Below are 54,795 nucleotides of genomic sequence, written 5' to 3' on the forward strand. Positions count from 1 at the left end.
GCGATGCAGGTGCGCTGGCACTTCATGCTGCCCGTGCAGCCGCTCAAGGGCCGCTACCAGCGTCCCGACCTGCGCAATCACCGCAAGATCCTCGTGGTCGACGGCGAGGTCGGCTTCATGGGCTCGCAGAACATCATCGACCGCTCCTACCACAAGCGCGCGAACATCCGCCGCGGCCTGAAGTGGAAGGAGCTCGTCGTCCGCGTCGAGGGACCGATCGTGTCGGGCCTCGAGGCGATCTTCGCCACCGACTGGTACCTCGAGACGGGCGAGGCGCCGATGCGTGAGATCGTGCCGCTCGGCCAGGAGGGGGAGGCGCAGGACCTCGACTGCCAGGTGGTGCCGAGCGGGCCCGGCTACACGAACGAGAACAACCTCAAGCTCTTCCTCGCGCTCATGTACGCGGCGCGCGAGCGCATCATCCTGACGAGCCCGTACTTCGTGCCCGACGAGGCGATGCTGCGTGCGATCAGCGGCGCCACGCAGCGCGGCGTGCACGTGGAGCTCTTCGTGTCGGAGATCGGCGACCAGGCGCTCGTGTACCACGCGCAGCGCTCGTACTACGAGGCGCTGCTGCGGGCCGGCGTGCGGATCTACCTCTACAAGGCGCCGTACATCCTGCACTCGAAGCACTTCTCCGTCGACGACGACGTCGCGGTCATCGGCTCCTCGAACATGGACATCCGCTCCTTCGAGCTCAACATGGAGGTGTCGCTGCTGGTGCGCGGCGCCTCGTTCGTGCGCGACATGCGCGCCGTCGAGAACGGCTACCGCGAGAACAGCCGCGAGCTCACGCTCGACGAGTGGCTGACGCAGCCGCTGCGCTCGACCGTGCTCGACAACCTCGCCCGGCTCACCTCCGCGCTGCAGTAGCCGGGGTCGACGGATGCCGCGCCCGGCGCGCTCCGACACACGCGCGCAATGCGCCCCCACGTAGCCTCGACACGACGGCGCAGGTCGAGCGGGGTGCAGGAACCCGTGCTCCCGGCGCCATGGCGTGCTGCGCCGGGACGGGCACGATCGCACGAAACTCGCAACAATCTTGATGCACACGCAACGAATCGGTCTGGAATGCGCTTCACGCCGCATGCCAGAGTGGCATCACACCCGAATGACGCAGCATTGCACTAGCCGGTGCTGCGTCACACACGCCCGCCCCGCCTACCGGCGACGGCGGGCGCGCTCCACCCCTCCCGACGCACATCCGACTGACGCAACGCACGCAACATACGCAACGCAGAAGACCACGCAGAAACGGAGCACCATGTCGTTCCAACGCCTCCTCGCAGGCACGGGCATCACGGCGGTCGTCGCCGCGACGCTCGTCGCAGGTGCGGCGCCGGCGAATGCGGTCGAGGCCCTGTCGGCCCCGCCCATCGCCACGCCGATCTCCTCGCTCGTCGTCCCGCCCACGAGCTACCCGTCGCAGCCGCTGCTGCCGACCGTCCCCGACGATCCGACCGACGCGTCCATCGCCCGCGGCGTGACGCCGTACGACGAGATCGCGCCGTTCCTCAACTCGCTCATGGCGAAGAGCGACCGCATCTCGGCGCAGGTCGTCGGGCAGTCGACGCACGGCCGCGACATCCACCTGGTCACCCTCACCGCGAAGGAGACGAAGGCGCAGACCGCCAAGCAGAAGGAGTTCCGCGAGCTCATCAAGCGGGACCCTGTGGCGGCGGCGAAGAACCGGCCCCTGCAGAACCAGTACAAGGTGCCGATCTGGTTCAACGGCAACATCCACGGCAACGAGTGGGAGGGCACCGACGGCATCCTCGACTACATCGAGTACCTCGCCACCGCGCCGTGGCCCGAGGTGCGCGACCTGCTCCAGGACTACCGGTTCTACTTCACGGTCACGAACAACCCCGACGGCCGTGCGCTCGGACAGCGTGCGAACGCCGACGGCTTCGACATCAACCGCGACATGATCACCGGCGCCACGCCGGAGTCCCGCATCGTGCGCGACCTGTCGAGCGTCATCCAGCCGACGTTCTTCATCGACCTGCACGGCTACACCAACGTGCTGCAGATCGAGCCGTGCGGTCCGCCCCACGGCGAGAACTACGAGTACGACCTGTTCCTGCCGCACGCGTACGCCGCGGCCCTCGAGATCGAGCAGGCCGTCGTCGACGCGAACATCCCGGGCAACACGTACCTCGACCGGACCACCGGCCAGGTCACGCAGACGAACACCGGCAACATCCGGATCCCGTACCGCGACATCCGCTCCGGCTGGGACGACTGGCCCCCCATCTTCACGCCGCAGTACGTCGCCTACCAGGGCGCGATCACGAACACCGTGGAGCTCCCGCTCGGACGCACGAACAACCAGCAGACGAACCAGGCCAACTCGAAGGTCAACATCGAGGTCGCCGGCGTCGTGATCGAGACCGCGGTCGACTACGTGGCCGACCACGCCGACGCGCTGCTCGCGAACCAGATCGAGATCTTCCGCCGTGGCACGGCGGGCGAGCCGCTCCGGGTCACGCCGGCCGACGTCGACCCGGCGACCGTGCCGGCGCCGAACGAGTGGGCCGAGATCTGGGACGAGACCGACGTCTACAGCGCCGAGTTCCCCCGCGCCTACGTGATCCCGGTCGACGAGACGCAGCGTTCGGTGACGGATGCCGCGACCCTCGTCGACCAGCTCATCGCGAACGGCGTCGAGGTCTCGCGAGCCACGACCGGCTTCACGGCCGGCGGCGTGGACTACGCCGCGGGCTCGTACGTGGTCGACATGCACCAGCCGCTGCGCGGCATGGCCAACGTGCTGCTCGCCGACGGCTCGGACATCTCGAACCGCGTGCCCGACATGTACGACATCTCGGCCTGGAGCCTCGCGCTCCTCTGGGGCGCCGACGTCGAGGCGGTCGGTTCGACGACCGACGGCCCGCTCGGCGTCGTGCTCGAGTCCGTCTCCGAGGCCGCGCCCACGGGCTCGGTGCCGGCGCAGGGCTCGTACCTCGAGCTCGCCACGAGCGGCGTCGCCGAGTACCAGGCGATCAACGCGCTGCTCGACGACGGCATCCCGGTATCGGCCTTCGAGGACGGCTCGGTCATCCTCGGCTCCGACGCGGCGTCGTACGCCGCGGCGAGCGACGTGGCCGACGAGTACGGCGTCGCGTTCACCGCGTCCGACGGCTCGCGCCTCGCGACCGAGGAGAGCACCGGCCTCGACGAGCTCACCGTCGCCTACTCGGGCAGCCAGGACGAGCGCATCTCGCTCGGCAAGCTCGGCTTCGACGACCTGAGGCAGGTCACCTCGGCGAACCTCACGAGCGGCCAGGTGCAGCTCGACGACGTCGACGTGCTCTGGATCGGCGCGAACCTCTCGTTCACCGGCAGCCAGGCCGCCGGACGCGCGGAGGTGACCGAGTACCTCGCGACGGGCAAGGGCGTCGCGGGCAAGGGAACGGCGGTCGCGGCCTTCGCGAACACGTTCGGACTCGTGAGCTCGACGGCGACGCAGGGCACCAGCGGCTCGAACGGCATCGTGTCGGTCGAGAACCCCGACGGCGGCCTGCTGTCGACCTACCCGCAGGACACGGCGTTCGTCTACCCCGCGGTCTGGTACACCGGCCTCGGCGCGAACGCGGTCGTCGAGCAACGCTACGCCACCGACGGCACGTTCATCTCGGGCCACTGGGCGGCCACGCAGGCCGGGCGGTCCATCGCGGATGCCGCGGGCAAGGCCTCGGTCGTCTCGGCCGAGTCCGCGGCGGGGTCGAAGGTGCTCATGTTCGGCACGTCGCTGAACTTCCGCACCCACCCGGTCGGCGGTTTCAGCCAGATGGCGCGCGGCCTCTTCTGGGCCGGCACCGAGGGCGCCGAGGTGCCCGCACCGTAGTCGGCGGATGCCGCAGCACGGCGCCGGCCGGGACCCTCCCGGCCGGCGCCGTCCCATGCGGGTCAGGGAGCGGGTCGGCAGGAGGTGCGAAGGAGGCGGACGGCGCCGTAGTGGCCGGCGTCGCGGTCGTCGAGATCGGCCACGCAGGTGGCGAGCGCCGGATCCACCTGGGCGAGCTGCGCGTCGGTGAGGTCGTGGATCGTCACCGTCCAGACGTTCTCGTCGCCGATGGTGGCAGCTGCGTCCGACGTGGTGCGCAGGGGTGCGACGCTCGTGATCCGGCGCACCTCGAGGGTCGGCTGCGTGCCGTCGGGGAGGCGGTCGATGAGCTCGGCACGGTGGCGCGGATCGCCGGCCGAGGTCGCGAACCCCCATGCGACGCCGCCCTGCTCGTAGGGCTGCGCCACCAGCACGAGGTCGCCGGGCTCGGCGCGCGAGGCGAGGTCGGCGACGAGCGCGGGGAAGTCGTCACCGCGAGGAGGCGGCGCGACGACGCGGACCGCCGCCGCGCTCGCGGAGACGGCGAGGAGCCCGATCGCGGCGACGCCGGCGACGATCGCGATCGATCGCCGGGCCGTGAGGGCCGCGGCGACGGCGGCCGCGATCACGAGCGCGGAGCCGAGGGCCGACCAGAGCAGGTATCGCGTCGCGAGGATCGGGGTCACGGTCAGCGACGCGACGAACAGCAGCGCCCACGGCGCGACGGCGAGGGCGGCCGAGAACAGCACGGGCCGCACGCGGGATGCGCGGCCGACCGTCCCAGCATCCGCGCTCGCCGCGTCGGGCGCGGTGATCGCCGCCCGGAGCGCCGCTGCCGCCGCGAGGGCGAGCGTGATGAGCGCGACACCGTCGAGCAGGACGGCGACGTCGAGCGTCAGGCCGACGGCGCGCGCCAGCTCGGCGAGCGCCGAGCGCAGGTCAGGCGTGCCGAGCCAGGCGAGCTGGCCGCGATGGCCCGAGCCCAGCAGGAGGAGCCCGATCGTGATGAGGCCGGCGGGCACGCTCGCCACCATCCAGGCGCGGGCGCTCGACCGGTACCGACCGATCAGGAGCAGCGCGGTCAGGGCTATGGCGATCGCCGCGAGCACGTGCGCCGCGACGGCGGCGCACGCCGCGAGTGCATAGCCGATCCAGGTCCGCCGGCGCCCACCCGCGGCGGCCGCGTCGGCGGCCAGCACCGCGAACGCGACGAACAGCACCGCGAGGGCGTAGGGGCGAGCGGATGCCGCGGCGGTCACCGCCGCGCCGTTCGTCGCGAGCGCAATACCTGCGGCGAGCCCGGCCCAGGACCCCCACCAGCGCAGCGCGACGAGCGACACGACCGCGGCCGATCCGGCGAACGCGAGCAGCGACGGGATCCGCAGCCCGACGTCGGGCCCGAGCACGGGCATGAGCGCGTGCGCGAGGACGTAGTACGGCGCGAGCACGCCGTCGACGTGCTCCACCGCGCTCAGGAGGTCGCCGAACCGGAGGCTCGCGTACATCGACGTCGCGAACTCGTCGCGCCAGAACGGCAGCTGCAGCGACCGGATGCCGGCGAGCACGAGGGCGAGCACGGCGGGCACCAGGACGGCGACGGGACGGGGCAGGGCGCGGTGGAGGCGTCGCCGATCGAGGCGGCGTTCCGCGGACGGGAGCGCCGCTTCGCGAGTGGTCGTCACGACCGCGGCTTCAGCCGCACGGTCGGCAGCTCGGGCGCGGGGAGCGGCGACCCGTCGTACCCCTGCACGGTGCCGAACCGGCCGTCGGGGTTGTCGCGGCCGATGACGTCGGCCTGCCACTGCCGCCGGAAGTCGACGATCTCGTCGTGCGTGCGGCCGATGAAGTTCCACCACATGACGATCGGCTCGCCGAACGGCATGCCGCCGAGGAGCAGCACGCGCACGGGAGCATCGCCGGCGGCGAGCTCGAGGCGGTGGCGACCGGGCTCCACGTAGGCCAGCTCCGAGCGGGCGACGTCCGTCTCGGCATCCGTGCCGTCGACTCGGATCGACACCGGCCCCGCATCGACGAGCACGCCGTGTTCGAACGTCGGCTCGAGGTCGAGCGCCGCGCGCCCGCCCGCGGGGAGGTCGACCTGCGCGCCGAGGAGCTCGGAGAAGACGGTGACGTCGGCGTCGAGGCCGGCGAGCGATCCGACGAAGACCCGCACGGTCGCGTCGTCGACGATCGTCGCCTCGGTCTCGGCGTGCTCGAAGAACGGCCCGATCTGCCGGGATGCCTCGGGGAGCGCGACCCAGAGCTGCACGCCGTGCAGGGTCGTCGTGCCCGGCGTCGACACCTCGGAGTGCGAGATGCCGCGCCCCGCCGTCATGAGGTTCACGCCGCCCGGCCGCACGAGCTCGTGGCTGCCGGCGCTGTCGCGGTGCTCGATCTCGCCCTCGAACAGCCAACTCACCGTCTGCAGCCCGGTGTGCGGATGCGGCGGCACGACCATGCCCCCGGTCTCGGCGACGTCATCGGGGCCGTAGTGGTCGGCGAAGCACCACGCGCCGATCGTCGTGCGACCGCGCTGGGGGAGCGTGCGACGCACGTTCATCGCGCGCGGACCGCCGAGCGGCACGTCGCGCGGGGCGAGCACCTGCACGATCGGACCGGCCGGCTCGTCGGGCGGGCACAGCAGCTCCACCGGGTCGCGCTCGAGGTTGCTCATGTCGGCATGCTACCCGCGCGCCACGACGCCGGACCCGGCCGAACGAAGTCCCGACGCGCCGCCGAATCGAGCCCTCCGCCCGCTAGCATGGCGGCATGGCTCCCTCCGTGCGTGTTCGTCGGGTCGGTTTCGCAGCAGTGGCGCTCGCGTCCGTGTTCCTGCTTTCAGCGTGCAACCCGTCGGGCAACGCGGCAGAGAACTTCTCCGGACTGCCGGTCGCCTCCGAGGCGGAGCCGATCGACGTCGACCCCGAGTCGGGCGGCGAGACCGACGACGTCTCCGAGGAGGAGACCGAGGGCCCGACGTTCGAGGAGTCCGACCAGCCGCAGGTCGCGTGGTGGGAGCAGGGCGGCCAGATCGCCCTCGTGATCTACGGCAGCTCGAGCTGCCCGTCGGTCGGCAAGGAGATCCACGTGCTCGAGCCGGCCGGCGAGGGCAACCGCGTCGCCATCGACCTCGTGCAGCGCCCTGAGAACGAGATCTGCACCATGGACTTCGTGCCGCACACCACGATCTTCTGGACCCCCGTCGAGGTGACCACGACCGAGCCCCTCGTCGTCGAGGTGGCCGGCTACGAGGTCGAGATCCCGATCAAGTAGCGCCCGATCCGGCCCTGCGCATCCGGCGATCGGGCCGGTCGCCTCCGCGCGCACGGCGGTGCGCGGCATCCGGCTGCCCCCGATGTCACGGGGTGTCAACGCGCTGCGCCCACGGCGAACATGGGAGCGCGCGGCATCCGCGGTGTCTACGCTCGTTGTATCGGAGCCCCCTAACCTGAAGCCGGCGCCGTGAGGAGTTGAGGATGTTCGAGAGATTCACCGACCGAGCCCGCCGTGTCGTCGTCTTGGCGCAAGAAGAAGCCAAGATGCTGAACCACAACTACATCGGCACGGAGCACATCCTGCTCGGGCTCATCCACGAGGGTGAGGGCGTCGCAGCGAAGGCGCTCGAGTCGCTCGGCATCTCGCTCGACGCCGTACGCGAGCAGGTGCAGGACATCATCGGGCAGGGTCAGCAGCAGCCGACGGGCCACATCCCGTTCACGCCGCGCGCCAAGAAGGTGCTCGAGCTCTCGCTGCGCGAGGCGCTGCAGCTCGGCCACAACTACATCGGCACCGAGCACATCCTGCTCGGCCTCATCCGCGAGGGCGAGGGCGTCGCCGCCCAGGTGCTCGTGAAGCTGGGCGCCGACCTCAACCGCGTGCGCCAGCAGGTCATCCAACTCCTCTCGGGCTACCAGGGCAAGGAGCAGGTCCAGGTCGGTGCGAACGACCAGGCCCAGCCGCAGGGCGGTTCGCAGATCCTCGACCAGTTCGGCCGCAACCTCACGCAGGCCGCGCGCGAGTCGAAGCTCGACCCGGTCATCGGCCGCGAGAAGGAGATCGAGCGGGTCATGCAGATCCTCTCCCGCCGGTCGAAGAACAACCCCGTGCTGATCGGCGAGCCCGGCGTCGGCAAGACCGCCGTCGTCGAGGGCCTCGCGCAGGCGATCGTGAAGAACGAGGTCCCCGAGACGCTGAAGGACAAGCAGCTCTACTCGCTCGACCTCGGCTCGCTCATCGCGGGCAGCCGCTACCGCGGTGACTTCGAGGAGCGCCTGAAGAAGGTCACCAAGGAGATCCGCACGCGCGGCGACATCATCGTCTTCATCGACGAGATCCACACCCTGGTGGGTGCGGGCGCCGCCGAGGGCGCGATCGACGCGGCCTCGATCCTCAAGCCGCTGCTCGCTCGCGGCGAGCTGCAGACCATCGGCGCCACGACGCTCGACGAGTACCGCAAGCACTTCGAGAAGGACGCAGCGCTCGAGCGCCGCTTCCAGCCGATCCAGGTGCAGGAGCCCTCGCTGCCGCACGCGATCAACATCCTCAAGGGCCTGCGCGACCGCTACGAGGCGCACCACAAGGTCTCGATCACCGACGGCGCGATCGTCGCGGCGGCGAACCTCGCCGACCGCTACATCAGCGACCGCTTCCTCCCCGACAAGGCCATCGACCTGATCGACGAGGCCGGCGCCCGCCTGCGCTTGTCGATCCTGTCGTCGCCGCCCGAGCTGCGCGAGTTCGACGAGAAGATCGCCGAGGTCCGCGCCGCGAAGGAGACCGCGATCGAGGAGCAGGACTTCGAGAAGGCCGCCTCCCTGCGCGACGAGGAGAAGCAGCTGCTCGGTGAGCGCCTCCGCCTCGAGAAGCAGTGGAAGTCGGGCGACGTGAAGACCACCGCGGTCGTCGACGAGGGCCTGATCGCCGAGGTGCTCGCACAGGCCACCGGCATCCCCGTCTTCAAGCTGACGGAGGAGGAGTCGAGCCGGCTCGTCTTCATGGAGAAGGCGCTGCACGAGCGCGTCATCGGCCAGGAGGAGGCGATCTCCGCCCTGTCGAAGACCATCCGCCGCACGCGCGCCGGCCTCAAGGACCCGAAGCGTCCCTCGGGCTCGTTCATCTTCGCCGGCCCCACCGGCGTCGGAAAGACCGAGCTCGCCAAGGCGCTCGCCGAGTTCCTGTTCGACGACGAGGCGGCGATGATCTCGCTCGACATGTCGGAGTACGGCGAGAAGCACACGGTCTCGCGCCTGTTCGGCGCCCCTCCCGGCTTCGTCGGCTTCGAGGAGGGCGGCCAGCTCACCGAGAAGGTGCGTCGCAAGCCGTTCTCGGTCGTGCTCTTCGACGAGATCGAGAAGGCCCACCCCGACATCTTCAACTCGCTCCTCCAGATCCTGGAGGAGGGCCGCCTCACCGACGGCCAGGGTCGCGTCGTGGACTTCAAGAACACCGTGATCATCATGACCACGAACCTCGGCACGAAGGACATCTCGACCGGTCCCGTCGGCTTCCAGCTCGAGGGCGACCCGCGCACGGGCTACGACCTCATGCGCGGCAAGGTGAACGAGGAGCTGAAGAAGCACTTCAAGCCCGAGTTCCTGAACCGCGTCGACGAGATCATCGTGTTCCCGCAGCTCACCAAGGACGAGCTGCTGCAGATCGTCGACCTCTTCATCAAGCGACTCGGCGACCGCATGCTCGACCGCGACATGACGGTGGAGCTCACGCTCGCCGCCAAGGAGCGCCTGATCGAGGTCGGCTTCGACCCGGCGCTCGGCGCCCGGCCGCTGCGCCGCGCGGTGCAGCACGAGGTGGAGGACCGCCTGTCGGAGAAGATCCTGCACGGCGAGCTCAACTCGGGCGATCACGTGCTGGTCGACTACCGCGACGGCGAGTTCGTGATGACCACGACGCAGCGGGCGCTGCCCGTCGGCGTGGGCGTGAACTCCGGCGCCGCGATCGGCACGGGTCCCGTGAGCCCCGATCTCGCGGCCGCGTCGGGCGACTGACCGAACGACACGAAGAGGGCGGATGCTGCGGCATCCGCCCTCTTCGCATGCGCCTACGATGATCGGATGACCGACTACACGGTGCGCCGGGCGCGCACCAGCGACGTGCCGAAGATCCTCGCCCTCGTGGAGCCGCTCGTCGCCCGACGCATCCTGCTCGGCAAGGAGCGCGTCGACCTCTACGGGTCGGTCCAGGAGTTCCGCGTCGCGGAGACCCATGACGGACGGCTCGTCGGCGCGGGCGCGCTGCACGTCATGTGGGAGGACCTCGGCGAGGTGCGGACGCTCGCCGTCGACGACGAGTGGCTCGGCCACGGCGTCGGCCACGCCCTGCTCGCGGCGCTCGAGGACGACGCCGTCGAGCTCGGGCTGAGCCGCCTGTTCTGCCTCACGTTCGAGGTGGAGTTCTTCGGCCGCCACGGCTTCGAGGACATGGGCGCCGAGACGGTCGACCCCGAGGTGTACGGCGAGCTCGTGCGCTCGCACGACGAGGGGGTCGCCGAGTTCCTCGACCTCGCCCGCGTGAAGCAGAACACGCTCGGCAACACCCGCATGCTGAAGCGCTTCTGAGCAGGCGCCCGGCGCGCCGCGCGGCTCCCGGAGCGGACGGCCCCGCGGTCGTACCCTGTGGGCATGTCGACGAATCCCGCATCGGCGCGGCGGCATCCACCGCACGTGTACCGGCGTCGTCGGCTCATGGTGCTGCTGGGGCTCGTCGCGGTGATCGTCGCGGTCGTCCTCATCATCGTGCGCCCGGGCGCCAGCCAGGGCGATGAACCGGATGCCGCGGCGCAGGGCAGCACCCCGTCACCGACACCCCGCGCGACCGAGGTGGCGACACCCCCGCCGACCGTCATCCCCACCGAGCCCACGGATGCCGACGGCGCCCGCTGCAAGGAAGGCGCGCTCCTCGTCGAGGCCGTGACCGACAAGTCGGTGTACGAGGCGGGGGAGCAGCCGGCGCTCTCGGTGACGATCACGAACATCGGCAAGAACGTGTGCGTCATCAACGCCGGGACGAAGGCGCAGGTCTTCACCATCACGAGCGGCACCGAGGTCTACTGGCGCTCGACCGACTGCCAGGTGGACCCGGTCGACGCCGAGGTGTCGCTGACGCCCGGCACGCCGATCAGCTCGAGCGTGCCGATCGTCTGGGACCGTACGCGGTCGAGCGTCGAGACGTGCCAGGGTCCGCGCGAAGCGGTGCCGGCGGGTGGCGCGTCGTACCACTTGGCGGTGACGGTCGACGGCTTCGCGTCGGAGTCGACGAAGCAGTTCCAGCTCTACTGAGCCGATGTCGGCGTCGCGCTACTCGTCGGGCGTCTGCGAGCTGTCGACCGAGGCCGTGCGCTGCACGCCACCGAGGGGGGCGATGTCGGCGTCGGCAGACCAGAGCACGATCCCGATCACGAGCGCCACCACTGCGAGCATCAGCAGCGTGATGATCCCGCCGAGGATCCGATCGTCGTCGAGTGCGCCCTTGACCATGCCCATGCTTCGACGCTAATCACGGGACGCGCTCCGTCCATCGGGGGTAGCCCTGAGCAGCCCCCGGATGGGCGTCAGGAGCGGGGCGCGCGGCCGTGCACCGCGGTGAAGGCGATGGTCTCGGTCCACCACGCGGCATCCGCGCACCGCGTGAGGAAGCCGTCGACGAGCGCGTCGGTGAGGTGACCGCTCGCCGTGAGCTTCGGGCGCAGCTCGGTGACCGTGTCGATCCAGTAGGCCGCCCACGGCGAACCGCCGTTGTACACGGCGGTCTCGGCGGTGCCGGCGAGGTCCTCGATCCCGAGGGCTGCCAGCCGGGGGGCGAGCGTGCGGCCGATGTGGTAGTCGATGCCGGCCTCGCGGGACCACGCGAGCCAACCGTCCCAGAACGCCTTCACCTCGGGCGGCTCTGCCACGCTCACCGGCAGGAAGTCGGGCTCGATGAGCAGGATGCCGCCGCCGGGCTTCAGTGAGGCCACGAGGTTGCGCACCGCGGCATCCGCATCGGCGACGTGGTGGAGCACGGCGCGCGCCGTGACGACGTCGAAGGTGCCCGGATCGATCGGGCCGGCCACGATGTCGTCGGTGCGGAGCTCGAGGTCGGGTGCGCGCACGTCGACGAGGGAGAGGTCGATGTCGTCGGCCACGGCGGTGCCGTCGGGCGCCACGAGCTCGGCGAGCCAGGCCGAGATCGAGCCGTTGCCGCATCCGACCTCGAGGGTGCGATCGCCCGGATTCACGCCGAGCGCCTCGAGGTGCCGTCGGTGCATCGGGTCGAGCAGGCGCGACATCAGGGCGAGCCGGGAACGCTCGCCGTCGAGGTGGTGGTCCAGGACGTACTCGGCCATGGTGCTGCATCCTACGTGCGACCGCGCGGTGACCGCAGCATGGGGGTCTTGATCGGCGTGGGTCAGCGGGCGCAGACTCGTCGCATGAACGCCGAAGAGGAGGCGCGCGCCGTCGATGAGGTGGTGGATCGCCTGGCGAAGCGATTCCCCGACGTGCCCCGCGATCGTGTCGCCGTCATCGTGGGCGAGGAGCATCTCGTGCTCGAGGGCAACCGCATCCGCGATTTCGTCCCGGTGCTCGTCGAGCACGAGGCGCGCGACCGGCTCCGCGCGGAGGGTGCCGAGCCGGTGCTGACCGAGGATGCCGCGGCGGCGCTCGAGGCGGGCGACGCGGTCTCGTAGCATCCGCTCGTTACGCTGGAGGCATGGCGCAGCGCAAGAAGTCCGGCAAGCCCAGCGAGCCGGTGGAGTTCCGATCGCAGGCGCTCGCCGAGGCGCTCGAACGGCAGGACATGGCGGCCGTGGCGCTCGCCCTTCGGCACGGCAACACCGTGGTGCCGCTCGTGAAGCCCGGACCGCGTGACAAGCCGCTCGACGGCGGCGAGGTGTGGACGTATCGCGACCCGAAGACCGGCGACGTCGCACTGCTCCTCTTCAGCGACGCGGCGAACAAGCCCGCGAACCTCCCGCCCGCGGTGGGCCTGCAGAGTCCGGCGTGGCTGCGCACGTTCCTCAAGCGCTACGAGTCGACGATCACGACCGTGTTCCTCGACATCGCCGGGCCGCACCCGATGCAGGCGCCGCCGGGCGAGCTCCTCCGGGCGCTCGAGGCGTAGACCCGGTTTCGGTGGGCTTCCAGCCTCCGTTCGTTGTGCGCAATTCAGGTCGGCGCGCGGCGTGTCGTCCCGACACGCCGGTGACGCTCGCCGCGACACACCTCCGGACCTGAATTGCGCACGAAACGCGAGTGTGCACGAACGCGAATTCGCAGAGCGCCGTGATGCCTTTCGGGGCGGCGGGAACGCGCGGGGCGTCAGAACGCGGCGTCGAGCTCGCGCTCGCGGGTCGACGTGGACGCCATCATCGCGCGCTCGACCGCGGCGTGCACGCTGCCCGCTTCGACGTCGAGGATCGTGGTGTACCCCAGGCGCCGCGCCTCGTTGCCGCGCTGCTTCGCCGAGGTGACGGGGCGCACCTCGCCGGCGAGGCTGATCTCGCCGAAGGCGGCGAGCTCGTGCGGCACGGCGCGGTCGCGCATCGCCGATGCGATGGCCACGGCGATCGCGAGGTCGGCGCCGGGCTCGACCAGGCGCACGCCGCCGACGGTCGAGACGTAGACGTCGTGCTCGCCGAGCTGACGGAGTCCGGCTCGCCGTTCGAGCACCGCGATGATCATGGCGACCCGCGACGGGTCGACGCCGTTGACCACCCGACGCGGCTGCGGCGCCTTCGTCGACACGACGAGCGCCTGCACCTCGACGGGCAGGGCCCGGCGCCCTTCGAGCGCGACCGTCACGCACGTGCCGCTCACGGCGGTGCGTGTGCTGCTGAGGAAGAGGCCCGAGGGGTCGGGCACCTCGGCGATGCCGTCGCCGGTCATCTCGAAGCATCCGACCTCGTCGGTGGGGCCGAACCGGTTCTTGAGCGCGCGGACGAAGCGGAGGGCCGTCTGCCGGTCGCCCTCGAACTGGCACACGACGTCGACGAGGTGCTCGAGGAGTCGCGGACCCGCGATCGAGCCGTCTTTCGTGACGTGGCCGACGATCAGCACGGGGAGGCCGCGCTCCTTCGCGACGCGGATGAGCGTCGAGGCCACCTCGCGCACCTGGCTCGGCTGCCCGGGCAGTCCATCGGAGAGCGAGCTCGACACGGTCTGCACCGAGTCGACGATGAGGAGCTCGGGCGCGACCTGGTCGACCTGCCCGAGGATGGTGGCGAGGTCGGTCTCGGCCGCGAGGTAGAGCTCGCCGTGCAGCGCGCCGGTGCGCCCGGCGCGCAGGCGCACCTGGGCGGTGGACTCCTCGGCGCTCACGTAGAGGACGCGCCGGCCCGTGGACGCGACGCGCGCGGCGACCTCGAGCAGCAGCGTCGACTTGCCCACGCCCGGTTCGCCCGAGAGCAGGATGGCGGCGCCCGCGACGATGCCGCCGCCGAGCACGCGGTCGAACTCGCCGATGCCGCTCGGGCGATGGGCGGTGTGCTCGGCCTCGACCTCGGCGATGGGTCGTGCCGCGCGCGCGGCGGTGGGCGTGACGGCCTGCACCGAGCGGACGATTCCGGTCTGCTCGGCGGCGTCGACCACGGTGCCCCACTGCTGGCACTCGGCGCAGCGACCGACCCACTTGACGGTGCTCCAACCGCACTCGGTGCAACGGAACGCGGAGGTCGGTCGGGCCATGCCCGCAGCCTAGCCGCGGCATCCGACACCGGAGCCGCCCCCACTGGGGTGTCGCCGTGCGCACAGTGCGGGCATACGCTGGGCGCATGTCCGCGGACGTCGACGTCCTCGTGATCGGGGCCGGCCAGGCCGGTCTCGCGGTGAGCCACGAGCTGGGCTCCGCCGGGGTGGAGCACGTCGTGCTCGAGGCGGACCGCATTGCGCGTGCGTGGTCGGCCCGGTGGGACTCGTTCCACCTCGTCACGCCGAACCACACCGTGCGGTTACCCGGTGGCGAGTACCGCGGCGAGGAGCCCCACGGCTTCATGGCGCGCGACGAGGTACTCGCCCACCTCCGCGAGTACGCGGCGTCGTTCGACGCTCCCGTCGAGGAGGGGCGCCCCGTGACGGCGCTCGTGCAGGAGGACGGCGGATTCCGCGCGGAGACGCCGCTCGGCGGCATCCGTGCCCGGAACGTCGTGGTGTGCACGGGGGCGTACCAGCGCGAGCACCGGCCGCCGTGGGCTTCGGAACTGGCCCAGCGGGTGTACGTGACCGGGCCGGGCGGTTACCGCTCGCCGGACTCGCTGCCCGACGGGCGGGTGCTCGTCATCGGCGGCGGGCAGACCGCCGCGCAGCTCACGGAGGAGTTGCACGACGCCGGGCGCGACGTCACCCTGGCGACGGGGTCGGCGCCGTCCATGCCGCGACGGATCGCCGGGCGGGACACGGTCGACTGGCTGGAGGACTCGGGCTTCTTCGAGCACACCCTCGCCGACATGCCCTCGCCGGCCGTGCGGTTCGCGGCGAATCCGCTCGCGACGGGCGCGCGCGGTGGACACGACCTGACGCTCCGGACCCTCGCCGCCGCGGGCGTGCCGCTGAGCGGGCGTGTGATCGGGGTCGACGGGGACGAGTTCGTCGTCGCCGACGACCTCGCCGCATCGGTCGCGGTCGGCGACGAGGCGTACCGGCAGATCTGGGGCGCGGCGGCCGGCGTCGCCGACGCGAAGGGGCTCCCGGCCCTTCCTCCGCCCGACCTGGACGACGCGCCGCTCGAGTCGGGCAAGCCGCCGCGCGTCTCCGAGCTCGGCGCGGTCGTCGTCGCGTGCGGCTACCGTCCGGCGTACGGCTGGATCCGCATCCCCGACCTGCTCGACGACATGGGCTTCCCGGTGCACGACGGCGGTCGCAGCATCCGTGCACCGGGCCTCTGGTTCGTCGGCATGCCGTGGCTCTCGCACCGGAAGTCGCCGCTGCTCATCGGCGTCGGCGAGGATGCCGCGGCGGTCGCACGACGCATCGCAACGTGACGGCGGCTCGGCTCAGGCGACCTCGGCGTGGTCGTGCCCGGCGTCCACGAGGCGTCGGGCGACGAGGGCGAGCAGGGCGGGACGGAAGGCGTCGGCCCAGACGCGGTAGCCGTGATCGTTCGGGTGGAACATGTCCTCGGCGAACTGGGTCAGGATGCCGCGGAGCCCCTGGCGCTTCGTGAGCTCGTGCAGCGGCACCACCGTGAGCCCGCGCTCGGCGGCGAGGCGGCGCAGGATGCGGTTGGCGACGGCGACCTTGCGCTCGTTCTTCGGGAAGTGGAAGCACGGCAGGTCGGCGACGATCGCGTCGTCGGGCACCACGTCGAGGATCGCGCGCATGTTGCGCTCGAACCGGGCCGGATCCCACAGGGCGATGTCGTTCGCGCCGATCGCGACCGTGACGAGGTCGGGCCGGAGCTTCGCGAGGCGCGGTAGCTGGTCGAGCACGGCCAGCTCAGTGGTCGCGCCCGAGATGCTGAGGTTCACGACGCGCAGCGACCGCCCGGTGAGGCTGCGGATGTCGTCGGCGAGCACGCCGACGTAGCTGCGGTCGGGTCGGCTCGCGCCGATGCCCTGGGCCGCGCTGTCGCCGATCGCGACGTAGAGCATCTCGCCGCGCTCCTTGGCGTGGTCGCGCCACCACTTGGAGTGGATGGGGAGGGTCTCGTTGAGCACGAGCGAGTTCGCGGTGAGCTTCGCCCGGAACCGGCGCCAGCCCACCGCCGCGAGTGCGCCGACGGCGGCGACCGCCCCCGTGGCGATCGCCGAAGCGAGCAGGCCCTTCGACGTCACGTCTGCCGACGGTACGCCCGGCGGCTGGATGAGCGCTGGATGTCCGCTGGACGGAGGGTGCGGCACTCGTGCGCGTGGCGAGGCTGAGACGGGTGCGGCATCCGCTCGTTTTGGCCCTTGCGGCAGAGTCGTCTACTATCGATCCCGGTACCGTGTCCGAGCGGCCGAAGGTGCAACTCTCGAAAAGTTGTGTGGGTTAACGCCCACCGTGGGTTCAAATCCCACCGGTACCGCCACGAAGAACCCCCGACTTCCGCGGAAGTCGGGGGTTCTTTCTCGTTCGGGCGAACGGTCGGATGCTCGAGCGATGCGGCTCTCGGGAGGGTCGTGTCGGTGCGAGGCGGTGTTACCTTGGCGAGCATGAGTCGAGTGGAGCGAACCGCTGACGCGGCGGAACCCGTTCGGTTTCGTTCGCTGCCCCTCGCATTCGTCGTCGGCGCATTGGTCGGCGTGCTCGGCGGAATGATCGGCCTCGGCGGAGCCGAGTTCCGCCTTCCGCTCCTGATCGGCCTCTTCGGTTTCGCTGCGCTTGCAGCAGTGATCATGAACAAGGCGATGAGCCTGATCGTGGTCATCGCGGCGCTGCCCGCGCGACTCATTGCCGTGCCCCTCGACGAACTGACGCCGTTCTGGTTCGTCGTCGTGAATCTGCTGTTCGGCAGCCTGGTCGGAGCATGGGTCGGCGCGCACTGGGCCACGCGTCTCGCATCCAAGACCCTCTACCGCGTGCTCGCTGTGCTGCTCCTCGGGATCGCCGTCCTCCTGGTGGTCACGCACCTGTTCGCCCTCGAACCGGTCGCGCTGCCTCCGGTGGCGCAGTGGATCGTGGGCGTTCTCGCCGGGTTCGTCATCGGGGTGGTCGCGGCGGTCATGGGCGTGGCGGGCGGTGAGCTGCTGATCCCGACCATCGTGGTGCTCTACGGAGTCGACATCAAGATCGCCGGCACGCTGTCGCTCATCGTGTCGCTCCCGACCATGCTGGTCGCATTCGCCCGATACAGCCGGGACGACAGCTTCCAGGTGCTCGGCCAGAACAAGGGGTTCCTGCTCGCGATGTCCGCCGGCTCGATCGTCGGTGCGATCATCGGAGGCTTGCTGCTCGGCGTGGTGCCCGGCCTGGCGATCATCCCGCTGCTGGTGGTTCTGCTTCTCCTGTCGTCGTGGAAGGTGTGGCACCACAACTAGTTCAGTCGGGACATCACGAGCGCTGCAACAGGGGCGAAGGTTCGACCGCTGGCGCGCGGCATGATCGTGCCGGCGAACGTTGCCACGCGTGCCTTGCGAATTCATAGATGACGATCTATCCTTTGGCCATGAGAACTGCATCGATCGCCGCGACCGGGTGGGTCGTCATCGCCGCGTTCGCGCTGAGCGCGTGTGCCGGGCAGCCGAACAGCGACTCCGGCGAGGGGGGCTCGAGCCTTCGCGGAACGGTCGTCACCGATGGGTCGTCGACGGTGGGTCCGCTCACCAAAGCTGCCGCGATCGAGTTCGAAGGGGTTCAGCCGGATGTGCAGGTCACCGTGCAGATCACGGGAACCGGTGGCGGATTCGAATCCTTCTGTTCGGGGCAGACGGACATCTCGAACGCCTCCCGCCCGATCGGCGACGACGAGAAGGCGAAATGTGCGGACGCGGGCGTGGACTTCAGCGAGATCGTGGTCGCCAACGACGGCATCTCCGTCGCGGTGAACCCTGAGAACGACTGGGTCGACTGCATCACCGTGGAGCAGCTGCACAAGATCTGGGCACCGGAGTCCCAGGGCGCCGTCACGAACTGGAACCAAGTCGACCCGTCGTTCCCGGACGAGCCGCTCACGCTCTTCGGTCCCGGCACCGCATCAGGCACGTTCGACTACTTCACCGACGCGATCAACGGCGAAGAGGGAGCCAGCCGCATCGACTACGCCGCATCCGAGGACGACAACGTGACCATCGACGGTGTCAAGAGCGAAGCGGGCGCCACCGGATACTTCGGCCTGACCTACCTCGAGGAGAACACCGAGCTCGTCCGCGGTCTCGAGGTCGACGGCGGCGACGGATGCGTGTTCCCCTCCGTGGAGACGGTTCAAGACGGGACGTACACCCCGCTCAGTCGTCCGCTCTTCATCTACGTCAGCAACGCCTCCTACGCGGAGAAGGACGCGGTGAAGGCATTCGTCGACTACTACGTGGACAACACCATCTCGATCGCAGAGTCCGCACTCTTCGTTCCCCTCACCGACGAGCAGACCAGAACCGCGCAGGACGAGCTCGCCAGCCTCGAGGACTGACGGGCCCGTCGATCTCGCGATACACGGTGCCGTTAATTCACGAGTCGCTGTACTGTGAGTGGCATGACCACTGCCACGGCGACCGTCACCCATACCGCCGCGCTCGCCCGGCTCGGGCACGCCCTCTCTGATCCGACGCGGACGAGCATCCTCTTGGCGTTGCGGGAGGCGCCGGCGTACCCGTCCGACCTCGCCGATGCGCTGGGGGTCTCGCGGCAGGTCATGTCGAACCAGCTGGCCTGCCTGCGCGGATGCGGCCTGGTGGAGTCGATGCCCGATGGTCGCCGCACGTGGTATCGCCTCGCGGACCCGCATCTCGCGACTGCGCTCGACGATCTCCTCCGCCTCGTCCTGTTCGTCGATCCCGACTGCTGCGAGGGCGAGGGGTGCACCTGCTGATGACCACGACCGCCGCTCCCACCGACGCCCGCCGAACGATACTGCATCGTCGCATCCGCCTGATCGTCGCCGCGACCATCGGATACAACGTGATCGAGGCGATCGTCGCGATCACCGCGGGTTCGATCGCCTCGTCGGTCGCGCTGATCGGCTTCGGGCTGGACTCGACGATCGAAGTGCTCTCGGCCGCCGCGGTGGCGTGGCAGTTCACTCGCCGCGACCCGGAGCGATGGGAGCGAGGCACCCTGCGGGTCATCGCGATCGCGTTCTTCGCCCTCGCGGCGTACGTGACCGTCTCCTCGGTGCTCGCCCTCGCCGGTGCCGTCGAGCCCGAGCACAGCACGATCGGCCTGATCCTCACCGCCGTGAGCGTCGTCGTCATGCCGCTCCTGTCGCTCGCCGAACGTCGCGCCGGACGCGAGCTCGGCTCCGCGACCGCCGTTGCGGACTCCAAGCAGACCCTGATCTGCGCGTTCCTGTCCGCCGCGGTCCTCGTCGGCCTGGTGCTCAACAGCATCTTCGGTTGGTGGTGGGCCGACCCGATCGCCGGCCTGGTGATCGTCGTCTTCGCGGTGCGTGAGGGCATCGAGGCGTGGAAGGGCGACGCCTGCGCGACGTCCGTCGGGATGATCCTCGAGGACGGCGAGTCAGACGATCACGATCACGATCACGACCACGGCCACGCGCACCGGGACTGAAGCGATGGACTCACCCAGTGTGGAACAATTCGCCGGTGCCATGCGGATCGAGCTCCTGCACATCGCCGAGTGTCCGAACTGGGAGGAGACGTTGGGCATGCTTCGCTCAGCGCTGGATGCGACAGGACACCAAGCCGTTCAGGTCGGAGTGCAGGTGATCGACTCCGAAGACGCGGCGGGCAGATGGGCGTTCGCGGGTTCCCCGACGATCCTCGCCGACGGAGTCGACCTGTTCCCTTCCGGTGGCCGGATGCGGTCACTCGCCTGTCGTGTGTACGCGACGCCGCGCGGGCTCGCGGGGCATCCGACCCAGGCTCAACTCGAGGAGGCGATCATCTCGCGTGCCCGATGAGGTCGAGATCGGAAGCCCGTGCTGCAGACGTCCCCCACGCCGCCGCCCGCACGCGCTCCGAGGCGAAATCGGTTCCGTCAGTGCGTCTCGAGGATGATCGCCGGCTGCTCCTCGACGGGCGTGGCGAGCCCACGCTCGGCGAGGTGGTGCTCGGCGTCGAGAGCGGCGGCGCATCCCGTGCCTGCGGCGGTGACCGCCTGTCGGTAGCGCTTGTCGACGAGATCGCCGCACGCGAAGACACCCTCGAGGTTCGTGTGCGTCGACGGATGCCGCACCAGCACGTAGCCGTCGGTGTCGAGTTCGACCTGGCCCGCGACGAGCTCGCTGCGGGGGTCGTGACCGATCGCGATGAACAAGCCGGTCGCGTCGAGCGCGGTCTCGGCACCGGTCACGGTGTCGCGGAGCTGGAGGCGCTCGACACCGTCAGTGCCCTCCACCGCTGCGACCTCCGCATTCCAGTAGGGCCGGATCTTCGGGTTCGACAGTGCTCGCTCCTGCATGATGCGGGAGCCGCGAAGCGAGTCACGGCGGTGCACGAGCGCCACCGAGTCCGCGAATCGGGTGAGGAACATGGCCTCTTCAAGGGCAGAATCGCCACCGCCCACGACGGCGATGTCCTTGCCCTTGAAGAAGAACCCGTCGCAGGTCGCGCACCAGGAGACGCCGCGTCCGGTGAGACGTTCCTCGCCCTCGACGCCGAGCTTGCGGTAGGCGGATCCCATCGCGAGGACGACCGTGTGCGCACGGTACTCGACGCCGTTGATGGTGCGGACGAACTTCACCTCACCGGTCAGGTCGACCTCCGTCGCATCGTCGTAGACGATGCGAGCCCCGAAGCGTTCGGCCTGAGCACGCATCTGCTCCATGAGATCGGGACCCATGATGCCGTCGCTGAACCCGGGGAAGTTCTCCACCTCGGTGGTCGTCACGAGCGCTCCGCCGGCTTCGACCGAGCTTGCGAGAACGACGGGCGCCAATCCGGCGCGAGCGAGGTAGAGCGCCGCGGTGTAGCCAGAGGGGCCGGAGCCGATGACGACGACGTTCTCGCCGCTCATGCGCGTGCGGGAAGCAGCTCGCCCACGAGCTCAGTCACCCGCCGCTTGATCTCGTCTCGGATCGGTCGAACCGCCTCGATGCCCTGACCCGCGGGGTCGTCGAGCTCCCAGTCCTCGTAGCGCTTGCCGGGGAAGATCGGGCAGGCGTCGCCACATCCCATCGTGATCACGACATCGGACTCCTTGACGGCGTCGACGGTGAGGATCTTGGGGGTGTTGCCGGTGATGTCGATGCCGTCCTCGGCCATGGCCTCCACGGCGACGGGATTGATCACGTCCTTCGGCTCCGAGCCGGCGGAGCGGACCTCGATGCGGCCGGCGCCCAGCTCGCGGAGGTATCCGGCGGCCATCTGGGAACGGCCGGCGTTGTGGACGCAGACGAAGAGGACGGAGGGCTTGTCGGTGGTCATGCTTAAATAATAGACGACAATCTATGATTTGGCCAACGCGGGCTCGTTTTCAGAGGGTGGCGAGGAGGTCACGAACCCGACGATCGATGTCGTCGCGGATTTCGCGGACGTCCGCGATGGGCCGACCGACCGGGTCGTCGAGGTCCCAGTCGAGATAGCGGCGACCGGGGTAGATCGGGCAGGCGTCGCCGCAGCCCATCGTGATCACGACGTCGGCCGCGCGGACGACTTCGTTCGTGAGGGGCTTCGGGTACTCGCCTCCGAGCGGCACGCCGATCTCGTCCAACGCGGCGAGGATCGTCCCACGGACGTCCCCGGCGGGTTCCGAGCCCGCGGTGCGGACGTGCACCCGGTCGCCGGCGAGGTGCCGCAGGATCGCGGACGCCATCTGCGAACGTCCGGCGTTCTGCACGCAGACGAAGAGCACCTCTGGAGTCCCGTCCGTCGGCTGTTCGTGCTCGCGCGCGAGTGCATCGAGTCGATCTGCGGCGAATGCTGCGGCCAACGACGGCAGGTGGCGCCCGGGATTCGGGCGCGCCGCGAGCAGGTCGTAACTCTCCCGCACGTACTGCTCGATCGTCTCCCGTCCGAACGTGCCCGCGAACCGGAACGCCAGGTTCTCGATGATGTGGTCGAGGCTGCGATCAAGCGAATCCGACCCGTCCTGGGTTCGAAGGATCGCGGAGAGCCGGTCGATCCGATCCGGGGGGATCGAGTACCACGTCCGACGTCCCTCGGGCCGCTTCTCGAGCAGTCCCTCGTCGAGGAGCGCCTTCAGGTGGTGGCTGACGGTGGGCTGCCGGAGTTCCAGTTCGTCGGCGAGGCGTCCGGTCAGGACGCGCCCGTCTGGTGCCTCGAGGATCGATCGCAGGATGCTCGCGCGAGTGGGATCGGCGACGACCCTCAGCTCGCGTGCGGCCTCCGCGGTGGCATCCATAGACGTCAGTCTATGCCACTGAGGCCGCTCGCCGGCTCAGTTGCAGCAGCCGGATTGCACCGTGGCCGAGTCGGCCGTCTCGGTGCCGCACGAGGCGGCGCCGTCCGCGGGCAGGCTGGTCGAGCACACGCCGGTCGCCGGCAGTTCGAGTGCGACGCGGCTGGCCGCGGCGACGTCGCCGGCGATCCATGCCGTGATTGAGCGGACCTGCTCGTAGCCGGTGGCGAGCAGGAAGGTGGGCGCCCGTCCGTAGCTCTTCATCCCGGCGAGGAAGAAGTTCGGCTCGGGGTGCTGCAGCTCGGCGAAGCCGTGCGGTTCCACCGTGCCGCACGTGTGCACGTTCGGATCGATGAGCGGCGCGAGGCGCTTGGGCGCCTCGACGATGTCATCGAGTTCGAGGCGGATCTCGCGGAGCATGTCGAGGTTCGGCCGGAACCCTGTGGCGTTCACGACGACGTCGGTCTCGTGCTCGACGAGGTCGTCGCCGCGCAGTCCGTACAGCCGGACGCCGTTGTCGGTGCGGCCGAGCCGGATGGTCTCGAACCGGTCGACGACCTGGATCCGGCCGGCGTGCACGAGCGCATCGACGCGGCGTCCGATCGACGCGCGAGCGGCGAGCCCGTCGTCCTCGGACGTCGTCACGCGTACTGCGCTCGCGTTGCGGATGAGCCAGGTGATCCGGGTGCCCGGCGCCTGTTCGGCCAGCTCGGCCAGCGCCAGGAGCGTGTTGGCGGCGGAATGGCCGGCGCCCACCACGGTCGTGTGGCGTCCGGCGAACCGGAGACGCTCACGCCCGAGGACGTCGGGCAGCGCGTGGCTGACCCGATCGGCAACCTCGGGAAGACCCAGCGGCTCCAGCCCGGAGGAGGCGAGGCTGTTCGGGTGGTCGTAGGTGCCAGAGGCGTCGATCACCGCGCGGGCGGTGATCTCCTCGACGCCGTCTGCGCTGCGGACCCGGAGCAGGAAGGGCGTGGAGGAACGGCGGGCGGTGCGCGTGCGGTCCATGCCCTGACGGGTGATCGCGTCGACCGCGACACCCGTGCGGATGCGGGATCCGATGGGCTCGAGTGCGGCGAGCGGCTCGAGGTACTGCTCGACGAGCTCCGTACCCGTCGGGAGGCTCTCCGGCGCCGGGAGCTCCCACCCGATCGCCTCCAACAGCTGACGTGAGGCGGGGTCGACGACGTGCTTCCACGGCGAGAACAGCCTGGTGTGCCCCCACTGCCGGATGCTGCTGGCGATGTCGTCGCCCGCCTCGAAGATCACGAAGTCGATGCCGCGCTGGACGAGGTTCGCGGCAGCAGCCAGGCCGATCGGGCCGGCGCCGACGATCGCGACGGGCAGGAAGTCGAGGCTGCGCTCCCGCAGGCTCGGGACGGTGAGGTCGACCAGGGTCATGATCGGGTAGCCTCCAATGGCATCGATGAACTTCGATATTGAGTGTGGACAGTCCATCGACGTTTGTCAATATTCAGTTTAGGATGGCTCCATGTCGACCACTCTGCTTCCGGTGATCCAGCCCGACCTCGAGGCATGCTGCACGCCGTTGACCCGCGAGGCGATCGATGCAGAGCGTGCCGACGAACTGGCGCGCAAGCTCAAGGCCCTTGCCGACCCGACACGGCTGCGCCTCGTGTCGATCGTCGCGGCATCCGATGGCGAGGAGGCCTGCGTGTGCGACCTCATCGAGCCGGTCGGGCTGAGCCAGCCGACCGTCTCGCACCACCTGAAGATCCTCATGGAGGCCGGGTTCCTGTCCCGCAGCAAGCGCGGCACCTGGGCCTACTACAAGCTCGTGCCTGGCGCACTCGGCCAGCTCTCCCAGCTGCTGGACGTCACCGCGTCACGGTGACGACGCTCTCGACCAGACAGCACCGGCTCGGAGTCCGGCTCGGTGCACTGTCGGTCGGGCAGGTCATCAGCTGGGGCATCCTGTACTACGCCCTGATCGTCGCCGCGCCCGTCATCGCGGATGAGACCGGCTGGACGCTCCCCGCGATCACCCTGGCCTTCTCCGCAGGGCTCATCGTCTCGGCGCTCTCGGGCATCCTCGTCGGCCGGTGGCTGGACCACCGCGGCCCCAGGCTCATCATGACCGCGGGCGCACTCATCGGTGCCGTCGGGCTGGTCATCGTGAGCGCCGCGCCGAACCTCCTCGTCTTCGCGGCCGGATGGCTCGTCTGCGGACTAGCGCAGTCCGCGGTGCTCTACCAAGCCGCGTTCACCGTGATCACTCGCCGTCACGGCGATGGACGGCGCCGCGCGATGACGATCCTCACGCTTGCCGGCGGTCTCGCTTCGACGGTGTTCGCGCCGATCGTCGCAGGACTGCTCACGCAGCTCGACTGGCGCACGACGTTCCTCCTCCTCGCGATCCTGCTGCTCGTGCTGACGCTGCCGCTGCACTGGTTCTTCCTCGAGCACAACTGGACACCGCTGCCGCCGCCGCATGCCGACGAGCACGTCCATCACGTCGCATCCGTGGTTCGGACTCGGCGGTTCTGGGCGCTGGAGTTCTCGATGCTCTCGCTCGCCATTGCGCTGTTCAGCGTGACGCTCGCCCTCATCCCGCTGTACATGGAGAAGGGCCTCTCGTACGAGCTGGCCGCTTGGGCGCTCGGACTGCTCGGCGCCGGACAGGTCGTCGGCCGACTGGTCTACGTCGTGCTGCCGCATCGCACCGCACCATGGGTACCACTCGCCGCGACGTCGGGGCTCGCCGTCGTGCTGCTCAGCCTGGTGGCGCTCGTGCCCGGACCGCCATGGCTGCTCATCGTGATCGGGATGGCGGCAGGTGCGGTCCGCGGTGCGCAGACCCTCGTCCAGGGATCGGCCGTCGCCGACCGGTGGGGAACCCGGAACTACGGATCGATCAACGGCGTGTTCGCCGCGCCGATCACCGCCGTCACGGCGCTCGGGCCGGCGCTCGGACCAGTCGTAGCTGCCGGGGTCGGCAGTTACGCGACCATGGCCCTGATCATGGCCGGATTCGCGGCGATCGGACTCGTGTCGGCGCGATTCTCGTGAGGTAGTGCAGATCGAGGCACGACCAACTGAGGCGGAATTCCGCGGATCTTGATGATCCGCAGCGCCGTCATCAGGCCCGTTTCGGGTTCAAGTCCCACCCGTGCCGCCACGAAGAACCCCCGACTGAGGCGCTAGAGTGATCCCGCTGCGTTCCAGCTTGATCTGATTGTTCGGTCGACCCTGTACGCAGCCGGAGACGGCGACCGAGCATCCGGGCGGACGCAGCTTGTCGAGTCTCCGGCGATGCGGCGTGCGGTCTTCGGCCAAAGGACTGCATCATGTCCGATTTCCTCGTCACCAACATCCGACACGGAATGACGGGCGCAGCGAGTGACGCGCGCTTCACGGGCGCCTTGCGTGTGCGAGGCGGCGTCATCACCGAGATGGGGGAAGGACTCACCGCCGGGCCCGACGAGCGTGTGATCGATGCGGGAGGATGCGTCGTCACTCCCGGTCTGGTGAACACCCATCACCATCTCTTCCAGAGTCTCATGAAGTCGATACCGGCGACGCTGCCCGGTGGGCTCGATGAGTGGGTGATGGAGGGGCCGTATCGTTTCTGGCCAACCCTTGATGAGGAGGCGATGCGCGCCTCGGTCGCAGTCGGCCTCGCTGAGCTCGTGCTCTCGGGCACGACCACGGTCTCGGACCTCCATTACATCTTCTCTGACCGGTACGACTACGACCCGGCCGAGGTCCTCGTCGAGACGGCGAACGCCTTCGGCATCCGGTTCGTGCTGGGCCGCGGCGGCCTCACCCGCGGCCGGCCGTGGCACAAGAGCGATCTGCCTCCCGCACCCACCGAAACCCTCGATGAGATGCTCGCCGGGGTGGCTGCCGCGGCCGCACGGTGGCACGACCCCTCGGAGTTCGCACTCACGCGCGTCGCAGCGACGCCGGTCACGACGCTCTTCAACCTCGGAGAAGGGGAGGTGCGGGAAGTGGCGCAGGCTGCCCGCGCGCTCGGACTGCGGATGCACACCCATCTCTCGGAGAACGAGACGTACGTGAAGTCGTCCCTGGAGCGATTCGGCCTGCGGCCGGTCGAATGGATGGCCGAACAGGAGTGGATCGGCTCCGACATCTGGTTCGCGCACCTCGTTCACTGCGAGGACCACGAACTGGGCATGCTGGCAGACGCCGGCACCGGCATGGCGCACTGCCCGCAGTCCAATGCGCGTCTCGGGTCGGGCATCGCGAACGCTCCCCGCTTCTCGGCGCTGGGAGGGATCGTCTCGCTCGGAGTCGACGGCACTTCAGCGAACGAAGCAGGTGACATGGGCCAGGCGCTGTACTCGGCCTTCACCATCCATCGCGCGGCACAGGGCCCGGGAGCCACGACCGCGGAGGGCGTGCTGCACTGGGCGACCGGGGGTGGAGCAGCGGCACTCGGTTTCGACTCGGTCGGCACCCTTGCTCCTGGCAAGGCCGCTGACCTCGTGCTCTTCGACCTCGAGCACCCCCGCTACTTCGGACAGCACGACCGCACGATCGCGCCCGTGATCTCGGGTGGCGAGCTGCGCGTGCGGCACTCCTTCGTGGGCGGGAGCCCCCTGGTCGTCGACGGGCGGGTGCCGTGGCTCGACCTGGAGAAGCTCGGCGCCGATTCCGCGCGGATCGTCGAGCGGATGAAGCGCGAGGCCTACGTGTGAGCCCCGCGGTCGCAGACCCCGACTTGCGCGGAAGTCGGGGGTTTTGTGTCGTTCCGCTTGAGCCCGTCGGCGCTCGGCTGCGCGCTCGCCGCCCCTCCTCACGCCATGCATCTTCGCCCCACCCCTGTCAAGGGCCCCGGTGTGATGCAGAGGAATGAGGAAGCGTCGACTACAACTGAGCAGGTTGGCCGCTCAGGGAAGCGCACCGCCCCCGTCGTCCAAGGGTCGCGCTCTGCACCAGCGCCGTCTGCGTCGGCTCAGCACCATTCCCGGGCTCAGAGGTCGCCTCGTACTGGGTCGATTGAAATGGAGGGCAGGATGAGAGCAGGTTCAGTCGGTTCCTACGTCGTGGGAGCATTCGCCGGCCTCGCCGCCATCGTCGTGTGCGTCGGTGCGGTGATCCTCGCGAACAGCCCGGTCGTGCTCCAGGCCCTGGCACTTCCCGGGTGGGCATCCGGACTGGTGGCGGTCGTGGCAATGCTGCTCGTGGTGATCGTGGCCGTGGTGGCTGTCTTCGCGTTGGTTCCCCGGAGGTGGCAGTGATGGCGCCTCAGCGGCCCACTTTCCGCGCCGATGATCCCGGAGAGGCGCAGACCGCCTCGGCGCGCGAGCGCGAGTTCTGGGCGCTCATGCTCGGGCCGGCGCTCGAGCATGAAGCGGTTCCCCGGCACAGGGCAGGTCGCTCATCGCGGGCCAGACCCAGGCGCGCCCGGATCGAGACGCCAGTCGCGTAGCGGCTCGGTCAACCGAGCGTACGAACGTCGTCGGCACCGTAGCGTGAGCAGAGCGAAAGGAGCGTTGATGCGCCCTCACCTGCCTGGCATCATTGCGATCTTCGTCGCGTTCACCATGACCTCCTGTTCGCCTGCGTACGATGCAGAGACGCGCGAAAGCCTGCGTGCGCACGTCGTCACCGTCAGTGAGGCGAGCGCCGCCGGAGACTGGCAAACCGCCGTCGACGAACTCGACGCGATGACCGCGGACCTCGCTGAAGCGCGCGAGGACGGGAAGGTCGATGACGAACGCTTCGAGGCGATCGACTCTGCGATGGAGTTCGTCCGTCTCGATCTCGAAGCAGCGATCGCCGCGGCCGCTGACGAGGCGGAGCGACAGCGGCTCATCGAGGCGCAGGCCCAGCTGCAGCAGCAGATCGCGGAGCTCCAGGATCAGGGCCAAGGTACCGGTGGTGACGAGGGCGGCAAGGGCGGCAAGGGCAAGGGGGACAAGGGGAAGGATGACGACAAGTGAACTTCTCTGGATTCCCCGCCGCCGTCGCGTGGGGGCCTGGTTCCTCGTGCCGATCCGGGACGGCCACGGAAGGGCACGCGCCGTGACGCCAGACTCGTTGGAGGGAGGGATCGGCGATCCGCGGGTGACCGCGCCCTGAACGTCGGACGCGAATCCTCCGAGCATGGGAGCACGCGGATCACGCGGTTCGCGCCGACAGCCCGAGGAGGCGTCCCATGGCGAAGACCATCGACATCCAGGTCCCCGACCTCACTGGACGGCGGGCGCTCGTCACGGGCGCCAGCGACGGCATCGGCCTGCAGATCGCCACACGGCTCGCCCGTGCCGGCGCAGAACTGTTGATGCCGGTGCGGAACACGGTGAAGGGACAGGCCGCGGCCAAGCGCATCCGTGCGCAGGTGCCGGATGTCCAGCTCGAGGTGCACGAGCTGGACCTCGCCTCGCTCGCATCCGTCGCATCGTTCGCCGACGGGCTGGTCGCCGACGGCCGACCGATCGGCATCCTCATCAACAACGCGGGCGTCATGAATCCGCCGACCCGGCAGCTGACGGAGGACGGCTTCGAGCTGCAGTTCGCCACGAACCACCTCGGCCACGTCGCCCTGACCGCGCGCCTGCTCCCGCTGCTGCGGGCCGGGCGAGCGCACGTGACGACCCAGGTGAGCGTCGCCGCCGACCAGCACTCGGTCAACTGGGACGACCTGGACTGGGAGAGCGGCTACGACCCGATGAAGGCGTACAGCTCGTCCAAGATCGCACTCGGGCTGTTCGCCATGGAGCTCGACCGTCGAAGCGCGGACGAGGGGTGGGGCATCCGGAGCAACCTGTCGCACCCCGGAGTGACGCCCACCAACCTGCTCGCCGCGCAACCGCAGCTGGGACGGCCGCAGGACACGACCGCGGTGCGATTCATCCGCGCGCTGTCCCGTCGCGGGATCCTCTTCGGCACGCCCGAGTCGGCTGCGCTGACGGCGGTGTACGCGGCGACGAGTCCGGATGCCGCGGGCGGCCGCCTCTACGGGCCGAGCGGGTTCCAGCACCTGCGCGGCGTCCCCGCCGAGCAGCGGCTCTACTCGCGCCTCGAGAACGCCGCGGATGCCCGGAGGATCTGGGACCTCTCGGAGCGGCTCGTCGGCGTGGACCTCGTCGCCTGATCCGAGGCCGCCTGAGGCGAGGGGGATCGCCGATCCCTTGTTCCCTCGTCGACGAGCACGAAGACTGGCCGTATGGACCGAGCGCAGCTGGCCGACTTCCTCCGTCGCCGACGGGAGGCCCTGCAGCCCGAGGACATCGGGCTGAGCCGAGGACCCCGTCGACGCACGGCGGGCCTGCGCCGCGAGGAGGTGGCCGCGCTGTGCGACATGTCCGTCGACTACTACAGCCGGCTCGAGCAGCAGCGGGGTCCGCAGCCGTCCGAGCAGATGATCGCGGCGATCGCGCGCGGCCTGCGCCTGACCCTCGATGAGCGCGACCACCTGTTCCGCCTCGCCGGCCACACCGCGCCCGCACGCGCGCAGCGCACCGACCACGTCTCGCCGGGCATGCTCCGCATCCTCGACCGGCTCGCCGACACGCCCGCGCAGGTGATGACCGAGCTCGGCGAGACCCTGGCCCAGACGCCCGTGGCCAGAGCCCTCTTCGGTGATGAGACGGCGTACGAGGGCGAGCTGCGGAGCGTCGGATACCGCTGGTTCATGTACCCGCCGGCTCGCGACGTCTACCCCGTCCAAGACCACCCCATGCACTCCCGTGCGTTCACCGCGGACATCCGCGCCGTGTACGTCAAGCACGGCCCCGGCTCGAGGGCGGCGCGGATGGTCGACGCGCTGCTCGTCGGCAGCCCCGAGTTCGCCGCGCTCTGGGAGGCGCACGAGGTGCGCAACACGCACATGCTCGAGAAGCGCCTGCAGCATCCCGAGGTGGGCATCCTCGACCTCGCATGCCAGGTGCTCGTCGATCCCGACCAAGGACAGACCCTGCTCGTCCTCACCGCCCAGCCGGGCACCGACAGCTACGACCGGCTGAGACTGCTCGCCGTCATCGGCACCCAACGGATGGCGATGGAGGCCGAGTCGTGACGTGAGCAGGGCACCGGGCCGATCGCCGGATGCCGCGGGGCCCGCCTCACCAATGGAAGCCGCCCCAATGGTGCCCGTGATGATGGTCGAGCAGGTGGCCGGCCTTGGTCTCCGAGATGCGCTCACCGGGCGCCCTGCGGGCATGGAAGAGCGCATACCCCGACAGGAGGAGCAGGCCCCAGGTCGGCGCCACCGAATTCAGGTGGGCGAGCGTGCCGAACAGGAGCCCGACGCCCGTCGCGGTGATGCCCAGCACGACCTGGCAGAAGACGACCACCTCGATGTCATCGTCGTGTCCGAGGTTGAGGTAGAGCCACGTCGACCGCGTGCTGGAGGTCGCCGCCCCGCCGGCCGCGGCGAGCGTGATGACGACGCCGCTCAGGATCGGAAGGGCCCTGGCACCGCCGTAGTCCGCGATGAGCGCGATGAGGCCTGCGGTGACGCCCAGCGCCGCGGCCGTCAGCAGCAGGCCCCGGATCGACGCCCGGTGGCGGCTCAGGGTCCAGAGCGCCGTGAAGAGGAGGCTCCCGACCGCGGTGAGCGCCACGATCTGGTGCAGGGCCTCCGATTCCTGCCCGTGCAGGGTCGCGCTGTGCACGCTGTAGAAGCTCGTCCCCAGTGAGATCGAGAGGAACAGGATCTGGGTGATCAGGAACTCGCGGACCCAGGGGTACCTCCGGTCGGGTCGCGCGCGCAACGCCGTGAGGATGCCGACCGGTCGGCGGCGGACGGCCGGACCGGATGCCGTCGGGCGGATCGGCAGCAGCGCGAGGGAGGCGATGACCATCGCGGTGACGCCGATCCACAGGAGCGTCACGTGGGCGTCCTTGCCCTTCGGGTCGAGGAAGAGCACGCCCATGACCACCGTGATCGCCAGTGTGAGGACGGAGCCGCCGGTGCTCTGCACGACGCTGATGGCCGACTTCTGCGACGGCGCGAGCGACGAGGACATGACCTCCACCACGGCGATGGACGCCACGCCCGCGAGCACGCCGAGCACGGCGGCGACGATCCAGAGCGTGTTCAGCCACACCTCGTCGACGACGGAGATCGCGATTCCGGTGATCGCGAACACGGTTGCGATCAGGATCAGGATCAGCGCGAGCGACCTCGAGACGGATCGCAGTCCGAGCACGCGCGGCGCGAGGATGACCCCGAGCAGGTTGGCCGCCGTGTAGGTGGGGAAGATCAGCGCGGCGGCGAAGGCGCTCCCACCGAACGCGACGCAGATGAACGGGAGCACCACGGCCACCGCGGTGAGCTGGTTCGCGACCGCGAAGCTCACGCTCTCCGTGGCTGCGGCGACGAAGTTCCGCCGAGTTGTTGGCGCGCTCATGACAGCACCAAAGCTACAAGCCACCGGAACTCGGAGGCGATCCGCAGCGCCCGGGCCGGCACGGAACGTCGTCGTCAGGTCGACGTACGCTCCACCCGCTCGACGGACCCGGAGATCGCGCGACGCTGCTCGATGAGCGGGCATTCGAAGGGATCGCGCTCGCCGAGACCCACGCGATTGATGTAGCGCAGCACGATGCCGTACGACTCGAAGAGCGCGGCCGTCGTGTAGGGGATGCCGTTGGCGCGGCAGTACTCCGCGATCATGGGCGCCGCCTTCCGCAGGTGCGGGCGCGGCATCGAGGGGAACAGGTGGTGCTCGATCTGGTAGTTCAGCCCGCCCATGGCGATGTCGAGCAGCCGGCTGCCACGGATGTCGCGGCTCATCACCACCTGTCGGTGGAGGAAGTCGAGACGCAGGTGCTTGGGCACCAACGGCATGCCCTTGTGGTTCGGTGCGAACGACACGCCCATGTAGAACCCGAACAGTCCCAGCTCGACGGCGAGGAACGCCACGGCGATTCCCGGCGAGAGCACGAGGAAGACCAGCGCAGGGAAGCCGATGAGGCGGATCCCGAGCAAGAGGATCTCGACCCAGCGGCGGTCGACCGGTTCGCGGGCGAGCACTCGCCGAACACTCGATGCGTGCAGCGAGATGCCCTCGAGGAGCAGGATCGGGAAGAAGAACACGCCCTGGTGCGCCACCAGCCATGCCGTGATCGCATTCCGGCGGCGGGCAGTCTGCTCCGCGGTGAACGCGATCACGGGGAGCTCCAGGTCGGGGTCGACGCCCTCCTTGTTCGGGTTCGCGTGATGGCGCGTGTGCTTGTGCTGCCACCAGCCGTAGCTCATGCCGATGAAGAGGTCCCCGACGATGAGGCTCGTCCAGTCGCTCCACCTGCCCGACTTGAAGATCTGACGGTGGGCGGCGTCGTGGCCGAGGAACGCGATCTGCGTGAAGATCATGGCGAAGGCGGCGGCCGTGAAGAGCTGCCACCAGGTGTCGCCGATCCAGACGAAGACAAGGATGGCGGACGCGACGACGACGGGGATCGCGGCGAGCTTGGTCCAGTAGTAGCCGTACCGGCGGCGCATCAGGCCGCTGATGCGGACCAGGCGAGCGAGCTCGGTGAACTCGCTGTTCGCGCCGCCCGCTCGCGGGGGTCTGGTTCTCGAGACTGCGGTACGTTGCATGGTCGGCATCGCCGGGCCTCCGTTCACGATGGAGACGTGTCGCACCTCCATTGACGCGAGCGCGGCGGTGTTCCGATACCTGCTTGACAGGATGCGATCGGGCGTGCCTCGTCCGAGTGGTGGTCGACGCCTGGATCAGGCGCTCACCATCCGCCGCGCGTCGGCGTGTGCCCCTCGCGCGCGTCCTCGGGCATCGCCATCTCGGCGCGCAGCCCGAGCAGTCGGATCGGACGGCCCGGCTCGATCCGGTCGGCGGCCAGCTGCAGCACCCGGCCGAGCACGTCGTCGCGATCGGACGACGACGGGACGCGACGCTGGTAGGTCTTCGTGATGAATGGCGCGTAGCGCACCTTGAGGGTGAGGCCGACGACCGGCCGTCCCTCGGCCGCGACGTCGTCGAGCACCCGTGCCGCGAGCTCGCGCAGGGCGGCCTCCACCTCGGCGGGGTCGGCGAGGTCCTGCTGGTACGTGGTCTCCCGGCTGTGCCCGCGGGCGACCCAGGGCGTGTCGTCGACCTCCCGCGCGCCCTCGCCGCGTCCGAGCAGCGCGTACCACGGCCCCATGCGCGGCCCGAACTCCTCGATCATGGGCGCCGGCCGCGCCGCCGCGAGCTCCGCCACGGTGGTGATCCCGAGCTTCGCGAGCCGCCCCGAGATGCGCGAGCCGACGCCCCACAGGTCGATCGTCGGCCGGTCGCCCATGACCTCGAGCCAGTTCTCGACCGTGAGCCGGAACACTCCGCGCGGCTTGCCGAACCCGGTCGCCACCTTGGCGCGCACGAGCGTGTCGCCGATGCCCACGGTGCAGTGCAGCTGCGTGCGCTCGAGCACGTCCTGCTGCAGCCGTCGCGCGTACGCCTCGGGGTCGTCGGTCTCGATGCCGACGAACGCCTCGTCCCAGCCGAGCACCTGCACGGTCGCTCCGGGTTGTGCGCGCAGCGTGGCCATCACGGCCTCGGATGCCGCGAGGTAGTGCTCCGCGTCGACGGGCAGGATCACGGCATCGGGCGCCTTGCGCGCGGCGAGGCGCAGCGGCATCCCCGAGCCGACGCCGAACTCGCGCGCCTCGTAGGAGGCGGTCGAGACGACGGCCCGTTCGGAGGGGTCGCCGCGGCCGCCGACGATCACCGGCCTGCCCGCGAGCTCGGGACGCCGCAGGACCTCGACCGCCGCGATGAACTGGTCGAGGTCGACGTGCAGCACCCACGGGTGCACGCGCCTACCACCACTCCGAGCCGATGACCTCGCCCTGCCCGGTCGCCCAACCACTCGCCCGATCCCCGCGGTACATCAGCATCACGCCGTCGGCCCGGACGGCGAGCAGGTCGACCGCTCCGTCACCGCTGAAGTCGCCCGGGCCCGTGATGGCGATGAACTGGTCCCAGGACGTGCCGACCACCCGGCCGTTGGAGTCCGACCAGCCGCCCGCTCCGTTCCCCGTGTAGAGGCGAAGGGCGCCGCCATCGACAGCGAGCACGTCCACCTTGCCGTCGCCCGTGAAGTCGCCCGGGGCCAGGACCTTGGTGAACCGGCCCCACCCGGACCCGATCGGGGTGCCCGATCCGGTGAGCCAGCCCCCGGCGCCGTTGCCCGCGTACAGGAGCATGACGCCATCCGGCCGGATCGCGATCACGTCGACGTTCCCGTCGCCGGTGAAGTCGCCCGGTGCGATCACGAAGCGGAAGACGTTCCACGACCAGCCGATCTGCCGACCACTCCCGCTCGACCAGCCACCTGTTCCGTTGCCGTCGTAGAGGCGCATGATCCCGTCGGTGCCGAGTCCGATGAGGTCCGCCCGGTCATCGCCCCCGAAGTCGCCGGGCGCGAGCACCAGGGAGAAGACGTTCCACCCGCTGCCGATCAGGCTGCCCGAGGTCTTCCACCCGCCGCGCCCGTCTCCTCCGAAGAGGTAGAGGATGCCGTCGCTGGTCACGCGGAAGACGTCGGCGAAGCCGTCGCCGTCGAAGTCGGGACTGCCGATCACCACCCGGGACAGCACGCCGTCGGTCGATCGGGTCGGCTCCGACGGCAGGCGCAGGATCCCGGTCACCGGCAGGGCGAGGTGGATGTGGTTGCACGCGTCCTCGATGCGGCTCGTGATGTAGTCGAACGCGACGTTGCTGCCGCACTGGGATTGACCGGCCAGTGTGCCACGCGGCACGAATGAGTCGAGGAATCGCAGGAACGGCACGGACTCCGATCCGCCGCGGAGCACGGTGCTGCCCACGCGCACGAAGTCGATCGCGCGAGCCGGGTCGGCGCAGTGCGGTGAGACATACGTCGTCGGGCAGGGCGGGTCCTGGGAGACCCCGGGGCATGACCGGGCCAGGTCGCTGATCAGCAGCGATCCGAAGTACTCCATGGTCTGCACGAGCACCTGGAAGACGCGGAGATCGAGCCGGCAACCCGCAACGGGGGTCTCGCCGCGCGCGACGGGCGCGATGAGCCGGTCGATGACGCCGAAGGAGATCGAGTCGAAGCGACCCGTGGCTCGACCGTCGAGCAACGCCTGCGCGAGGACGCGCGAATCGTCGGGGATCGCGTCGGCCCGGTCCACCGGCCTCGGGACCACCGTCGTCACGAGCACCAGGGCACCGAGCACGAGGGCGATGACCCATCGAATCGGCCTCGCCCGCGTGCGCACGGACCCCCCGTGCACCGGCGCCCCGCTCACGCGATCCCCCTCTGCCGCGCGGAACTGCGCGGTCCCATCGACGACGCTAGGCGCACACGACGGCGCCGGCCGGTCGACCGCGCCGTGATCGGCGTAACCCGCTCAGCGGGTCGAACGCCCGGTGGGTCGAAAAGGGGACCACCCGAATGGGGGGTACAGCGGAACAATGGGACCATGGACCCATCCGCACGACGTTCGCGAACGACGCCCGCTGCACGAGACCCACGGCGAGCGAGATCCGTCGGCTTCGTCCTCGGCTTCGGCCTCGCTGCCACAGCCCTGGTCATCCCGTCCGTCGTCGTCGATGCCGCATTCGCGAGCGAGGTGGGTGCGGGCGAGCTGATGACGTCCGCGGCGGCGGGGCAGGCGTCGACGGCGGCCGACGCGGACCCCAGCCTCCGCGCCACCGGTACGCGTGACTTCGACGGGGACCGCGTCGGCGACGTCTTCCGCGTCACCGAGGACGGCAGGCTGCTGCTCTATCGGGGAGATGCCAGGGGCGGCTGGGTGAGCGGCGAGGGCGCGGTCGTCGGCAGCGGCTGGGACGTGTTCGCCGGGATCGTCGCACCGGGGGACTTCGACGGCGACGGGAACGCCGATCTCGTGGGCGTCGGCCCCGACGGCTCGTTGCGACTGTACGCCGGCGACGGCGACTCCGGCTGGATCGACGGCCGCGGCGCGGCCATCCACGGCGCGCCCGAACCGCAGCGGGTCGTGCTCGCCCCTGGTGACTTCTCGGGCGACGGAATCGCGGATCTCATCGGCGTGGGCGCGGACGGGATCCTGCGGCTGTACGTCGGCGACGGCGCGGGCGGCGTACGCGAGGGGGTCGGGATCGGCTCCGGCTGGGATCGCTTCCCGCATGTGTTCACCTCGGGCGACTTCACCGGGGATACCCGGCCCGACGTCCTGGCCGTCACGCCGGAGGGCGCGTTCATGATCTACCCCGGCGATGGGCGCGGCGGCTGGCTCAACGAGTACGGCTTCGCTCGGGGATCGGGATGGGACATGTTCGCCGTGCTCACGAGCCCGGGCGACTTCACCGCCGACACGAAGCCCGACGTGCTCGGCGTGACACCCGACGGGTCGATGCTCCTGTATCGCGGGAACGGCGTCGGCGCGTGGGTCACTGGTATCGGCGAGCTCATCGGGGCCGGGTGGTGAGCCGCGGCATCCGGCCGATCTAGCGCGTCTCCGGCCCGGTCTGCAAGGGGTTGCTCGCCGGTCGGCGGAGTGGAATCGTGCTGATCACCCCGATTCGAAGGAGCGCACATGAGTTTCCTCGCATTTCTCGTCCTCGGCCTCATCGCCGGCGCGATCGCCAAGCTGATCCTGCCCGGCAAGCAGGGCGGGGGCTGGTTCATGACCCTGCTGCTCGGGGTCGTCGGCGCACTGCTCGGCGGCTGGCTCGGCAGCCTGATCCTCAACCGTCCGCTGACGGAGTTCTGGGATCTCGGCACGTGGCTGCTCGCCATCGGCGGCTCGATCATCGTGCTGCTGATCTGGGGGCTCATCACTCGCAACCGGACCCGCACCACCTGAGCGGTACGACCGATCCGAGCGGATGACGCGACTTCGCGTCATCCGCTCGCTCGTGTCAGGAGGGCGTCCCAGCCGCGAGTGCTAGCGTGAGCCGAGACGCGAGGGAGGCCGAGGTGGAGCTGTTCGTCATGCTGCTGCGCCAGGTGCAGGCCTCGCTCGACATCGCCACGGCGTCGAACCCGCAGGTCACGGTGATCCTGCTCGGCGTGCTCGGCGCGGCCGCGGTGGTCCTCGTCGCCGCGGCGTGGAGTTCGGTGCCCGCGCTCGTCGCGGCCGATCCCAGCGGGGCCGCCACGCGGCTGCGGCAGACGGCCGATCCCGGCACGCTGCTCGCACAGAGCGACCCCGATGCGGCGGGGCGCCCGCGCCCGAGGGCGCCCGGACGCGGCATCCCGGCCGCGTAACCGCACCGACCATCGACGACCCTGCCCGGCAGGGTGCACGGTCGACCCCGCTGTTCCGCGGCCAGACGGATCCCGCATCCCTCCGACCGTTTGGAACACTCCATGGACCTCTACGCCTTCCCGCCCATCGCCGCCGTGCTCGACGGCGCCCATGCCCTGCTCATGGGCCTCGCCGACCTGCTCCAGCCGCTCGTCGGCGTCTCGAGCGCCGCCGCCGCGATCGTGCTCGTCACGCTCCTCGTGCGCGCCGCGCTCGTCCCCGTCGGCGTCTCCCAGGCGAAGGCCGAGCGCACCCGTGCGCGGCTCGCGCCGAAACTCGCCGAGCTGCGCAGGAAGCACGGCAGCAACCCCGAACGCCTCCAGCGCGAGACGATGGCGCTCTACTCCGACGAGGGCTCCTCGCCCTTCGCGGGCTGCCTGCCGATGCTCGTGCAGGCGCCGATCGTGGGCGTCATCTATGCGCTCTTCATCCTGCCCACGATCGCCGGCCACCCGAACACGCTGCTCGACCACACCCTGTTCGGCGTGCCGCTCGGGTCGAGCCTGGCGGGCGAGGTCGCCGCGGGCGCGCTCACGCCCGGTGCGCTCGCCGTGTACGCCTCGGTCGTCGTCGCCATCGCGCTGGTCGGCGAGGTGACCCGGCGCGTCTTCCGACCGCAGCTGCCGGATGCCGCGACGACGGCGTCCCCGTCGCCCGGCTCGTCGGCCGGCACCTCGACGCCCGACCCGTCCGCGCTGCTCGCGTCGGCCGGCATGCAGCGCGCGCTCGGACTCCTGCAGTTCATCACCGCCATGATCGCGGTGTTCGTGCCGCTCGCGGCCGCGCTGTACCTGCTCGTCACGGTCGCGTGGACGCTCGGCCAGCGGGTCGTGCTGCGCCGGGCGTATCCGCTGCGGTCGCTGCCGGCCTGACGGCTCAGCGGGCGCCTCAGGCCTCGGCGTCGGCGAGCTCGACGAAGCGCCGCAGCATCCGTCGCGGTTCGGTGACGGATGCCGCGGCGACGCGCGCGTTGAACGCGTCGAGCTCGTCGGCCGGGAAGTACCCGTGGTGCCGGTACACGACGGCGCGGGCGATGAAGTCCCCGGCAGAGACCTCGGGGTGGAACTGCGTCGCGTAGACGTTGCCGCCGACGCGGTAGACCTGCACGGGGCATCGGGCCGACGAGGCGAGCAGCACCGCCCCGGGCGGCAGCTCGTCGGCGGCCTCCTTGTGGCCCGCGAACGCGTGGAACCGCTCGGGCAGCACGCCCACGAGCGGGTCGGCGACGCCCTCGGGCGTGAGCGTCAGCTCGATCGCGTCGGCGGGCTCGGCGTAGCCGGTGCCGAGCGTGCCGCCGAGCACGCGCGTGAGCACGCCGATGCCGTAGCAGGTGAACAGCACGGGGAAGTCGCGGGCGAGGGCCGCCTCCGCGAGGCGCGCGAGGTCGTCCTCGACGCGTCGCTGCGTCGCCGACTTCTCGCGCTCGGGCGTGATCACGTTGAACGAGCTGCCGCCCACGACGACCCCTGCGACGCGGTCGAGCGGCGGCTCGCCGAGCGGCTCCCGGTCGAGGCGGAGGTGCACGAGGCGCTCGGGCTCGAGGCCCATCGCGACCCGCATCGACTCGTACTCGGGCCCGACCGCGTCCGCCTCGGGGCGCGCGGCGAGGAACAGGAACGGCTTCATCGCCCGCGACCGCCCCGCTTCCGGGCGGTGCGGCCCGAGCGAGCGGATGCCGCGCGCCCCGTGCCCCGGCCCCGGGACGCGGCTTTGCCGGCGCCGCCCTTGGGCGGGGTGGCGGCGGCCTTCTTCGGCGAGCCTGCTTCCGAGCCGGTCGCGTCGTCGTCGGACTCGCCGCGCGAGCTCCGCGTCGTGCGGCCGCGCACGACCCCGACGAACTCCTGGATGTCGGCGTCGTCGCGCTCGACGCGCCAGACGAGCGCGATGCGCGTCGGCGCGGCATCCGTCACCGGCACTGCTGCGACGTCGCGACGGTGGTGCAGGCGGGCGAGGCTGTGGGGGAGGATGGCGTAGCCCGTGCCCGCGGCGACCAGCTCGACGGTCATCGCGGGGTCGGGCTGCGCGGGCGCGGCGGGCTCGTGCTCGAGGTCGGCGAGCGTGAGCTCCGCGGCGTCGGCGAGCGGGTGGTCCTTCGGGAGCACCGCGACGGCGACCTCCTCCCAGAGCGGGATGCGGTGCAGGCCCTCGGCCTCGACCGGCAGGCGCACGAAGGCCAGGTCGGCGCCGCCGGCGAGGACCTCGGCGAGCTGCTCGGGCTGCTCGACCCGCACCGCTTCGAGCGGCAGGTCGGGACGGCGCTCCGCCCAGGCGCGCAGCCACTTCGCGGGGCTCACCCCGGCGACGTAGCGGAGCCTCAGCGTCACAGCGCCCCCGTCCGATGTCCGGCCGCTCCGGCCTGCCCACAGCCTAGCCACTCGGGTGTTCACGGCAGCCGCCCGGCGTCACACGACGAGCGGCGGGCGGATGCCGCGGAACGGGGCTACGGTGTCAGGGTGAGCCAGTCCCAGTCGATGAAACCCGAGACCGCCGCCAAGAGGCTCGGCATCCTCCTCGAGGCCGCCCCCGCGGACTTCCGCGAGGGCGTCGTGACGCGGGACGAGCTGAACACGCTTCAGTCGGATCCGCCCGAGTGGCTGCAGGTGCTGCGCCGCGAGGGCCCGCACCCCCGCGGTGTCGTGGCCGCGAAGCTCGGGGTCTCGAACTCGGGCCTCGCCCGCGGCGGCGTCACCGAGCCGCTGACGACCGCCGAGATCAAGGAGCTGCTCGCCGCGCCACCGCAGTGGCTCGTGCAGGAGCGGGCGACCCAGGCGGGCGTGCGCGCCGAGAAGCGCCGCGTCGCCGACCGGGATGCCGACCGGGCCGCGAAGCGCACCGAGGCCGGCGGCGGCGGAGGCGGCGGGGGCGTCTAACCGAGCCCGTGGGACGAGGAGCGCCGCAGCTGCGTCTCGAAACCCACGGACCCATCCGTCCCAGATCCTTCCGCAGGAAGAATCAGGTGACACGCCGTGGCGAGTCCACCGACACGCCGCGAAGACCCGGGATCTTCCTGCATTTCGTCGCAGACGGGTCTCGAGACGCGCCTGCGGCGATCCTCAACCCTCGGCGGTCGCGTACTGCGTCCGCAGGAACGCGGTCACGTCGGCGAGCTCGCGCTCTGAGACGGAGTGGCCGAGGCCCTCGTAGATGCGCGCGTCGAGCTCGGCGTGCGACGGCAGCCACGCCTGGGTGCGGGCGACGGATGCCGCGGGGATGACCCCGTCGTCGGTGCCGCGACCCCAGAAGACGGGGGGCGCGAGCTGCGACATCCGTTCATCGCCGTCGCGGACGCCCGGGAGCGCGAAGCCCGCGAGGCTGACCGCGAACGCGAACCGGTCGGGTGCGCGGCGGAGCAGCTCGAGCGCCATCGCGCCGCCCTGCGAGAAGCCGAGGAGGCCGATCGACGTCGTGTCGGGCGCCACCCGGTCGAGCCAGTCGATGATCGCGGTCGTCGCCTGGTCCGCGCTCTCGAGGGCCTGCTCCTCACCCTGCGCGAGCAGGGGGAACCACGCGTACCCGTAGCCGGCGTCGATGGGCGCCCGCAGCGACGCGATCGCGGGCGCCAGCGGCAGGTACGGGGCGAGCCCGAACAGGTCGCCCTCGTGGGAGTTGAAGCCGTGCAGCAGCACCAGGAGCGGGCGCTCGGCCCGGTCGGACGGCGATGCCGACCAGAGCACCGCCTCGTCGTCGATCCGCATCAGGGCATCGTACCCCGGGCCGTCGGGCCGTCGGTGAGGCAGAATCGAGGCATGAGCGTGCGCACACCCGACCCGGACTGGAACCCCGGCGACGAGCCCGTGGTTCGCCCGCCCGCGAATCCGGGCTGGCTGAGCGACCTCGAGCTCGCCGAGGTGCGCGGGCGGCTCCCGCTGCTCTACGTCGAGGCGGTGCCGGTGCGCGTCGACGGGTTGGGGCAGGTGACCGAGATCGGCATGCTCCTGCGCGCGAACGCCGTCGGCGAGATGACGCGCACGCTCGTCTCGGGCCGCGTGATGTACGGCGAGACCATCCGCGACGCGCTGTTCCGCCACCTCGAGAAGGACCTCGGGCCGATGGCGTTCCCGCTCCTGCCCGCCAGTCCCGTGCCGTTCACCGTCGCGGAGTACTTCCCGCTGCCCGGCCTGTCGCCGTTCACCGACGAGCGGCAGCACGCCGTGTCGCTCGCGTTCGTGGTGCCCGTGACGGGCACGTGCGAGCCGCGGCAGGACGCGCTCGAGGTGACGTGGATGACGCCCGTCGAGGCGGCGTCCGAGAGCATCGCGGCCGAGATGGAGGGCGGGCGCGGGGTGCTGCTGCGCCAGGCGCTCGCCGCGGTCGGCGCGCTGCGCTGAGCCCCGTGGTGGGGCTGAGCCGCTGGGCTACGCCGTGAGCCCGAGCGTGTCGAGGAACAGCCGGGCGATGCGCTGGGCGTCGACGTCGAGCGCGACCTCGACGCGCGTCCACTCGCCGGCCAGGCCGTGCACCATGTCCTCGCCCGAGAAGTCGCGGCGGTCGACGAGGGTCTGTCCGCGCCCGTAGCCCGCGAGCTCCACGCGCACGGGCCGCACCTCGGTGCGGAGCGCGAGGGGGTCGACGATCGAGCAGACCGCGCCGGCATCGCCGATGAGGCCGGTGTACTCGGCACGCTCGTCCTCGGAGAGCACGACGCGGTTGCCGAGGAGCGCGCCCACCGCCCGGCCGAGCGCATCGTCGCCGTGCTCCAGTGCCCACGCCGTGTCGTGGTCGACGGCGACGCGATTGAACACGTCGAGGCCGTACATGTAGGCGGGCACGCCCGAATCGAGCACGATCGCCGCGGCCTCGGGGTCGTGCCACACGTTGAACTCCGCCACCGCGGTCGCGTTGCCGACGCTCGCCGATCCGCCCATGAAGACGATGCGCTCGAGGTTCGAGGCGACCTCGGGGTAGGTGCGCAGGAGCAGCGCGAGGTTCGTCTGCGGTGCGAGCGCCACGAGCGTCACGGGTCGGTCGTGCCCGAGGATGAGCCGGCGCAGCAGCTCCACCGCGGCGACGGGCTCGGGCTGCCGTGCGGTCGCCGGCAGCACGACGCCGCCGAGTCCGTCGGCGCCGTGCACGTGCCGAGCCTCCCGCGGCGCCTCGATCAGCGGTCGGGGAGCACCCGCGGCCACCGGCACGTCGGGCGCGCCGACGGCGTCGAGCACGCGCAGCGTGTTGTCGACGACCTGCGGGAGCGGCGCGTTCCCGGCCACGCACGAGATGCCGAGCAGGTCGAGGCCCGGATGCCGCACCGCGAACATGATGGCGAGGGCGTCGTCGACCCCGGTGTCGACATCGAGGATGACGGGAACGCTCATCGGATCACCGTAGCGCCCTCGCGGCATCCGCTGCCGTCACGTGCTCAGCGGACGAAGCGCACCTCGTGGATCTCCTCGCCGAGGAACGGCACGACCTGCTCGCCACCGTCGAGCGTGTATCCATTGCGCTGGTAGAACCGGTGCGCGCGCGGGTTGTCGGACGCCACCCAGAGGTAGGAGGGGTCGCTGCCGACGGCGGCGTCGAAGAGCTTCTGGCCGATCCCGGTGCCGTGGTAGGCGTCGAGCAGGTAGATGAAGTAGAGCTCGCGATCGCGCGGGGCATCCTCGTCGCGGGCCGGGCCCGAGCCGACGAAGCCGACGATCTCGCCGTCGACGAGGGCCGCGAACTGCTGGTACTCCTCGCCGCGCTCGGCGTAGTGGTTCCACAGCTCGGCCATGCGCCGAGGGGAGAGCTTCTCGAATGCGGCCGCGCTGATGAGGTGGTCGTACGTCTCGTGCCAGCAGGTGGCGTGGACGCGCCCCAGGGCCTCGACGTCGGAATCGCGGATGGGGCGGACGACGACTTCGGCAACAACATCGGTGCTCATGCCGAAAGGCTAAGCCAGCGCGCGCGGGACGCGAAATCGAGCGTCACACCGCCGGTGCGACACGCCGGAGCGGCGTGTGCGCACCCAGAAGGGTGCGGGGCCGTCGCCCGCGTCGCTCGCGCCGCCACGGGCGGTGCCTCGTCCCAGCATCCATTTCCCGAGTGGGCGATCTTGGTGCTGTTCTGGTGAACGACGCGCCAAGATCGCCCACTCGCGGTCTGGGAGGGTCAGTCCTGGGTGCTGCGATTTGGTGCGCGCGTTGCGCGACCGTTCGGTGGCAGGTGCGCGCAACGCTGCGGACCGAGGGCGTCGGCTGCCGTCAGGCCAGCTCGGACTTGCCCGACGACTGCTTCGCCAACGCGCGGAGGACGCTGAACGCGCCGAGCGCACCGAACAGGAGAGAAAAGACGATGGAAGGGAAGTACGCGCTCCATACCTCGGGGTCGCCCAGCATTTCGCGGTAGATCGCCCAGAACTCGGCCATGTAGAACGCCGCCGGCATCGGCGCTTCAATGGCGGTCGCGAGGTCCCATGCCAACCCGGCGAGGAAGCTGAGGACCAGCGTGACGACCGTCACGCTCATGATGACCCAGAAGCCCGCTCTCGAGATGACCGTGCCGGGCCCGAGGCGGTAGAGACCCGACCCGAGGATGTAGAGGAAGAGCGCTCCCCACACAACGCCGAAGGCGACGATCGCGGAGACGAAGCCCCACTGCCAGAGCAGAACCCAGCCCGCGATGCCAGCAGGGATGATCAGGAGCGACAGCAGGGAGCCACGTAGGACGTGCTCGTCCGCGAGTCCAGCGGGTGGTGCGACGCCCTCCGCAGGTTCGGCAACGGAAAGACGTTCAGGATCGCGGCGCGTCGGAGCGGGCGAGTCGCCAGCGGCAGCAGGAGACCGACCGTTCTCGGGATCCGGGACCGGAGTGGCGGAATCGTCCTCGGACATGCAAACTTCAGGGGCCAGATGAGGCGACCGGTGGTGCCATCGCCTCCGATAAGGCTGACTATGTCAGACCACGATCGTGCGCGGCAAGTCGCCGCGACGCCCCAGTTCGGGGCGTCGCGGATCCTGCCAAAGGGGTCGTCGTCGACGGTCGAGCCGCCGGAGCGGTGACTGCAGCGAAGGGGGCGCGCAGCGATTGGGCGATCTTGGCGAGTTCTCGTGGACCAACGCGCCAAGTTCGCCCACTCGCGGCCTACGGGCTCAGCCCTGCGCGCGGCGGTTCGTGCGCTGGGTGCGGTTGGGCGAGACGAGGCTGCCCATGCGCAGCGGCTGCTTCGCGGTCGAGCGACCGGATGCCCCGCCCTTCGACGAGCTCAGGGACCGGCTCGCGCCGGTCGTCTGCGCGCCGCGGCTCTGGCCCGCGCCCTGCTTGGGGGCGTGCGCCTTCAGCTCTGCCGGGCGGCCGGAGCGGTCCTTGCGCGGCGTCGCGGGCGCGACGTCCGAGCTGCCCTGACCGCGACCGCGGCCGCGGCTGCGACGACCCTCGCCGGCCGGACGCTGCGCGCCGCCGGCGGCGAGCTCGTCGCGGCGGGCGCGCTTGCGCTGGGCGTTCGCGCCCTGCGAGCGGCCGCCGCCGCCGTTCCCCGGGCCCGCAGCGGGGCGCGGCGCCGGCTTCACGTACGGCGCGACGTCGCCGACGAGCGCCGTCACCGACGCCGACTCCGCGGTGACCCGCTCGGGCGTCACGGTGATGGCGGCCTTGCGCAGCAGGGTCTTGAGGTCCTGCTTCTGGCCGGGGAGGCAGATCGTCACGACGTCGCCCTCGCTGCCGGCACGCGCCGTGCGGCCCGAGCGGTGCAGGTACGCCTTGTGCTCCATGGGCGGGTCGACGTGGATCACGAGCTCGACGTTGTCGACGTGCACGCCGCGCGCCGCGACATCCGTGGCGACCATGACCTTGACGGAACCGTCGCCGAACGCGGCGAGGTTGCGGTCGCGCTGCGGCTGCGACAGGTTGCCGTGCAGGTCGACGGAGGGGATGCCCTGCTCGGTGAGCTTCTTCGCGAGCTTCTTCGCGTGGTGCTTGGTGCGCATGAAGAGGATGCGGCGACCGGTGCCCGAGGCGAGGGTGCGTACGAGCTCGTCCTTCGCGTCGACGTCCTCGATCTCGAACACGTGGTGCGTCATCTGCGCGACGGGGGAGTTCGCCTCGTCGACCGAGTGCAGCACCTCGTTCTGCAGGTATCGCTTGACCAGCTTGTCCACGCCGTTGTCGAGCGTGGCCGAGAACAGCAGGCGCTGCCCGCCCTGCGGGGTCTTGTCGAGGATGCGCGTGACGACCGGCAGGAAGCCGAGGTCGGCCATGTGGTCGGCCTCGTCGAGCACGGTGATCTCGATCGCGTCGAGCGTGATGAAGCCCTGCTTCATCAGGTCCTCGAGGCGACCGGGGGTCGCCACGACGATGTCGACGCCGGAGCGGAGCGCGTCGACCTGTCGCTTCTGGTTGATGCCGCCGAAGATCGTGGTGGCCTTGAGGTCGTACGCCGCGGCGAGGGGCTCGATGGTCGCGGTGATCTGCGTCGCGAGCTCACGCGTCGGCGCCAGCACGAGGGCGAGCGGCCGGCCGGGGCGGCGGCGGCCGCCGGCGAGGGAGGTGCCGAGGCGCGCGGCGATGGGCAGCGCGAAGGCGAGGGTCTTGCCCGAGCCGGTCTTGCCGCGGCCGAGCACGTCGCGGCCGGCGAGCGTGTCGGGCAGGGTGTCGACCTGGATCGGGAACGGGGAGGTCTTGCCGTCGGCGGCGAGGGCCGCGACGAGCGGAGCGGGCACGCCGAGCGTGCTGAAGGTGATGTCGGTCACTGGTGCCTTTCAGGGGCAGAGCGCACCGCAGGTCGAGTCGGCAGCACCCCTCGACTGGCTCGGGGAGCGGCGGATCGGACCCGGCGGTGGGTTGTGGCGAAGGCGCCGGTCGGCGCATCCGTTCGCCGTATGAGAGTCATCGGGCGCCCTCTCGACGAGGCCCTGCCCGGAAGCGTTTCTACGACGCAGGCGGCGCGTTCATCGCGCTCGCCGGAGTCCACCATAGCGGACGCCGCCGGGCGATCGCTGTGAACACCCGGTGGTCGAGTAGCGCCCGGCGCAGCCGGACGCGTATCGAGACGTGCGCGGTCTCGATACGCGTCGCCTCCGGCGGCGCTACTCGACGAGCGGCGGGCTCAGCGCGGCATCCGCTCGCCCACCGGGATCTCGTCGCGCAGGGTGTTGCCCGGCTGCGCGAGCGGGCACGACCACGACGGGTCGTAGGCGCACGAGGGGTTGTAGGCGAAGTTGAAGTCGATCACGAGCGTGTCATCGCCGGCGCCCGGGCCGAGGTCGGCGCCCTTGACGGTGTCGAGCAGGTAGCGCCCGCCGCCGTAGGTGCCGCCCGTGAGGCCTGCGAGGCCGTCCTTCACCGGGAGGAACAGGCCGCCGCCGTAACCGGTGAGCCGCCACACGTCGAGCGAGCCGAGGTAGGGCAGGCGCACCGCGCCGACGAGTGAGAACGGGATCTTCCCGTCGGTGGCGCTGTCCACGACGATGCGCACGGGCTCCTCCGAACGGTGCACCTCGAGCTCGAAGCGCCAGTCGGGGTCGTAGCGAGCGATCCGCAGGCCCGTGAAGTTCGACCGGTCGTCGGGCAGCAGCGGCGACTGCGGATGCCCCGCGAAGAGCTCGTCGCGTCCCGACTTCCAGAGCTCGTGCCCCGACGCGGGGTCGTGCACGCTCAGCTGCCGCACGCCCGCGTAGAGGCCGAAGACGCGTCTTCGCCAGTCCGCGAGCTGCAGCGACCCGATCGAGGCGTTCACGCGGCGGCCCCCCGGGTGACGGATGCCGCGCCGGATGCCCCGGCGGCGGAGGCGGCGGACGCGGCGGCCGCCGCATCCGCCGTGCCGGGCGGGTCGAACGACCACGACGGAGCGAGCTGGCGGAGTCGCATGCCGCGCCACTGCCAGAACGCCCAGGTCGGATACCAGGCGACCACGTCGAGGGCGCCCGCTCGCGCGCGCAGCTGGTCGCGGTAGAGGGTGCGCCCGTCGGGGAGGGCGGAGACCGCCATGCGGTGGTCCCAGCGGTCGAACAGGGCGAGCGGGCCGGTGAGGGCGCCGCCGCCGTCGCGCAGCATCCGCACGCCCGTCGGCAGGCCGCCGGGGTAGCTGACGTCGACGAGCTCCTCGCCCGCCGGGAAGCGCCGGAACGCGAGCGCGCGCACGCGGTGCGGTCCCTCGGGCCACGTGGTGGGCAGGCCGTCCTGCTCGAGCGACGAGAAGTCGAGCCAGGGTGCGACCACCTCGCGCAGCACGGCCGGGCTCCGGAGCGCGCGCCACGCGGCATCCGGCGTGCAGTCGAGCGTGAGTTTGAGGAGCACCCGCATGTCCAGAGAGTAGGCCGAGCGGATGCCCCTGCCAAGGAACCCCGCCGGATTCACGGCGGCCACCCGGCCGGGACTCCGACGCACGTCCTAGACTCCGGCCATGCCCGACGCGCTCTGGTGGTTGCCCTCCCTCGTCGTGTTCGGCGCCGCGGCACTCGCGCTCGGCGCAGGGGTCGTGGGCTTCCGCCGGCTCGGCGCGCGACGCGAGCGCGCGGAGCTCGGCGACGGACGCGCCCTCGAGGTGCGTGCGAAGGGCCTCATCGTGGAGGCCGACAACGCCGTGCGCGACGCCGATCGGGAGGTCGAGTTCGCCGAGGCGCAGTTCGGGCCCGCCGTCGCGCGCGATGTGCGCACGGCGCTCGAGGCGGCGCGCGGGCGGCTCCGCGAGGCCTTCCTGCTGCAGCAGCGGCTCGACGACGCCGCGCCCCACACCGCCGCCGAGCGCCGCGCCTGGAGCAGCCGCATCGCCGACCTCTGCGAGTCCGCGCTCCGAGAGCTGCATGAGGCGGATGCCGCGCTCGCCGGGCGTCGCCGGGCCGAACGCGGCGCCCGCGACGACGTGCCCGCCCTGCGCGTCGACGCCGCACGCCTCGAACGCCGTCGCACCGAGGCCGAGGCGGGACTCGAGCGGCTCGGCACGCGCTTCACGCCCGCGGCGCTCGGCGTCGCGCGGGCGGCGGGAGCGCGGGCGGCCTCGGCGCTGACGGGTGCGACGTCGGCGCTCGACACGGCCGAGCGCCAGCTCGCCGGGACCGAGCCCGCGGCCGATACGCTCGCGACCGCCGTGGACCTGCTCGACCGCGCCGGACGCGACCTCGCGATCGTGGAGGGCGTCGAGCTCGACCTCGCCGCCGCGCAGGACGACGCCGCGACGCAGGCCGCTGCGCTCGACGCCGACCTCGTCGCCGCGCGCGGCGAGCGGGACGCGCAGGAGGACGCCGACGCGCAGCAGGCGCTCGGCACGGCGATCGGCGCGGCATCCGCCGTGCTCGCCGCGCGCGGGGACCTCGCGGGCGACCCCTTCGCCGACCGCGACCGGATCGCCGCCGTCCGCGACCGCCTCGAGGTGGCGCGCGCCGCGGCCCGGAACGCGCAGGGGCGGCTCGACGGGGCGCGCGGCGCGCTCGGGGGCGCGATCGCGATCGCGGAGAGCCAGGCGCGCGTGGCCCGTGCCGCGATCGACCGCGCCGGGCCCCGCGTCGGGGCGGACGCGCGCACGCGACTCGCCGAGGCCGAGCGGCAGCTCGTGATCGCGCGCCAAGAGCCCGATCCCGTGGCGGCGCTCGACGCCGCGCGGCGGGCCGCCGCCCGCGCGAACGACGCCGAGGCGCTCGCCGCGTGGGACAGGTCCGGCGACGGGCGGTAGCCGGGTCTGGACACGAGGCGACGCCGCCGTTCGAATGCCCCGATGCAGGAAGTTCCGGATGGCACGCCGGGTCACCACCGTTCCGGCACGGCGTGTCGGCCGGAACTTCCTGCACAGGGCACCAGCCGCCCGAGAAGCACCGCACGCACGGCCGCGCGACCGACGTCGTCGGCGGGGTAGCCTGTCGCGGTGAGCGAGACGAGCGCGCCCGACGGGCAGGCGAAGTACCAGGTCCGACTCGACTGGGGGATCGCCGGTGCGGAGCGGATCGTGCGCGGCGCCCACGTCGCGGTCGTGGTCGACGTGCTGCCGTCGCCCGACGGCGAGGTCATCGCCGCGGCGCTCGCCGGGCGGGGCGTGGTGGTGCTCGAGGGGTCGCTGCGCAACCGCAGCGCGGTGGCCCGACGCATCCTCGACCTGCAGGAGGAGCGCGGCGAGCGACTCATGGTCGCGATCGTGGCCGCGGGCGAGCGAACCGGCAGTGCTGATGGCGAGGCCGTGCGGTTCACCGTCGAGGACCAGCTGGGCGCGGGCGCCGTCGTCGACGCGCTCATCGCCCTCGGCATCGACCACACGTCGCCCGAGGCGGCCGTGGCGTGCGCCGCGTTCGAGGGCCTGCGGCACGCGTCCGTGCACCTGATCGGTGCGTCGGCGAGCGGCGCCGCCCTCGTCGCGCAGGGTCGGCGACCCGAGGTCCGTGCCGCGACGGAGGTCGACGCGTCGGACGAGGTGCCGACGGTCGGCTGAGCGGACGGTCGGCTGATCGACTGACCCGGCTGACCGGTCGAGCTGCTCCTCGGCCGAGGCCGGCAGCGACCAACTAGCTGTTCGAGTTGTCCTGATCGGGCAGGTAGGGCTCGATCGCGGCCGCCAGCTTCGCGGGCGTCATCGACTGGAGCCACACGTGCCCCGGCCCGTGCAGCTGTGCGAGCATCAGCGAGTCGCCGAAGAACTTGTTCTTCACCCCCTTCACGGTGGCGAACTCGAGGGGCATCTCGGCGCGGAACATCGCGAGGTGTCCCGGGTGGATGAGCAGCGATTGGCCGGCCGCCAGGTCGTACTCCACGAGTTCCCCGGCGAGCTGCACCCATGCGGTCCCGTTCCCGGTGAGCTTCTGGAACACCACGCCGGCGCCGCCGAAGATGCCGGCGCCGAGCTTCTTCTGCAGGCCGACCGAGACGACCACCCCGTGCGTGCTCGCCATGTACGAGCCCGACAGGATCATGAACTCGTCGGACGGGTCGACGCGCAGCTCCCGGATCGTGCCGGGCAGCTGTGCCGCGAACGCGACGAACCCGCCGGCGTCGGGCGCCGTGTACTCGGTGAGGAACAGCTGGCCGCCGCCGAGGACGCGCTTCAGGCTGCTCATGAATCCGCCCTGTCCGCCGCTGCCGTGGGCGGTGGACGTGTCCATCCGGAAGCCGGTGGTGAGCCAGGAGACGTCGCCGCCCTCGGCGACGATCTGCTCGCCCGGCGAGAGGGTGAGCTCGAGGATGGGCATGGTCGTTCCGACGATCTTGGGCTCCATGGCCGCACGGTAGCAGCGGGTGCCACGTGCGGCCGGTCCATCCGGAGGAGAGCCGCCGGTTCGGGTCAGGCCGCTGCCTGGTCCGCCTTCCGGGCGCGGGCGCGGTGCGCGCGCACCTTCGCGCGGTTGCCGCAGCGCTGCATCGAGCACCAGCGCCGGGTCGCCGCACGCGACGTGTCGAGGTAGACGATGCCGCAGTCGCCGCTGCACTCGCGGATGCGGTCGGCGTTCACGTCGTCGAACAAGTCGACCGCGTCGCGGGCGATGGTCGAGAGCGCCTGGCCGACGGTCTGCACCGAGCGGCCCGCCTGACGCGAGCCGCCGGCGAGCACGGGCGGGATGTCGGGGGTCGCGGCGTAGAGGTTCACGAGGTCGATGTCCTGCGAGCGCACGTCGTCGCCGCGGGCGGCCGCCTGCGCCATGCGCCCGATGGCGTCGCGCAGCGAGATCGCGTCGAACAGGTCGCGCGAGCGCGCCGTGCCGACGGCGACCGGGAACCGGTCGCGGAGCCACGTGGTGAGGTCGTCGGGCGCGTGCAGCCGCTCCCATGCCGGATTGCCGCCCATGGCGCCCGTGTAGGCGAAGTCGAGCGCGAACGATCCCGAGTCGAACCACCAGCGGACGCCCTCCGCCGAGGTGAACCACTGTCCGACGGGGATGGAGACGGTGGAGACGGGCATGGGGGAACCATCCTCGGACGTCGCGGACGCCGCATCCGCGCTGCTGGGGGTGGGACGCATGCGCCGGTGGGCATGCGCTCGACGACCCGGCCGACGCGGCGGTCAGCCGGCTGCCGCGCTCGCGGCCCGCCGCCGCACCGCAGGCGTGATCTCGCGATGACGCCAGACGATGAGGTTCGCCCGATCGAATCCGCGACGGCACAGACCGCAGCTCAGTGGGCGCTGGGGTTCACGGTAGCGGAAATGCTCGTGCCCCGCGGGGCAGCGACCCACCCATGGCGCCAACTCGTGCGCGACCTCGCCGTCGTGCGTGCGACGCCCGACGTAGCCGAGGTCGGACGCGATCGTCGCCCACTTGGGCCCGTGCCCGGCGCGCGGCCCGGCCATGGCGTGCGCGACCTCGTGCAGCAGGATCTGGTGGATCTCGTCGTCGTCGTAGCGGGCGGCGAGGTAGCGCGACACCGAGATGTGCTTGGCGGTGTAGTTGCACAGGCCCGCGCGCTTCTTCGCGTTGTCGAAGCCGAAGCTCCACACCGCGGCATCGAGGTGCAGGACGATCAGGGCCTCCGCCCATCGCCGAACCCGCTCGAGATCCGCCATGGGATGAGAATAGTCCCGCCCACCGACCTCGCGACGGAGGCACTGGCCCCCGAACGGGGCCGCGTTTCGCGCGGCATTCCGGGCTTTCCGGCTCTTCCGGGGGCGGGCTTCGGCGACCGCTACCCCGCCGGCGCCAGGCGCACCCGGAACAGCTTGTCGTCGCCTGGCGAGGGCGAGCCGCGACCGTCGGTGTTGTTCGAGATGAACCAGAGCTCCCCGTCGGGGCCCGCCGTCACGTCGCGCAACCGCCCGAGCTCGCCGACGACCCACGGCGTCGCGGTGAGGGCCCCGCCGGCGGTCGCGGGGGCGATGGTCCAGAGCCGTTCGCCGCGCAGTGCGGCGAGGAAGAGCGTGTCGCCGACGATCGCGAGCCCGCTCGGGCTGGCGTCCGCGGTCGACCACTGCTGCACGGGATCGATGAAGCGCGAGTCGCCCGCCTGCCCCTCGACGATCGGCCAGCCGTAGTTGCCGCCGGGCTGGATCCGGTTCAGCTCGTCCCACGTGTTCTGGCCGAACTCCGCGGCCCAGAGGTCGCCGTTCGCGTCCCACGCGATGCCCTGCGGGTTGCGGTGCCCGAACGACCAGGTGAAGTTGTCGAACGGGTTGCCCGGCGCCGGCCGCCCCTCGGGCGTCATCCGCAGGATCTTGCCCGACAGCGACCCCGGGTCCTGTGCGGTGTCGCGGTTCCCGGCGTCGCCGGCCGTCGCGTAGAGGAACCCGTCGGGCCCGAACCTGATGCGTCCGCCGTCGTGGTTCCCCGCCTTCGGGATGCCGGTGAGCACGTCCTCGGGCGCGCCGAGGCCGAGGGAGCCGGGCTCGCCCGTGAGCGGCATCCGCACGATGCGGTTGTCGGATGCCGCGGTGAAGTACGCGTAGACGTAGTCGGGGTCGTCGCCGTCGGTCGGGCGGAACGCGAGCCCGAGCAGTCCGCCCTCGCCGCCGGGCACGACCCCGGGCACGGTGGCGGCGACCCGCAGCGACCCGTCGCCGAGCACCTCGACCACGTTCGCCGTGTCGCGCTCGCTCACGAGCACGCCGCCGTCGGGCAGCCGCAGGATCGACCACGGCGCCTGCAGTCCCTGCGCCACGACCTCGACGCCGCCGCTCGGCAGCAGCACGGGCGGCGGGCCCGTCGGGGTCGGCGTCGCCGTGGCCGTCGGCGCCGCGGGCGTGCCGGGCGGGGTCGACGGCAGCGTGCTTCGCTCGGGCGCGCCGACGCACGCGGCGAGCACGGCGATCGAGGCGAGGGCGACGGATGCCGCGGCCGCGGCGCTCGGGGCACCGGATCGACGCCCCCGGCGCTGCGCACGTACCGCGTTCGGCATGCGACCTCCCCATCCCAGTGTGCGCGCTGCTTCGGCAGAATGGGAGCATGACGCCTGGGATCGACCTCAACAGCGACCTCGGCGAATCCTTCGGCGAGTGGCGGGTCGGCGACGACGAGGCGATGTTCGCGATCGTCTCGAGCGCAAACGTCGCGTGCGGGTACCACGCCGGCGACGCCCTGACGATGGCCGAGAGCGCCGGTCGCGCGGTGCGCCACGGCGTCGCCCTCGGCGCCCACCCCGGCTACCGCGACCTCGTCGGCTTCGGACGCCGCGCGCTCGACACGAGCCCGCCCGAGATCGCCGCGGAGCTCCTCGTCCAGCTCGGCGCGCTCGACGGCGTCGCCCGCGGCGCGGGGACGCGCGTGCGCTACGTGAAGGCGCACGGCGCGCTCTACCACCGGCTCGCAGCCGACGAGCGCGCCGCCCATGCGTTCGTCGAGGCCGTCGCCCACTACGACCCCACCCTGCCCGTGCTCGGCCCGCCCGACAGCGAGCTCGAACGGGCGGCGGATGCCGCGGGCCTCCGGTTCGCCCGAGAGGCGTTCGTCGACCGCGGCTACGTCGCCGACGGGTCGCTCGTGCCCCGCGGCGAGCCGGGCGCGGTCGTCGATGCCCCGGCGGCCGCGGCCGACCGCGCGCTCGAGCTCGCCGAGACGGGCGGCCTCACCGCCGACGACGGCAGCCGCGTCGAGCTCGCGCCCGACTCCCTCTGCCTGCACGGCGACACCCCGGGCGCGGTGGCCATGGCCCGCGCCGTGCGCGACGCGCTCGAGGGCGCGGGCGTCGAGATCCGGGCGTTCGCATGAGCCGCCGACTGCTGCCGAGCGGCGACGCGGCCCTGCTCGTCGAGTGCGACTCGCTCGAGGAGGTGCTCGCGCTGCACGACGCGCTCGCCGCCGACCCGCACCCGGGCGTCGTCGAACTCGTGCCCGCCGCGCGCACGATCCTCGTCGCGGTCGACCCGGCCCGCCTTCCGCTCGAGTCCGCGGCGACGTGGGTCCGGCGCATCCCCGCCGAGGCGGGCTCGCGGGTGGCCGGTGCGACGGCCGACCCGGTCGTCATCCCGGTGGTCTACGACGGCGAGGACCTCGCGACCACGGCCGCGCTCCTGGGCGTCTCCGCCGAAGCGCTCGTCCGGGCGCACGCCTCGGCCGAATGGCGTGTCGCCT

At 71.2% G+C, this 54,795-nt stretch carries 58 protein-coding genes and 1 tRNA gene (2 of these 59 cut by a window edge); 32 read left to right on the forward strand and 27 right to left on the reverse strand.

The genetic code is table 11. From position 1 onward, the window contains the following. Positions 1-873: the 3' portion of a cardiolipin synthase gene (cls, locus tag ACFVN5_RS05785; RefSeq protein ID WP_376953858.1), read on the forward strand. 603 nt of this gene lie to the left of the window's left edge; 873 of the gene's 1,476 nt are visible here — the last part of the coding sequence; its start codon lies off the left edge, out of view; its stop codon occupies positions 871-873. 391 nt (positions 874-1,264) lie between these two features. Beyond that, positions 1,265-3,850: a M14 family zinc carboxypeptidase gene (locus tag ACFVN5_RS05790; RefSeq protein WP_376953859.1), complete on the forward strand. Its 2,586-nt coding sequence runs from the start codon at positions 1,265-1,267 to the stop codon at positions 3,848-3,850. Between the two features lie 62 nt (positions 3,851-3,912). Here ACFVN5_RS05790 and ACFVN5_RS05795 read toward each other — a convergent pair whose 3' ends face one another. Next, entirely contained in the window at positions 3,913-5,511 is a 1,599-nt protein-coding gene (locus ACFVN5_RS05795) for a hypothetical protein (protein WP_376953860.1), read from the reverse strand. Further along, a complete protein-coding gene (locus ACFVN5_RS05800; RefSeq protein ID WP_376953861.1) occupies positions 5,508-6,503 on the reverse strand; it encodes a pirin family protein in 996 nt (331 codons plus the stop codon). Before ACFVN5_RS05800 ends, ACFVN5_RS05795 begins: the two co-directional genes overlap by 4 nt. Positions 6,504-6,598: 95 nt before the next feature. On the opposite strand from ACFVN5_RS05800, the gene ACFVN5_RS05805 reads away from it, so the two are divergent. From ACFVN5_RS05805 to ACFVN5_RS05820, 4 genes are all read left to right on the forward strand, one after another. After that, on the forward strand, positions 6,599-7,102 hold the full coding sequence (locus tag ACFVN5_RS05805; protein ID WP_376953862.1) for a hypothetical protein: 504 nt from the start codon (positions 6,599-6,601) through the stop codon (positions 7,100-7,102). A gap of 203 nt (positions 7,103-7,305) precedes the next feature. Further along, on the forward strand, positions 7,306-9,834 hold the full coding sequence (locus ACFVN5_RS05810) for an ATP-dependent Clp protease ATP-binding subunit (RefSeq protein ID WP_376953863.1): 2,529 nt from the start codon (positions 7,306-7,308) through the stop codon (positions 9,832-9,834). A 66-nt stretch (positions 9,835-9,900) separates the two neighbouring features. Further along, positions 9,901-10,404, forward strand: a complete 504-nt coding sequence (locus ACFVN5_RS05815) for an amino-acid N-acetyltransferase (RefSeq protein ID WP_376953864.1) — start codon at positions 9,901-9,903, stop codon at positions 10,402-10,404. Between the two features lie 63 nt (positions 10,405-10,467). Further along, positions 10,468-11,124: a hypothetical protein gene (locus tag ACFVN5_RS05820; protein WP_376953865.1), complete on the forward strand. Its 657-nt coding sequence runs from the start codon at positions 10,468-10,470 to the stop codon at positions 11,122-11,124. Positions 11,125-11,142: 18 nt separating this feature from the next. On the opposite strand, the gene ACFVN5_RS05825 is transcribed toward ACFVN5_RS05820, so the two are convergent. Both ACFVN5_RS05825 and ACFVN5_RS05830 read right to left on the reverse strand, forming a co-directional pair. Then, on the reverse strand, positions 11,143-11,328 hold the full coding sequence (locus ACFVN5_RS05825) for a hypothetical protein (protein WP_376953866.1): 186 nt from the start codon (positions 11,326-11,328) through the stop codon (positions 11,143-11,145). A 68-nt stretch (positions 11,329-11,396) separates the two neighbouring features. After that, on the reverse strand, positions 11,397-12,170 hold the full coding sequence (locus tag ACFVN5_RS05830; protein WP_376953867.1) for a class I SAM-dependent methyltransferase: 774 nt from the start codon (positions 12,168-12,170) through the stop codon (positions 11,397-11,399). Between the two features lie 84 nt (positions 12,171-12,254). Here ACFVN5_RS05830 and ACFVN5_RS05835 point away from each other — a divergent pair, with 84 nt between their 5' ends. Further along, positions 12,255-12,512 carry a three-helix bundle dimerization domain-containing protein gene (locus ACFVN5_RS05835; RefSeq protein WP_376953868.1) on the forward strand — a complete coding sequence of 86 codons (258 nt, stop codon included), beginning with the start codon at positions 12,255-12,257 and terminating at the stop codon, positions 12,510-12,512. 23 nt (positions 12,513-12,535) lie between these two features. Next, positions 12,536-12,946 carry a dehydrogenase gene (locus ACFVN5_RS05840; protein WP_376953869.1) on the forward strand — a complete coding sequence of 137 codons (411 nt, stop codon included), beginning with the start codon at positions 12,536-12,538 and terminating at the stop codon, positions 12,944-12,946. A 197-nt stretch (positions 12,947-13,143) separates the two neighbouring features. Here ACFVN5_RS05840 and radA read toward each other — a convergent pair whose 3' ends face one another. Then, entirely contained in the window at positions 13,144-14,508 is a 1,365-nt protein-coding gene (gene radA / locus ACFVN5_RS05845) for a DNA repair protein RadA (protein WP_376953870.1), read from the reverse strand. Positions 14,509-14,594: 86 nt separating this feature from the next. On the opposite strand from radA, the gene ACFVN5_RS05850 reads away from it, so the two are divergent. Beyond that, positions 14,595-15,800, forward strand: a complete 1,206-nt coding sequence (locus tag ACFVN5_RS05850) for a flavin-containing monooxygenase (protein WP_376953871.1) — start codon at positions 14,595-14,597, stop codon at positions 15,798-15,800. Between the two features lie 12 nt (positions 15,801-15,812). Here ACFVN5_RS05850 and ACFVN5_RS05855 read toward each other — a convergent pair whose 3' ends face one another. Next, positions 15,813-16,592: an SGNH/GDSL hydrolase family protein gene (locus tag ACFVN5_RS05855; protein ID WP_376953872.1), complete on the reverse strand. Its 780-nt coding sequence runs from the start codon at positions 16,590-16,592 to the stop codon at positions 15,813-15,815. Positions 16,593-16,738: 146 nt separating this feature from the next. Here ACFVN5_RS05855 and ACFVN5_RS05860 point away from each other — a divergent pair. From ACFVN5_RS05860 to ACFVN5_RS05885, 6 genes are all read left to right on the forward strand, one after another. Continuing rightward, positions 16,739-16,828: transfer RNA gene (locus ACFVN5_RS05860), tRNA-Ser, on the forward strand. 97 nt (positions 16,829-16,925) lie between these two features. After that, the gene (locus ACFVN5_RS05865; protein WP_376954326.1) at positions 16,926-17,777 is read left to right on the forward strand and encodes a sulfite exporter TauE/SafE family protein; all 852 of its coding nucleotides are present in this window, start codon (positions 16,926-16,928) and stop codon (positions 17,775-17,777) included. 128 nt (positions 17,778-17,905) lie between these two features. Next, positions 17,906-18,865, forward strand: a complete 960-nt coding sequence (locus ACFVN5_RS05870; RefSeq protein ID WP_376953874.1) for a phosphate ABC transporter substrate-binding protein PstS family protein — start codon at positions 17,906-17,908, stop codon at positions 18,863-18,865. A gap of 63 nt (positions 18,866-18,928) precedes the next feature. Continuing rightward, the gene (locus ACFVN5_RS05875; protein ID WP_376953876.1) at positions 18,929-19,264 is read left to right on the forward strand and encodes an ArsR/SmtB family transcription factor; all 336 of its coding nucleotides are present in this window, start codon (positions 18,929-18,931) and stop codon (positions 19,262-19,264) included. After that, complete coding sequence (locus ACFVN5_RS05880; RefSeq protein WP_376953877.1) at positions 19,264-19,962, forward strand: cation transporter; 699 nt, start codon at positions 19,264-19,266, stop codon at positions 19,960-19,962. Before ACFVN5_RS05875 ends, ACFVN5_RS05880 begins: the two co-directional genes overlap by 1 nt. 154 nt (positions 19,963-20,116) lie before the next feature. Continuing rightward, positions 20,117-20,314: a hypothetical protein gene (locus tag ACFVN5_RS05885; RefSeq protein WP_376953878.1), complete on the forward strand. Its 198-nt coding sequence runs from the start codon at positions 20,117-20,119 to the stop codon at positions 20,312-20,314. 77 nt (positions 20,315-20,391) lie between these two features. Here the strand turns inward: ACFVN5_RS05885 and trxB are convergent, their stop codons facing one another. The 4 genes from trxB to ACFVN5_RS05905 are packed head-to-tail and all read right to left on the reverse strand — an operon-like array spanning position 20,392 to position 24,114. Further along, entirely contained in the window at positions 20,392-21,369 is a 978-nt protein-coding gene (gene trxB / locus ACFVN5_RS05890; RefSeq protein ID WP_376953879.1) for a thioredoxin-disulfide reductase, read from the reverse strand. After that, positions 21,366-21,779, reverse strand: a complete 414-nt coding sequence (locus ACFVN5_RS05895; protein ID WP_376953880.1) for an arsenate reductase ArsC — start codon at positions 21,777-21,779, stop codon at positions 21,366-21,368. Before ACFVN5_RS05895 ends, trxB begins: the two co-directional genes overlap by 4 nt. Before the next feature lie 49 nt (positions 21,780-21,828). Continuing rightward, complete coding sequence (locus ACFVN5_RS05900) at positions 21,829-22,716, reverse strand: metalloregulator ArsR/SmtB family transcription factor (protein WP_376953881.1); 888 nt, start codon at positions 22,714-22,716, stop codon at positions 21,829-21,831. Between the two features lie 36 nt (positions 22,717-22,752). Further along, positions 22,753-24,114: an NAD(P)-binding domain-containing protein gene (locus tag ACFVN5_RS05905; protein WP_376953882.1), complete on the reverse strand. Its 1,362-nt coding sequence runs from the start codon at positions 24,112-24,114 to the stop codon at positions 22,753-22,755. Positions 24,115-24,205: 91 nt separating this feature from the next. Between ACFVN5_RS05905 and ACFVN5_RS05910 the strand changes: the two genes are divergently transcribed. From ACFVN5_RS05910 to ACFVN5_RS05940, 7 genes are all read left to right on the forward strand, one after another. Continuing rightward, positions 24,206-24,568 (forward strand): metalloregulator ArsR/SmtB family transcription factor, encoded by a 363-nt coding sequence (locus tag ACFVN5_RS05910; protein ID WP_376953883.1) that lies wholly within the window; start codon positions 24,206-24,208, stop codon positions 24,566-24,568. Next, positions 24,565-25,743 (forward strand): MFS transporter, encoded by a 1,179-nt coding sequence (locus ACFVN5_RS05915; RefSeq protein ID WP_376953884.1) that lies wholly within the window; start codon positions 24,565-24,567, stop codon positions 25,741-25,743. The genes ACFVN5_RS05910 and ACFVN5_RS05915 overlap by 4 nt, the downstream gene beginning before the upstream one ends. Before the next feature lie 278 nt (positions 25,744-26,021). After that, the gene (locus ACFVN5_RS05920; protein ID WP_376953885.1) at positions 26,022-27,395 is read left to right on the forward strand and encodes an amidohydrolase family protein; all 1,374 of its coding nucleotides are present in this window, start codon (positions 26,022-26,024) and stop codon (positions 27,393-27,395) included. Between the two features lie 318 nt (positions 27,396-27,713). Next, positions 27,714-27,938, forward strand: a complete 225-nt coding sequence (locus tag ACFVN5_RS05925) for a hypothetical protein (protein ID WP_376953886.1) — start codon at positions 27,714-27,716, stop codon at positions 27,936-27,938. Positions 27,939-28,196: 258 nt separating this feature from the next. Then, positions 28,197-28,643, forward strand: a complete 447-nt coding sequence (locus ACFVN5_RS05930; protein WP_376953887.1) for a hypothetical protein — start codon at positions 28,197-28,199, stop codon at positions 28,641-28,643. A 215-nt stretch (positions 28,644-28,858) separates the two neighbouring features. Continuing rightward, positions 28,859-29,797, forward strand: a complete 939-nt coding sequence (locus ACFVN5_RS05935; RefSeq protein WP_376953889.1) for an SDR family oxidoreductase — start codon at positions 28,859-28,861, stop codon at positions 29,795-29,797. Between the two features lie 72 nt (positions 29,798-29,869). Next, the gene (locus tag ACFVN5_RS05940) at positions 29,870-30,721 is read left to right on the forward strand and encodes a helix-turn-helix transcriptional regulator (RefSeq protein ID WP_376953890.1); all 852 of its coding nucleotides are present in this window, start codon (positions 29,870-29,872) and stop codon (positions 30,719-30,721) included. Between the two features lie 46 nt (positions 30,722-30,767). On the opposite strand, the gene ACFVN5_RS05945 is transcribed toward ACFVN5_RS05940, so the two are convergent. The 4 genes from ACFVN5_RS05945 to ACFVN5_RS05960 form a co-directional block, all read right to left on the reverse strand. Next, positions 30,768-32,057 (reverse strand): hypothetical protein, encoded by a 1,290-nt coding sequence (locus tag ACFVN5_RS05945; RefSeq protein WP_376953891.1) that lies wholly within the window; start codon positions 32,055-32,057, stop codon positions 30,768-30,770. Between the two features lie 74 nt (positions 32,058-32,131). Further along, positions 32,132-33,250 carry a fatty acid desaturase family protein gene (locus ACFVN5_RS05950; RefSeq protein ID WP_376953893.1) on the reverse strand — a complete coding sequence of 373 codons (1,119 nt, stop codon included), beginning with the start codon at positions 33,248-33,250 and terminating at the stop codon, positions 32,132-32,134. A 143-nt stretch (positions 33,251-33,393) separates the two neighbouring features. Beyond that, on the reverse strand, positions 33,394-34,452 hold the full coding sequence (locus tag ACFVN5_RS05955) for a DNA polymerase IV (RefSeq protein WP_376954327.1): 1,059 nt from the start codon (positions 34,450-34,452) through the stop codon (positions 33,394-33,396). A 16-nt stretch (positions 34,453-34,468) separates the two neighbouring features. Further along, positions 34,469-35,923, reverse strand: a complete 1,455-nt coding sequence (locus tag ACFVN5_RS05960) for an FG-GAP-like repeat-containing protein (protein WP_376953894.1) — start codon at positions 35,921-35,923, stop codon at positions 34,469-34,471. Positions 35,924-36,097: 174 nt separating this feature from the next. On the opposite strand from ACFVN5_RS05960, the gene ACFVN5_RS05965 reads away from it, so the two are divergent. The 4 genes from ACFVN5_RS05965 to ACFVN5_RS05980 all read left to right on the forward strand — a co-directional run bounded on the left by ACFVN5_RS05965 (position 36,098) and on the right by ACFVN5_RS05980 (position 38,781). Beyond that, a complete protein-coding gene (locus ACFVN5_RS05965) occupies positions 36,098-37,087 on the forward strand; it encodes an FG-GAP-like repeat-containing protein (RefSeq protein WP_376953895.1) in 990 nt (329 codons plus the stop codon). A gap of 108 nt (positions 37,088-37,195) precedes the next feature. Then, entirely contained in the window at positions 37,196-37,465 is a 270-nt protein-coding gene (locus tag ACFVN5_RS05970; protein ID WP_148733731.1) for a GlsB/YeaQ/YmgE family stress response membrane protein, read from the forward strand. An 86-nt stretch (positions 37,466-37,551) separates the two neighbouring features. Further along, complete coding sequence (locus ACFVN5_RS05975) at positions 37,552-37,869, forward strand: DUF6412 domain-containing protein (RefSeq protein WP_376953897.1); 318 nt, start codon at positions 37,552-37,554, stop codon at positions 37,867-37,869. Positions 37,870-37,971: 102 nt separating this feature from the next. Next, a complete protein-coding gene (locus ACFVN5_RS05980; protein WP_376953899.1) occupies positions 37,972-38,781 on the forward strand; it encodes a YidC/Oxa1 family membrane protein insertase in 810 nt (269 codons plus the stop codon). A 16-nt stretch (positions 38,782-38,797) separates the two neighbouring features. Here ACFVN5_RS05980 and ACFVN5_RS05985 read toward each other — a convergent pair whose 3' ends face one another. Beyond that, entirely contained in the window at positions 38,798-39,535 is a 738-nt protein-coding gene (locus tag ACFVN5_RS05985) for a glutamine amidotransferase (protein ID WP_376953901.1), read from the reverse strand. Then, the gene (locus ACFVN5_RS05990; protein ID WP_376953902.1) at positions 39,532-40,233 is read right to left on the reverse strand and encodes a LysR family transcriptional regulator substrate-binding protein; all 702 of its coding nucleotides are present in this window, start codon (positions 40,231-40,233) and stop codon (positions 39,532-39,534) included. The genes ACFVN5_RS05985 and ACFVN5_RS05990 overlap by 4 nt, the downstream gene beginning before the upstream one ends. A 147-nt stretch (positions 40,234-40,380) precedes the next feature. Here ACFVN5_RS05990 and ACFVN5_RS05995 point away from each other — a divergent pair, with 147 nt between their 5' ends. Further along, positions 40,381-40,779 (forward strand): DUF5997 family protein, encoded by a 399-nt coding sequence (locus tag ACFVN5_RS05995; RefSeq protein ID WP_376954329.1) that lies wholly within the window; start codon positions 40,381-40,383, stop codon positions 40,777-40,779. Between the two features lie 183 nt (positions 40,780-40,962). Here the strand turns inward: ACFVN5_RS05995 and ACFVN5_RS06000 are convergent, their stop codons facing one another. Next, positions 40,963-41,604: an alpha/beta hydrolase gene (locus tag ACFVN5_RS06000; RefSeq protein WP_376953903.1), complete on the reverse strand. Its 642-nt coding sequence runs from the start codon at positions 41,602-41,604 to the stop codon at positions 40,963-40,965. A gap of 51 nt (positions 41,605-41,655) precedes the next feature. On the opposite strand from ACFVN5_RS06000, the gene ACFVN5_RS06005 reads away from it, so the two are divergent. After that, the gene (locus ACFVN5_RS06005; protein ID WP_376953904.1) at positions 41,656-42,237 is read left to right on the forward strand and encodes an NUDIX hydrolase family protein; all 582 of its coding nucleotides are present in this window, start codon (positions 41,656-41,658) and stop codon (positions 42,235-42,237) included. A gap of 27 nt (positions 42,238-42,264) precedes the next feature. Here ACFVN5_RS06005 and ACFVN5_RS06010 read toward each other — a convergent pair whose 3' ends face one another. The 6 genes from ACFVN5_RS06010 to ACFVN5_RS06035 all read right to left on the reverse strand — a co-directional run bounded on the left by ACFVN5_RS06010 (position 42,265) and on the right by ACFVN5_RS06035 (position 48,124). Continuing rightward, complete coding sequence (locus tag ACFVN5_RS06010; protein WP_376953905.1) at positions 42,265-43,221, reverse strand: nucleoside hydrolase; 957 nt, start codon at positions 43,219-43,221, stop codon at positions 42,265-42,267. 44 nt (positions 43,222-43,265) lie between these two features. After that, positions 43,266-43,769, reverse strand: coding sequence for a GNAT family N-acetyltransferase (locus tag ACFVN5_RS06015; RefSeq protein ID WP_376953906.1), 504 nt, complete (start codon positions 43,767-43,769; stop codon positions 43,266-43,268). A gap of 319 nt (positions 43,770-44,088) precedes the next feature. After that, positions 44,089-44,718, reverse strand: coding sequence for a hypothetical protein (locus ACFVN5_RS06020; RefSeq protein ID WP_376953908.1), 630 nt, complete (start codon positions 44,716-44,718; stop codon positions 44,089-44,091). Positions 44,719-44,976: 258 nt separating this feature from the next. After that, a complete protein-coding gene (locus ACFVN5_RS06025; protein WP_376953909.1) occupies positions 44,977-46,572 on the reverse strand; it encodes a DEAD/DEAH box helicase in 1,596 nt (531 codons plus the stop codon). Positions 46,573-46,928: 356 nt separating this feature from the next. Beyond that, on the reverse strand, positions 46,929-47,558 hold the full coding sequence (locus ACFVN5_RS06030) for a DUF1684 domain-containing protein (protein WP_376953911.1): 630 nt from the start codon (positions 47,556-47,558) through the stop codon (positions 46,929-46,931). Next, the gene (locus ACFVN5_RS06035) at positions 47,555-48,124 is read right to left on the reverse strand and encodes a hypothetical protein (RefSeq protein ID WP_376953912.1); all 570 of its coding nucleotides are present in this window, start codon (positions 48,122-48,124) and stop codon (positions 47,555-47,557) included. The genes ACFVN5_RS06030 and ACFVN5_RS06035 overlap by 4 nt, the downstream gene beginning before the upstream one ends. A 100-nt stretch (positions 48,125-48,224) precedes the next feature. Between ACFVN5_RS06035 and ACFVN5_RS06040 the strand changes: the two genes are divergently transcribed. Both ACFVN5_RS06040 and ACFVN5_RS06045 read left to right on the forward strand, forming a co-directional pair. Further along, positions 48,225-49,490, forward strand: coding sequence for a hypothetical protein (locus ACFVN5_RS06040; RefSeq protein WP_376953913.1), 1,266 nt, complete (start codon positions 48,225-48,227; stop codon positions 49,488-49,490). Positions 49,491-49,679: 189 nt separating this feature from the next. Beyond that, positions 49,680-50,237, forward strand: coding sequence for a 2-phosphosulfolactate phosphatase (locus ACFVN5_RS06045; RefSeq protein WP_376953914.1), 558 nt, complete (start codon positions 49,680-49,682; stop codon positions 50,235-50,237). Between the two features lie 73 nt (positions 50,238-50,310). On the opposite strand, the gene ACFVN5_RS06050 is transcribed toward ACFVN5_RS06045, so the two are convergent. The 4 genes from ACFVN5_RS06050 to ACFVN5_RS06065 form a co-directional block, all read right to left on the reverse strand. Next, positions 50,311-51,018 (reverse strand): AIM24 family protein, encoded by a 708-nt coding sequence (locus ACFVN5_RS06050; RefSeq protein ID WP_376953916.1) that lies wholly within the window; start codon positions 51,016-51,018, stop codon positions 50,311-50,313. Positions 51,019-51,083: 65 nt separating this feature from the next. Next, positions 51,084-51,698: a CGNR zinc finger domain-containing protein gene (locus ACFVN5_RS06055; protein WP_376953917.1), complete on the reverse strand. Its 615-nt coding sequence runs from the start codon at positions 51,696-51,698 to the stop codon at positions 51,084-51,086. A 102-nt stretch (positions 51,699-51,800) separates the two neighbouring features. Next, positions 51,801-52,298 carry a SprT-like domain-containing protein gene (locus ACFVN5_RS06060; protein WP_376953918.1) on the reverse strand — a complete coding sequence of 166 codons (498 nt, stop codon included), beginning with the start codon at positions 52,296-52,298 and terminating at the stop codon, positions 51,801-51,803. A gap of 119 nt (positions 52,299-52,417) precedes the next feature. Then, positions 52,418-53,623 carry a PQQ-dependent sugar dehydrogenase gene (locus tag ACFVN5_RS06065; RefSeq protein WP_376953919.1) on the reverse strand — a complete coding sequence of 402 codons (1,206 nt, stop codon included), beginning with the start codon at positions 53,621-53,623 and terminating at the stop codon, positions 52,418-52,420. Positions 53,624-53,670: 47 nt separating this feature from the next. Between ACFVN5_RS06065 and ACFVN5_RS06070 the strand changes: the two genes are divergently transcribed. Then, a complete protein-coding gene (locus ACFVN5_RS06070) occupies positions 53,671-54,432 on the forward strand; it encodes a LamB/YcsF family protein (RefSeq protein WP_376953920.1) in 762 nt (253 codons plus the stop codon). Next, on the forward strand, positions 54,429-54,795 hold the 5' portion of the coding sequence (locus ACFVN5_RS06075) for an allophanate hydrolase subunit 1 (RefSeq protein ID WP_376953921.1). The gene runs 266 nt beyond the window's last position; only the first 367 of its 633 coding nucleotides appear in the window; its start codon is at positions 54,429-54,431; its stop codon lies beyond the right edge, outside the window. The genes ACFVN5_RS06070 and ACFVN5_RS06075 overlap by 4 nt, the downstream gene beginning before the upstream one ends.

It is taken from the genome of Agromyces sp. NPDC057865 (assembly GCF_042796995.1).
Classification (GTDB): Bacteria; Actinomycetota; Actinomycetes; order Actinomycetales; family Microbacteriaceae; genus Agromyces.

Excerpts from the sequence above, each read along its gene's own strand:
- ACFVN5_RS05820 (WP_376953865.1), top strand. The coding sequence starts at position 10,468 with ATGTCGACGAATCCCGCATCGGCGCGGCGGCATCCACCGCACGTGTAC.
- ACFVN5_RS05850 (WP_376953871.1), top strand. The coding sequence starts at position 14,595 with ATGTCCGCGGACGTCGACGTCCTCGTGATCGGGGCCGGCCAGGCCGGT.
- ACFVN5_RS05945 (WP_376953891.1), bottom strand. The coding sequence starts at position 32,057 with ATGAGCGCGCCAACAACTCGGCGGAACTTCGTCGCCGCAGCCACGGAG.
- ACFVN5_RS05925 (WP_376953886.1), top strand. The coding sequence starts at position 27,714 with ATGAGAGCAGGTTCAGTCGGTTCCTACGTCGTGGGAGCATTCGCCGGC.
- ACFVN5_RS05805 (WP_376953862.1), top strand. The coding sequence starts at position 6,599 with ATGGCTCCCTCCGTGCGTGTTCGTCGGGTCGGTTTCGCAGCAGTGGCG.
- ACFVN5_RS06020 (WP_376953908.1), bottom strand. The coding sequence starts at position 44,718 with ATGTCCGAGGACGATTCCGCCACTCCGGTCCCGGATCCCGAGAACGGT.
- ACFVN5_RS06040 (WP_376953913.1), top strand. The coding sequence starts at position 48,225 with ATGCCCGACGCGCTCTGGTGGTTGCCCTCCCTCGTCGTGTTCGGCGCC.
- ACFVN5_RS05985 (WP_376953901.1), bottom strand. The coding sequence starts at position 39,535 with ATGAAGCCGTTCCTGTTCCTCGCCGCGCGCCCCGAGGCGGACGCGGTC.
- ACFVN5_RS06055 (WP_376953917.1), bottom strand. The coding sequence starts at position 51,698 with ATGCCCGTCTCCACCGTCTCCATCCCCGTCGGACAGTGGTTCACCTCG.
- ACFVN5_RS05995 (WP_376954329.1), top strand. The coding sequence starts at position 40,381 with ATGAAACCCGAGACCGCCGCCAAGAGGCTCGGCATCCTCCTCGAGGCC.
- ACFVN5_RS06070 (WP_376953920.1), top strand. The coding sequence starts at position 53,671 with ATGACGCCTGGGATCGACCTCAACAGCGACCTCGGCGAATCCTTCGGC.
- ACFVN5_RS06015 (WP_376953906.1), bottom strand. The coding sequence starts at position 43,769 with ATGAGCACCGATGTTGTTGCCGAAGTCGTCGTCCGCCCCATCCGCGAT.
- ACFVN5_RS05900 (WP_376953881.1), bottom strand. The coding sequence starts at position 22,716 with ATGGATGCCACCGCGGAGGCCGCACGCGAGCTGAGGGTCGTCGCCGAT.
- ACFVN5_RS05835 (WP_376953868.1), top strand. The coding sequence starts at position 12,255 with ATGAACGCCGAAGAGGAGGCGCGCGCCGTCGATGAGGTGGTGGATCGC.
- ACFVN5_RS06010 (WP_376953905.1), bottom strand. The coding sequence starts at position 43,221 with ATGAGCGTTCCCGTCATCCTCGATGTCGACACCGGGGTCGACGACGCC.
- ACFVN5_RS05980 (WP_376953899.1), top strand. The coding sequence starts at position 37,972 with ATGGACCTCTACGCCTTCCCGCCCATCGCCGCCGTGCTCGACGGCGCC.
- ACFVN5_RS05825 (WP_376953866.1), bottom strand. The coding sequence starts at position 11,328 with ATGGGCATGGTCAAGGGCGCACTCGACGACGATCGGATCCTCGGCGGG.
- ACFVN5_RS05870 (WP_376953874.1), top strand. The coding sequence starts at position 17,906 with ATGAGAACTGCATCGATCGCCGCGACCGGGTGGGTCGTCATCGCCGCG.
- ACFVN5_RS05910 (WP_376953883.1), top strand. The coding sequence starts at position 24,206 with ATGTCGACCACTCTGCTTCCGGTGATCCAGCCCGACCTCGAGGCATGC.
- ACFVN5_RS05935 (WP_376953889.1), top strand. The coding sequence starts at position 28,859 with ATGGCGAAGACCATCGACATCCAGGTCCCCGACCTCACTGGACGGCGG.
- ACFVN5_RS06005 (WP_376953904.1), top strand. The coding sequence starts at position 41,656 with ATGAGCGTGCGCACACCCGACCCGGACTGGAACCCCGGCGACGAGCCC.
- radA (WP_376953870.1), bottom strand. The coding sequence starts at position 14,508 with ATGGCCCGACCGACCTCCGCGTTCCGTTGCACCGAGTGCGGTTGGAGC.
- ACFVN5_RS06000 (WP_376953903.1), bottom strand. The coding sequence starts at position 41,604 with ATGCGGATCGACGACGAGGCGGTGCTCTGGTCGGCATCGCCGTCCGAC.
- ACFVN5_RS05940 (WP_376953890.1), top strand. The coding sequence starts at position 29,870 with ATGGACCGAGCGCAGCTGGCCGACTTCCTCCGTCGCCGACGGGAGGCC.
- ACFVN5_RS05830 (WP_376953867.1), bottom strand. The coding sequence starts at position 12,170 with ATGGCCGAGTACGTCCTGGACCACCACCTCGACGGCGAGCGTTCCCGG.
- ACFVN5_RS05950 (WP_376953893.1), bottom strand. The coding sequence starts at position 33,250 with ATGCAACGTACCGCAGTCTCGAGAACCAGACCCCCGCGAGCGGGCGGC.
- ACFVN5_RS05880 (WP_376953877.1), top strand. The coding sequence starts at position 19,264 with ATGACCACGACCGCCGCTCCCACCGACGCCCGCCGAACGATACTGCAT.
- ACFVN5_RS06035 (WP_376953912.1), bottom strand. The coding sequence starts at position 48,124 with ATGCGGGTGCTCCTCAAACTCACGCTCGACTGCACGCCGGATGCCGCG.
- ACFVN5_RS06060 (WP_376953918.1), bottom strand. The coding sequence starts at position 52,298 with ATGGCGGATCTCGAGCGGGTTCGGCGATGGGCGGAGGCCCTGATCGTC.
- trxB (WP_376953879.1), bottom strand. The coding sequence starts at position 21,369 with ATGAGCGGCGAGAACGTCGTCGTCATCGGCTCCGGCCCCTCTGGCTAC.
- ACFVN5_RS05810 (WP_376953863.1), top strand. The coding sequence starts at position 7,306 with ATGTTCGAGAGATTCACCGACCGAGCCCGCCGTGTCGTCGTCTTGGCG.
- ACFVN5_RS05895 (WP_376953880.1), bottom strand. The coding sequence starts at position 21,779 with ATGACCACCGACAAGCCCTCCGTCCTCTTCGTCTGCGTCCACAACGCC.
- ACFVN5_RS05790 (WP_376953859.1), top strand. The coding sequence starts at position 1,265 with ATGTCGTTCCAACGCCTCCTCGCAGGCACGGGCATCACGGCGGTCGTC.
- ACFVN5_RS06065 (WP_376953919.1), bottom strand. The coding sequence starts at position 53,623 with ATGCCGAACGCGGTACGTGCGCAGCGCCGGGGGCGTCGATCCGGTGCC.
- ACFVN5_RS05875 (WP_376953876.1), top strand. The coding sequence starts at position 18,929 with ATGACCACTGCCACGGCGACCGTCACCCATACCGCCGCGCTCGCCCGG.
- ACFVN5_RS05970 (WP_148733731.1), top strand. The coding sequence starts at position 37,196 with ATGAGTTTCCTCGCATTTCTCGTCCTCGGCCTCATCGCCGGCGCGATC.
- ACFVN5_RS05800 (WP_376953861.1), bottom strand. The coding sequence starts at position 6,503 with ATGAGCAACCTCGAGCGCGACCCGGTGGAGCTGCTGTGCCCGCCCGAC.
- ACFVN5_RS05930 (WP_376953887.1), top strand. The coding sequence starts at position 28,197 with ATGCGCCCTCACCTGCCTGGCATCATTGCGATCTTCGTCGCGTTCACC.
- ACFVN5_RS05905 (WP_376953882.1), bottom strand. The coding sequence starts at position 24,114 with ATGACCCTGGTCGACCTCACCGTCCCGAGCCTGCGGGAGCGCAGCCTC.
- ACFVN5_RS05965 (WP_376953895.1), top strand. The coding sequence starts at position 36,098 with ATGGACCCATCCGCACGACGTTCGCGAACGACGCCCGCTGCACGAGAC.
- ACFVN5_RS06050 (WP_376953916.1), bottom strand. The coding sequence starts at position 51,018 with ATGGAGCCCAAGATCGTCGGAACGACCATGCCCATCCTCGAGCTCACC.
- ACFVN5_RS05920 (WP_376953885.1), top strand. The coding sequence starts at position 26,022 with ATGTCCGATTTCCTCGTCACCAACATCCGACACGGAATGACGGGCGCA.
- ACFVN5_RS05840 (WP_376953869.1), top strand. The coding sequence starts at position 12,536 with ATGGCGCAGCGCAAGAAGTCCGGCAAGCCCAGCGAGCCGGTGGAGTTC.
- ACFVN5_RS05815 (WP_376953864.1), top strand. The coding sequence starts at position 9,901 with ATGACCGACTACACGGTGCGCCGGGCGCGCACCAGCGACGTGCCGAAG.